Annotated in this window: 48 protein-coding genes, 1 tRNA gene and 1 CRISPR repeat array (1 of these 50 running past the window's edge); of the genes, 24 read left to right on the top strand and 25 right to left on the bottom strand. The window is 37.3% G+C overall.

Translation table 11 applies throughout. The features are described from left to right. The 10 genes from FXX65_RS09245 to FXX65_RS09210 all read left to right on the top strand — a co-directional run. Window positions 1–749, top strand: the 3' portion of a protein-coding gene (locus FXX65_RS09245; protein ID WP_147616028.1) for an acyltransferase family protein. Its footprint begins 394 nt before the window's first position; 749 of the gene's 1,143 nt are visible here — the last part of the coding sequence; its start codon lies beyond the left edge, outside the window; the stop codon is at window positions 747–749. Window positions 750–963: 214 nt separating this feature from the next. Beyond that, window positions 964–1,221, top strand: a complete 258-nt coding sequence (locus FXX65_RS09240) for a hypothetical protein (RefSeq protein ID WP_147616027.1) — start codon at window positions 964–966, stop codon at window positions 1,219–1,221. A gap of 498 nt (window positions 1,222–1,719) precedes the next feature. Further along, on the top strand, window positions 1,720–2,733 hold the full coding sequence (locus FXX65_RS09235; RefSeq protein WP_147616026.1) for a C-terminal helicase domain-containing protein: 1,014 nt from the start codon (window positions 1,720–1,722) through the stop codon (window positions 2,731–2,733). 202 nt (window positions 2,734–2,935) lie between these two features. After that, window positions 2,936–3,007 carry a DUF5710 domain-containing protein gene (locus tag FXX65_RS09840; RefSeq protein ID WP_222704230.1) on the top strand — a complete coding sequence of 24 codons (72 nt, stop codon included), beginning with the start codon at window positions 2,936–2,938 and terminating at the stop codon, window positions 3,005–3,007. A gap of 928 nt (window positions 3,008–3,935) precedes the next feature. Further along, on the top strand, window positions 3,936–4,103 hold the full coding sequence (locus tag FXX65_RS09230) for a DUF4406 domain-containing protein (RefSeq protein WP_147616025.1): 168 nt from the start codon (window positions 3,936–3,938) through the stop codon (window positions 4,101–4,103). 251 nt (window positions 4,104–4,354) lie between these two features. Then, window positions 4,355–4,570, top strand: a complete 216-nt coding sequence (locus tag FXX65_RS09225; RefSeq protein WP_147616024.1) for a hypothetical protein — start codon at window positions 4,355–4,357, stop codon at window positions 4,568–4,570. Then, window positions 4,548–4,883 (top strand): CRISPR-associated endonuclease Cas2, encoded by a 336-nt coding sequence (gene cas2 / locus FXX65_RS09220; RefSeq protein ID WP_147616023.1) that lies wholly within the window; start codon window positions 4,548–4,550, stop codon window positions 4,881–4,883. The genes FXX65_RS09225 and cas2 overlap by 23 nt, the downstream gene beginning before the upstream one ends. A gap of 68 nt (window positions 4,884–4,951) precedes the next feature. Continuing rightward, window positions 4,952–5,646: direct repeats of the CRISPR family, unit length 36 nt; unit sequence ATTTTAACTGATTAATTTTTCTGGTCAACCTGCAAC. 62 nt (window positions 5,647–5,708) lie between these two features. Beyond that, window positions 5,709–5,915 carry a phage minor capsid protein gene (locus tag FXX65_RS09810; RefSeq protein ID WP_281282665.1) on the top strand — a complete coding sequence of 69 codons (207 nt, stop codon included), beginning with the start codon at window positions 5,709–5,711 and terminating at the stop codon, window positions 5,913–5,915. A 5-nt stretch (window positions 5,916–5,920) separates the two neighbouring features. Beyond that, window positions 5,921–6,790 (top strand): phage minor capsid protein, encoded by an 870-nt coding sequence (locus FXX65_RS09780; protein WP_281282664.1) that lies wholly within the window; start codon window positions 5,921–5,923, stop codon window positions 6,788–6,790. A 103-nt stretch (window positions 6,791–6,893) separates the two neighbouring features. After that, entirely contained in the window at window positions 6,894–7,121 is a 228-nt protein-coding gene (locus FXX65_RS09210) for a DUF7675 family protein (protein WP_147616022.1), read from the top strand. 1,107 nt (window positions 7,122–8,228) lie between these two features. Here FXX65_RS09210 and FXX65_RS09200 read toward each other — a convergent pair. The 9 genes from FXX65_RS09200 to FXX65_RS09160 all read right to left on the bottom strand — a co-directional run bounded on the left by FXX65_RS09200 (window position 8,229) and on the right by FXX65_RS09160 (window position 18,280). Next, entirely contained in the window at window positions 8,229–9,011 is a 783-nt protein-coding gene (locus tag FXX65_RS09200) for an acyl-[acyl-carrier-protein] thioesterase (protein WP_147616021.1), read from the bottom strand. 86 nt (window positions 9,012–9,097) lie between these two features. Further along, window positions 9,098–9,442, bottom strand: coding sequence for a hypothetical protein (locus tag FXX65_RS09195; protein ID WP_147616020.1), 345 nt, complete (start codon window positions 9,440–9,442; stop codon window positions 9,098–9,100). Between the two features lie 65 nt (window positions 9,443–9,507). Next, window positions 9,508–10,107 carry a hypothetical protein gene (locus tag FXX65_RS09190; RefSeq protein WP_147616019.1) on the bottom strand — a complete coding sequence of 200 codons (600 nt, stop codon included), beginning with the start codon at window positions 10,105–10,107 and terminating at the stop codon, window positions 9,508–9,510. A gap of 165 nt (window positions 10,108–10,272) precedes the next feature. Next, window positions 10,273–11,730, bottom strand: a complete 1,458-nt coding sequence (locus FXX65_RS09185) for an ATP-binding cassette domain-containing protein (protein ID WP_147616018.1) — start codon at window positions 11,728–11,730, stop codon at window positions 10,273–10,275. Further along, complete coding sequence (locus FXX65_RS09180; protein ID WP_147614135.1) at window positions 11,727–12,539, bottom strand: hypothetical protein; 813 nt, start codon at window positions 12,537–12,539, stop codon at window positions 11,727–11,729. The genes FXX65_RS09185 and FXX65_RS09180 overlap by 4 nt, the downstream gene beginning before the upstream one ends. Beyond that, window positions 12,523–13,404 (bottom strand): ABC transporter permease subunit, encoded by an 882-nt coding sequence (locus FXX65_RS09175; protein ID WP_147614136.1) that lies wholly within the window; start codon window positions 13,402–13,404, stop codon window positions 12,523–12,525. The genes FXX65_RS09180 and FXX65_RS09175 overlap by 17 nt, the downstream gene beginning before the upstream one ends. 115 nt (window positions 13,405–13,519) lie before the next feature. After that, complete coding sequence (locus FXX65_RS09170) at window positions 13,520–15,133, bottom strand: ABC transporter substrate-binding protein (RefSeq protein ID WP_147616017.1); 1,614 nt, start codon at window positions 15,131–15,133, stop codon at window positions 13,520–13,522. Between the two features lie 2 nt (window positions 15,134–15,135). Then, window positions 15,136–16,596, bottom strand: coding sequence for a hypothetical protein (locus tag FXX65_RS09165; RefSeq protein WP_147616016.1), 1,461 nt, complete (start codon window positions 16,594–16,596; stop codon window positions 15,136–15,138). A 76-nt stretch (window positions 16,597–16,672) separates the two neighbouring features. Next, entirely contained in the window at window positions 16,673–18,280 is a 1,608-nt protein-coding gene (locus FXX65_RS09160; RefSeq protein WP_147616015.1) for a formylglycine-generating enzyme family protein, read from the bottom strand. A gap of 234 nt (window positions 18,281–18,514) precedes the next feature. Here FXX65_RS09160 and uvrB point away from each other — a divergent pair, with 234 nt between their 5' ends. After that, on the top strand, window positions 18,515–20,512 hold the full coding sequence (gene uvrB / locus FXX65_RS09155; protein ID WP_147616014.1) for an excinuclease ABC subunit UvrB: 1,998 nt from the start codon (window positions 18,515–18,517) through the stop codon (window positions 20,510–20,512). Between the two features lie 14 nt (window positions 20,513–20,526). Next, window positions 20,527–22,275 (top strand): capsule assembly Wzi family protein, encoded by a 1,749-nt coding sequence (locus FXX65_RS09150; RefSeq protein ID WP_246104373.1) that lies wholly within the window; start codon window positions 20,527–20,529, stop codon window positions 22,273–22,275. A gap of 112 nt (window positions 22,276–22,387) precedes the next feature. Here FXX65_RS09150 and rpmB read toward each other — a convergent pair whose 3' ends face one another. Then, window positions 22,388–22,624: a 50S ribosomal protein L28 gene (gene rpmB / locus FXX65_RS09145; protein ID WP_147614142.1), complete on the bottom strand. Its 237-nt coding sequence runs from the start codon at window positions 22,622–22,624 to the stop codon at window positions 22,388–22,390. A 105-nt stretch (window positions 22,625–22,729) separates the two neighbouring features. Beyond that, window positions 22,730–23,650 carry an MBL fold metallo-hydrolase gene (locus FXX65_RS09140; protein WP_147616012.1) on the bottom strand — a complete coding sequence of 307 codons (921 nt, stop codon included), beginning with the start codon at window positions 23,648–23,650 and terminating at the stop codon, window positions 22,730–22,732. A 479-nt stretch (window positions 23,651–24,129) separates the two neighbouring features. Here FXX65_RS09140 and prs point away from each other — a divergent pair, with 479 nt between their 5' ends. The 5 genes from prs (at window position 24,130) to FXX65_RS09115 (ending at window position 28,374) form a co-directional block, all read left to right on the top strand. Further along, a complete protein-coding gene (gene prs / locus FXX65_RS09135; protein WP_147616011.1) occupies window positions 24,130–25,392 on the top strand; it encodes a ribose-phosphate diphosphokinase in 1,263 nt (420 codons plus the stop codon). A 9-nt stretch (window positions 25,393–25,401) separates the two neighbouring features. Further along, complete coding sequence (locus tag FXX65_RS09130) at window positions 25,402–26,658, top strand: hypothetical protein (RefSeq protein ID WP_147616010.1); 1,257 nt, start codon at window positions 25,402–25,404, stop codon at window positions 26,656–26,658. A gap of 9 nt (window positions 26,659–26,667) precedes the next feature. Further along, on the top strand, window positions 26,668–27,327 hold the full coding sequence (locus FXX65_RS09125; RefSeq protein WP_147616009.1) for an HAD family hydrolase: 660 nt from the start codon (window positions 26,668–26,670) through the stop codon (window positions 27,325–27,327). A gap of 78 nt (window positions 27,328–27,405) precedes the next feature. Further along, a complete protein-coding gene (locus FXX65_RS09120) occupies window positions 27,406–28,245 on the top strand; it encodes an MBL fold metallo-hydrolase (protein WP_147616008.1) in 840 nt (279 codons plus the stop codon). A 55-nt stretch (window positions 28,246–28,300) separates the two neighbouring features. Then, window positions 28,301–28,374: transfer RNA gene (locus FXX65_RS09115), tRNA-Arg, on the top strand. Between the two features lie 67 nt (window positions 28,375–28,441). Here FXX65_RS09115 and FXX65_RS09110 read toward each other — a convergent pair. The 14 genes from FXX65_RS09110 to fliS form a co-directional block, all read right to left on the bottom strand. Beyond that, on the bottom strand, window positions 28,442–28,855 hold the full coding sequence (locus FXX65_RS09110) for a hypothetical protein (RefSeq protein ID WP_147614148.1): 414 nt from the start codon (window positions 28,853–28,855) through the stop codon (window positions 28,442–28,444). Window positions 28,856–29,085: 230 nt separating this feature from the next. Beyond that, the gene (locus FXX65_RS09105) at window positions 29,086–29,379 is read right to left on the bottom strand and encodes a hypothetical protein (protein WP_147614149.1); all 294 of its coding nucleotides are present in this window, start codon (window positions 29,377–29,379) and stop codon (window positions 29,086–29,088) included. A gap of 17 nt (window positions 29,380–29,396) precedes the next feature. Further along, window positions 29,397–30,221 (bottom strand): hypothetical protein, encoded by an 825-nt coding sequence (locus tag FXX65_RS09100; protein ID WP_147616007.1) that lies wholly within the window; start codon window positions 30,219–30,221, stop codon window positions 29,397–29,399. 5 nt (window positions 30,222–30,226) lie between these two features. Next, a complete protein-coding gene (gene gatB / locus FXX65_RS09095; protein WP_147616006.1) occupies window positions 30,227–31,774 on the bottom strand; it encodes an Asp-tRNA(Asn)/Glu-tRNA(Gln) amidotransferase subunit GatB in 1,548 nt (515 codons plus the stop codon). 34 nt (window positions 31,775–31,808) lie between these two features. Continuing rightward, complete coding sequence (gene gatA, locus FXX65_RS09090) at window positions 31,809–33,314, bottom strand: Asp-tRNA(Asn)/Glu-tRNA(Gln) amidotransferase subunit GatA (protein ID WP_147616005.1); 1,506 nt, start codon at window positions 33,312–33,314, stop codon at window positions 31,809–31,811. Between the two features lie 177 nt (window positions 33,315–33,491). Beyond that, window positions 33,492–33,791, bottom strand: a complete 300-nt coding sequence (gatC, locus tag FXX65_RS09085; RefSeq protein ID WP_147616004.1) for an Asp-tRNA(Asn)/Glu-tRNA(Gln) amidotransferase subunit GatC — start codon at window positions 33,789–33,791, stop codon at window positions 33,492–33,494. 204 nt (window positions 33,792–33,995) lie between these two features. Further along, a complete protein-coding gene (locus FXX65_RS09080; protein WP_147616003.1) occupies window positions 33,996–36,659 on the bottom strand; it encodes a pectate lyase family protein in 2,664 nt (887 codons plus the stop codon). Between the two features lie 313 nt (window positions 36,660–36,972). After that, window positions 36,973–39,300 (bottom strand): ATP-dependent helicase, encoded by a 2,328-nt coding sequence (locus FXX65_RS09075; RefSeq protein WP_147616002.1) that lies wholly within the window; start codon window positions 39,298–39,300, stop codon window positions 36,973–36,975. 18 nt (window positions 39,301–39,318) lie between these two features. Beyond that, the gene (rimO, locus tag FXX65_RS09070; protein WP_147616001.1) at window positions 39,319–40,827 is read right to left on the bottom strand and encodes a 30S ribosomal protein S12 methylthiotransferase RimO; all 1,509 of its coding nucleotides are present in this window, start codon (window positions 40,825–40,827) and stop codon (window positions 39,319–39,321) included. Next, window positions 40,814–41,902: a helix-turn-helix domain-containing protein gene (locus tag FXX65_RS09065; RefSeq protein ID WP_147616000.1), complete on the bottom strand. Its 1,089-nt coding sequence runs from the start codon at window positions 41,900–41,902 to the stop codon at window positions 40,814–40,816. The genes rimO and FXX65_RS09065 overlap by 14 nt, the downstream gene beginning before the upstream one ends. A gap of 82 nt (window positions 41,903–41,984) precedes the next feature. Beyond that, complete coding sequence (locus FXX65_RS09060) at window positions 41,985–42,656, bottom strand: LolA family protein (protein ID WP_147615999.1); 672 nt, start codon at window positions 42,654–42,656, stop codon at window positions 41,985–41,987. A 31-nt stretch (window positions 42,657–42,687) separates the two neighbouring features. After that, window positions 42,688–44,889 (bottom strand): ATP-dependent zinc metalloprotease FtsH, encoded by a 2,202-nt coding sequence (gene ftsH, locus FXX65_RS09055; protein WP_147614159.1) that lies wholly within the window; start codon window positions 44,887–44,889, stop codon window positions 42,688–42,690. 192 nt (window positions 44,890–45,081) lie between these two features. Next, window positions 45,082–45,570, bottom strand: coding sequence for a flagellar export chaperone FlgN (gene flgN / locus FXX65_RS09050; protein ID WP_147615998.1), 489 nt, complete (start codon window positions 45,568–45,570; stop codon window positions 45,082–45,084). A 3-nt stretch (window positions 45,571–45,573) separates the two neighbouring features. Beyond that, complete coding sequence (gene fliS, locus FXX65_RS09045) at window positions 45,574–46,023, bottom strand: flagellar export chaperone FliS (RefSeq protein ID WP_147615997.1); 450 nt, start codon at window positions 46,021–46,023, stop codon at window positions 45,574–45,576. Window positions 46,024–46,275: 252 nt separating this feature from the next. Here fliS and FXX65_RS09040 point away from each other — a divergent pair, with 252 nt between their 5' ends. The 7 genes from FXX65_RS09040 to FXX65_RS09010 all read left to right on the top strand — a co-directional run bounded on the left by FXX65_RS09040 (window position 46,276) and on the right by FXX65_RS09010 (window position 57,188). Continuing rightward, window positions 46,276–47,331, top strand: coding sequence for a hypothetical protein (locus FXX65_RS09040; protein ID WP_147615996.1), 1,056 nt, complete (start codon window positions 46,276–46,278; stop codon window positions 47,329–47,331). Window positions 47,332–47,385: 54 nt separating this feature from the next. Then, the gene (gene polA, locus FXX65_RS09035; RefSeq protein ID WP_147615995.1) at window positions 47,386–50,226 is read left to right on the top strand and encodes a DNA polymerase I; all 2,841 of its coding nucleotides are present in this window, start codon (window positions 47,386–47,388) and stop codon (window positions 50,224–50,226) included. Further along, complete coding sequence (gene coaE, locus FXX65_RS09030; RefSeq protein WP_147615994.1) at window positions 50,223–50,828, top strand: dephospho-CoA kinase; 606 nt, start codon at window positions 50,223–50,225, stop codon at window positions 50,826–50,828. The genes polA and coaE overlap by 4 nt, the downstream gene beginning before the upstream one ends. Window positions 50,829–51,459: 631 nt before the next feature. Continuing rightward, window positions 51,460–52,314 carry an SPOR domain-containing protein gene (locus FXX65_RS09025; RefSeq protein WP_147615993.1) on the top strand — a complete coding sequence of 285 codons (855 nt, stop codon included), beginning with the start codon at window positions 51,460–51,462 and terminating at the stop codon, window positions 52,312–52,314. A 40-nt stretch (window positions 52,315–52,354) separates the two neighbouring features. Then, window positions 52,355–53,812, top strand: coding sequence for a hypothetical protein (locus FXX65_RS09020; protein ID WP_147615992.1), 1,458 nt, complete (start codon window positions 52,355–52,357; stop codon window positions 53,810–53,812). Between the two features lie 597 nt (window positions 53,813–54,409). Continuing rightward, window positions 54,410–56,494, top strand: coding sequence for an elongation factor G (gene fusA / locus FXX65_RS09015; RefSeq protein ID WP_147614168.1), 2,085 nt, complete (start codon window positions 54,410–54,412; stop codon window positions 56,492–56,494). A 19-nt stretch (window positions 56,495–56,513) separates the two neighbouring features. Then, window positions 56,514–57,188 carry an ATPase domain-containing protein gene (locus FXX65_RS09010; RefSeq protein WP_147615991.1) on the top strand — a complete coding sequence of 225 codons (675 nt, stop codon included), beginning with the start codon at window positions 56,514–56,516 and terminating at the stop codon, window positions 57,186–57,188. The last annotated feature ends 483 nt before the right edge of the window (window positions 57,189–57,671 follow it).

Raw genomic sequence — 57,671 nt, 5'->3', positions numbered from 1 at the left:
GCGGAATAGGCGTTTTATGGTATATTCAGCTTTTGTGGATATTTTGTGTTGCATTAGTTTTTGTGCGAAAAATTGAAAAAGACAGATTGTGGAATTTATGCAAAAGTCCAGCAAGTCAAAAAACTTCTATAATAAACACAGGGAAAACAGCATTAAATATAATCGCAATGTTTTTGATTATGTTAATTGCCGCTCAGGTTTTAAATACTCCGCTGATTGTTGTTTACAGATTCGGTTTATATGGTGCCGCATTTTTGCTCGGGTATTTTGTTTTTTCACACGATGAAGTGATTGAAAAATTAAAGAAATCTTTTGCTCCTCTTTTAGTGATTGCAGTCGGTTTAGGGATTGCATTCTGTATAATTAACTTTGGAAAGAACTATGCAGATAAACCAGTCAACTGCTCTTTATTGTTTGTCGCATACGGATATTTTTCGTGTCTTGCAATTTTGGGCGGTTTTTCAAAATATTTCGATTTTGAAAATAATTTTACCTGCTGGATGAATAAGCGCAGTTTTGCTCTTTATGTTTTTCATTATCTTGGAATTTCTTTTGTAGCGGTTTTTCTTGCTAAACCGGGTCTAATTCCAGCATTTGCTGCGTATCCCTTATCTCTTATTGCAAGTTTTGTTCTTTCTTATTTATTGAATGAAATAGTTTCGAGACTTCCATTTTTTAGGTGGGCAGTTTTAGGAATAAAAAAGAAAAAAAATTCTTCTCATGTATCACCTGCTACAAACGGAAACTGATACACTTGAATAGATATCACATATTAAGATAAAAATCGCCTAACACAGTTTTACGACCTGCGGTCGTTTTCTGTAGGGAAATTATTAAAACATCGCTTTGCGACTGGAGAATCAAAACTGAGATTTTTGCTATCGCAAAAAGGTCTGTTTAACTCATTGTTAGTTTGATATCTGCACCGAAGTGCAAAAACAACAATTGCTGGACTGAAATTTTATGAATGATAATGAAAAAGAAGTAATTGAATTTTGGAAATTTTTAGAAATTCTACAAACAAAAAATTTTAATCCGCAGAAAGATGAAAAAGAAAATAAAAGCAGAAAATGCAAAGTTTTAAAAAATACATATGATTTAGAAAAATTAAAGCGAGAAAATAGAAATAATTCAGATTATGATTTTTGTTGCTACTCTATAAAGAAATCTATTATTGAAGAGTATTTTATAAAAGAAAAATCGAATTTGAAAAACAATTAAAAATTGTAAAACAGGAATTAAAGAAAATTGATTCAAATGTAACATTAGAATATTTATGTCGAATTAAATATGGAGATATAAACGAGCAGGCAAAGGTTCAGACAGAGCGTCCGCCAAATCTTAGCGAAAAATATGATATAGAAAGAGAAAAATTATTCTGTAAAGCTATCAATTTGCAGAAAGCATTCGTTCTTACATCAACTTGTTTATCACAAAATTTATCTATTTTAAGAAAATGTTTCATACCTCCTGAAAATAAGGAAGAAAGACTTTCAGAAATTCAGAAACAAACAGTTTTTACAGATTGTTTTTTATCATTGTTTTTTTTAGTTCCTGTTATTTCTTCAACATTTGCTTCAATTCAAAAAATGCTTAAATATATTAACGAACCAAAGAAAATTGGAACATTAATCATAGATGAATCTGGTCAAGCTACTCCACAACAAGCTTTAGGTGCAATTTATAGATCTCAAAAATTTGTTATTGTAGGGAGATCCGATGCAAGTAGAACCTGTTGTTACGACAAGCCCAGAAGTCTATGAAGATTTTCTTAAAGATAAATTCTCTTTAAATATAGAAAAGTATGCTTTAAATATTAAATCAGAATCTGTTCAGACTTATGCAGATAGATTAAATCCTTACGGTTCTTACATAGAATCTCAGGCAGATATACAGCCAGTTTGGGTTGGATGCCCTTTAATTGTTCATAGACGCTGCATAAATCCAATGTTTGATATTTCTAACGAATTGTCTTACGGCGGAATGATGATAAATTCTACGGCTTCCAAAGAAAAAGATTTTTTGCTTCAAGAATCTTGTTGGATTGATATTAGCGGAAAAGAAACAGGAAATAAAAATCATTTTATTTTAGAACAATATGGTGCTGTAAAAAGCTTACTTGAACAAAAGGAAAAAACTTCCGAGACGACTATGTTTATTATCACACCCTTTGTAAGTGTAAAATCAGGCTTCAAAGATATAAAAGATATTCAAATTGGAACAGTACATACTTTTCAAGGAAAAGAAGCAGATGAAGTTTTCTTAGTTCTTGGTTGTGACAAAAATTCAAAAGGCGCGATTAATTGGGTAAATGCCAATATAATTAATGTTGCAGTTACCAGAGCAAAGTATAGATTATATGTGGTTGGAGATTGGAATTTATGGTCATCTAATAAAAATGTTGCGCTTATGCAAAACCATTTACCTAGAAAAAATATTACAGATTTTATTCCAGAGATAAAGAATGAGGAATCTAAAATGTCAGAGATAATAAAAAATGAACTAGTAAATATTTTAGAAAAAATTGAACAAATGGAAGATGAAGCCTATGAGAAAGGAAGAAAGTCTGCATTTGAGGAACTAGCTGAAAAGATGAAAAATGAGAAAATCTCTTCGGATATGATTGAAAAAATTACAGGAATAAAGATTGAGGAAGATTACACTTACGAAAAATTTATAAATACTTATTCAAAAGAAGATTATTCTATTACAGTTACGTTTTATAAAGAATAGGCGAATTTTAAAATTAATGGCAAAAAGTTTGGATGGAATACTGGCGATAAGCGTTTTTCTAAAGCTATACTTGATGCAAAATTGCCGCCGGAATTTATTGATGATTTGGAAAACTTATTATCTTCTTTATCTGTTGAGCAAATGTCAGAATATTGGGCTTAAATCTTGAATCTTAGAGGAGAATTACGAATGTTTTTATTGAATGGTTCCTCTGCAAAGAAAAGACGAAGCAAAATCTCTCGGTGCTAAATGGAATCCAGAACTAAAAAAATAGTATATCCAAAATTCCAATTAAAAGCAGTTATTTGACAAACTGTTGTGGCAACTGTAATTCTCTGCAATGAAATCATTTTTTATTTTCAGAAGTTGATGTAACAAGCAATGATAAAAACGTTTTTTTGAAACGATAATCTGTCTTTTCAAAATCGCTCTATGTGCAACAGGTTTACACATAGAGTTTATCATTTCAGTTTCTATTCTGATTTTATATTTTTTTTCACCCTGCTTAACACTTAGCTATGGAGTGCCAGTGATATTTCGTGCTCCAGTGCCGGAAAATTATCCCGTGCTAGTTTATAGGAACAGCCATTGCAAGTCCAAAAACAACAGTGGAAAAAATCATAACAACAACTGCTGGAATATTTTCCTCAACAAGTGAAATCACAATCATCAAAAAAGACAAGACCGATATGCTTATCCAAATTCAAAAACTGATGAATGTTTTTATCCACATAGTCATACACAACTCCTTTCTGAATCTTTACAGATTGCTTTTTATAAAAAAATAAAAAAATGGACACGGCAGAAAATAGGGATGGGATACATCCACCATGCCCAAAATGCTTGATGAAAGCAAAGATAGTATAAAAAAAAACCGCTGGCATAATTTAACAGTGCTTAAAAGATTGCTTGACTTCTGAGACTTGCAAAAGTATTATGCAGATAAAGGTAAGGGAAAGAAGAAACCAGGTATAAAAGCGCTGGGATGGCTCAGTTTGAGGCATTTGCAGTTTGTTTTGAAACAAACCTCTTTTTCTTACCTTATTTTATTTCAATAAGTTGATTCCGCATATTTTCTATTATTGAGTCTAACTACCTGTCGCTTCCGAGTTGTGCGTTCACAATCTTGCATGTAAGAGGGGGCAGTCATTTCTCTTCTTCCCCGTCAGCCTTTTTTCATAAGAGTGGGTTTAATCTCCTTCTTGAACTGTTTAAAAGTTGTGCCGTTTTCTATCTGTTTTTCGATGATAGATGTTTGCGATGTGGTTTATATGCAAAAAGACTGGAAAAACTCAAAAAGCGCAAAAATAGAATTAGAATATGTGAAGAAAAATAAAAAACAGATTTTCTATGAGGATGAAAGAATATAACCAATGGAAACGATTGTATTGTTAATTTATATAACAATTATTTTATCTATGATGATTCCCCATTAAGAAGCATAGTGGGATGGACAATTTAGAAAAAATAAAACTCAAGATAAGAAAACTTTTAGATCTATCAAAATCGTCGAATGAAAACGAAGCCTGTGTCGCATTTGAGAACAAGTTGATGTGTTTATGGTAAGTGAGATGTATAAATACTTATCTCGAACAGTTGAGCGAATGTCACAGAAAAATATATGGAAAAAGGCGAAAAAGAACTTACTCCAGAAATCAAAAAGCTTTTTGCCAATACACTTAAAATAAAAGTTCATACATCTGAAGGAGATTCGCAAGCTTGCCAGAGTATGCAATATCTAGTGGCTTCTTATGTTCATGCATTGGAAGAAGGGAAACCTGTTATTGAACTGCCAGAGTGGGAGGACAATTTAAATGGAATTACCATTATTGAGTAGGTATGAGCTTATGTGGATTTTAGTTTTTTTTGATTTACCTGTTGTTGAAAAATCTGATCAAAAGGCAGCGACTGCTTATAGGAATTTTTTATTAGATAACGGATTTTCCATGGTTCAATATTCAATTTATACAAAACTATTTTCTGGAAAGGATGCCTGTGAAAAATACTATAAAATGATACAAAAAAACTTGCCTGCGCAGGGAAAAGTGGATATTCTAACGATAACGGATCATCAATATGGAAATATTATCAGTTATCATTCAAGAGAAAAACAACAAAAAAAGCAGAACGAACAACTCCTTTTATTCTGATAATCGCACAAAAAAAATCCGCCTGATGAGTTGTATTTCCATACAAAAAAAGAAAATACATCAGACGGATTTTAACTGATTAATTTTTCTGGTCAACCTGCAACTGTTAAGTCGTTTTCATTGATAAAAATAGGATTTTAACTGATTAATTTTTCTGGTCAACCTGCAACTGACTTGCGTATGTTGCGTTACGCAATGTTATTTTAACTGATTAATTTTTCTGGTCAACCTGCAACAAAAGGATTGTTGACAATAGGCGTATAACAATTTTAACTGATTAATTTTTCTGGTCAACCTGCAACAGGTGAGAACCTTGAATACAGGACAATTCAATTTTAACTGATTAATTTTTCTGGTCAACCTGCAACTTGAGAATGACATTAACGAAAAACGTATCGATTTTAACTGATTAATTTTTCTGGTCAACCTGCAACAAAGTCGTTTGCGACAACGCTTATTTATTTATTTTAACTGATTAATTTTTCTGGTCAACCTGCAACATAACGTGTAAAGGCGATTAAAAGGTAGAATTTTAACTGATTAATTTTTCTGGTCAACCTGCAACGAACAGGAAGTCGGACTGTTTTCTGGGTGTATTTTAACTGATTAATTTTTCTGGTCAACCTGCAACTTCAAAAGTTGGTTGCCTGCGATTGTTTCGATTTTAACTGATTAATTTTTCTGGTCAACCTGCAACAACTGTTAATACAACAGTAATCGCAAGTGGATTCTAACTGATTAATTTTTCTGGTCAACTTAAAATATTTTATCCTCACATCGATAAACCAAACGGCAGCAAACCAGACATTAAATAATGCTGAAGAATTGGGAGTTGAAAAGTTTGAAGTTTCCGCTCATATCGGCTCAAGACCAGAATACGAAGAATGGCAAGGGAAGATTTTCACAAAGAAAGGATTGTACAGCATTTGCGGACTGGGGAGTACGACAGGATTGTGCGGAATAAACTGCCGCCATTCATTTTATCCCTACTTTGAGGGAACAAAAGAGCATTACACACAGGAGACGACTTAGACGAAATGGCAAGCAAGACAGTAACCTGCAACGGCGAGGAACTATCATACTATGACGATGAGCAAAAACTTAGAGGCATAGAACGAAACATAAGGCGATATAAACGGCAAGCATTAACGCAGGAAGCGGCAGGAGTAGACAACACAAGAGCAAGGCAAAAGATAGGTGAATGGCAGGCAGCCGCACGAGATTTTACAAAGCAAACAGGAATAACACGAGACAGTGCAAGGGAATATGTAGGAACAAGCGGAAAACAGCTTAGAGGAATTATACAAAAACCAGTGGCACAACCGAAACCGACGGCAACAACTAAAGCAATGTCGGCATTGATGGACAACCCGAAGAGTGCGACGCGAGCAACGCTGGAAAGATTAGGCGTAGAAGTAAGGGAGATAAAAGCATTTGAAACACCGCTAACACAAGAAGCCATTATAAAACGCATCGCAGGTGGAGACAAAACAAAAGGTAGTTGCTCTTCGTTGGGCTTTTCATACGCGGCAAATAAGGCGGGGTTTGATGTTTTAGATTTTAGAGGGGGCAACAGTTGCAAAATATTCTCACAAAAAAGCACCATTGAAGAAATCTCAAAACTAAACGGCGTAAAAAGCAAAGTTTTAAACGAGTTTAACGACTTCACCGCCGCCCATAAACTTTATATGGAAATAGAAGCAGGAAAGGAGTATTATTTTGTAGTGGGCAGACACGCCGCAATAATTCAAAGAAAATACGGCGACTTGTACTGGCTCGAAATGCAATCAGTAAACGCCGATTATAATACATGGCATATTTTGGATGATGATGTTTTTAAGCATCGCTTAAAATGTCAAAAAAGCCATACAGTATATAAAAAAGGTATCAAGTATCATCTTTCTTGATTGATATTGAATCATTAGGCAAAAATAAAGAGTTTATCAGATTGATGAAGTACATAAACACAAGCGACAGTACACAACAAAAAGGAAACGGAGATTATGCAAAATGACAGATAACGAAGATGAGGGAATCTACGAATATGAAAACGGCTTTGATTTTTACAAAGATAATGTATATGAAAAAATATGGAGCGTAGAAACGCCAGAAACAAGAGATAGTATAGGCGAATTTCTTTTCTCGTTTGACAAAAAGAACATATTTAATTTTTGGACAGACTATCCCGAAAAACTGACCGTCGAGCAAATAAGTATTTTCAAAAATGAATATCCCTAATTAGCACGATTAAAAACAACACGCAACAACTAAAAACCCCCTTCGACGCCCCTAAAAATATCCCTTCCTAAAAAAAACAAGGAAAATTTCCCTCTATTTTCCCCTAACTTCCCTAATCTTTTATTTTTCTCAAATGACTATATAGGTAGAGGAAAAAAGCAATGTCAATTACAGCAATAATAACGGTAGGAATATCCATAGCAACATTCCTGCTGGGCATAATCTACAATATTTCAGAACATTAAATGACAGCGATAGAATTTTTACAATCCGAATTCTCTCCTTTTGACGATGTGGAATTAGTTTGCACTGATTGGTTAGGTTATAAATTGAACTGTCATAAATTCTGTGTAAATGGCAGAGTTTAATTAAATTCAGGGGCTTTGGCACATTGCAAGTGCAACAGTAAAAATAAATAAAAAAACTATATAGAAAGTTTTAAGACTAAAACCATCAAATGGGTCTTCTGTAAGTCGACTTATCAAATAATGCCAGAGAAGAAAAATTTACCCCAAACGCTTCTTATAAAAAATATCTGCAAAAACAGGAAAAAAGCGTAAGCAAAAATCGGATTCATGAAGGAACAACTCCGGGGAAATGTTGCATTGTTACTTTTTCTGACAAAAAGAGCCATTTCCTGATGGCAAAAGTATTGATAAAGTTTCATCTCAGAAAGTTCATGATGCTATAAAAGAAGCATTTAATGAAAAGGGAATCCATCCAAAAAGAAGAGTTTTTGACAACGGCTCTGAATTTTCAAAATTTATAGAACTGGAGACAACGCTCCAAACTTCTATTTATTTTGCAGACATTCACAGCCCATGGCAGCGAGGCTCAAACGAAAATATAAATGGTTGTTTACAGTCCTTTCTGCCCGGAGTATAGACTTTAGAAATTTGGAAGACGGCTATTTAGAAACAGAAGTTTTTCTTTTAAACAACCGTACTAGAAAATGTTTAGTTTTGAAGTCATCTCATGCAGCCTTTTATTGCACTTGGCTTTGAAAGTTACCATACCCACCTTTTGCGTGACGTTCGTTTCAGGGATCCGGCTTTCGCCTACGACCACGCCGTTGGCGTGTTTTCGCTTCGCTCACCCTTCCATTCGCTACCACGTTAATTCTGCTTCAAAAGAAGTTCCATCTTCAGTCTTTCCAACTAAAATTATAACTTTCGCATCTTCATCAATTTTTCCAAAAATGCTTATCTTTTGATTGAACATCGCTTCCTTTGCAAAATTTATCCTCACATCTTTAAATTCCTTATCCTGAAATTCAAAAGGAAGTGCATCCATCGCAAAAGCCGCATATCTGGAATTATTTGTATGGCCGTTAGCATCCAAATCTGTAAACTTTATCGTTCTCTCATCTAAAAGTTTTAAATCTTCTGGAAGGTTTATCTTTCCGTACGGCAAGCAGTCGTGCTCAGTTTGGTAAGTTGTGGGCTTCCTAAGTTCCATTGCGTCAAATTTTTTAATCGGCATTATCTTTCTCGCCTTTAGGTCAACCAGGAGCCAACTTGTAATTCCGCTCACAAGTTTTTTCCCATCTTCGCTGTTTATTTCAAACGCACGCACAAATTGCAAAGGCTCGCTCTTTTCTTCCCAAGTGTGAATCACAATGTGCTGGTTTTCCTTAGGATATGAGTGAAATCTAAAACTGTCGCGAGAAACCAGAATTGCAATCCCATTGGCTGCCAAAGTCTCGCGGCTCATATTTCGCCTGTTAAAATCTTCAACGGCAACATCAGTCGTAAGCTTTAAAAGTTCATTCAAACTTATGTTTTGATTTGGATTGCACTGGCTAAAATAAACCATAGTTTGACTGTGATAAAAAAGGTTTTCGTCATGAAATTGGCGATAATTTATTTCTTTTGGAATTAAGTCATTCATAATTCTGCCCGTAGATAAATATTTTTAATACGAAAAATTATATTACTTTGAAATAGATTATAAAAGTGTTATATAAGATTGGATATTCAATAACGGCCAGTTCCCCAAAGCCAGCCATCGTCGCGATTTTCAAAAAACCAAAATTCTCTGTCATAAGTCATTATAGAAAAATTATAGGCAGAAATTTCGGAGCCTATAGGAATTGGAACCAATTTTTTAAAACGTCCAGCTTTTAAGATTTTATCAAGGTCGTCGACATTATAGAGTTTTTTAGAAAGTTTGCGGGCAGTTTTTAAATCGTTAAAGCAATAAAAAGTTGCCTTTAAAGTCGTAGAACCGTAAGGAAGTTCAACCTCGACAATTTTGTAATCCTTTGAAAAACTGTATGTGCAAAGAAAAATAAAAATCGCTAATAAAAAAGATTTTTTCATCAATATAAAAATCGAAAAAAAAAGCTCGGAACATTAGTCCGAGCCTTTCATAAAAATAGTAAAACTTAAAGCGATTTTCTTACATGTTCGTTGTGTGCTTTATCTCTAAAATACTGAGGGATACACCAAATTCCGACTGCAATAAGAGCAAGTCCCAAAATCAAAAGAAGAACAGGAATTGCCATGTAAGGTTCAAGATTTCCAGAATTTGTTAACATCAATGTTTTTGCAAATGCCCAAATATGAGTAAGCCCAAAAATGAATGCTACAACAGCTTTAGCCATAAAGTTCTTTACCAAAAAAGTAAAGATTGCAAAAGCGATAAACATAACTTGTGGCAAAATATAAGCTCCAACTCTGTAGCCATAAAGCGCCCCAGCAGGATTCCACACATAAGTAAATATAGAAATTTGTCTTTCGCCGTATAGAGGATATTTTTCCTTTATGGGAACATCCCAATCCTTAAATTCGCCATATTTAATTTCAGAAGGCCAAGAAGACCTGTCCTTTCCAGTAACACCTATAGGGAGTTCTGCCCATGTTTTACCAGCATCTTCAACTTCTGATTCTATTTTTGTAGAATTTGTGAAAGGAACAAGTTGTACAACAAGAACTAAAAGCAACAAAGCAAAAGAAACTGTGTTGTATTTGTTGAAAAATTTCATAACGAATATCCTCCAAAAGATATCTTCAAATCAATGACTGCATTTTATCTGAGTGTGTCATTTTTTTCAACACAGAAAAATGTAAAATACTGCACTCAAATTTAAAAATATCGCACGTTAAAAATGCGTACGATATTTTTATAGCAGTAATTTTTAGTCTTATGATTATTTTTGAGAAAATTGCCCTACAAGCTCTGGAAAATCATAATTCTTTTCCACAAAATACCTAAGGTCAAAATCTTCGTGCGTAACCACTACCAAAATCGTAGCATGTTCTGCAAGATAATCGGAAATTACTTTCATGACCAAAAGTCTGGTGTCAAAATCGATGTGGGCAAAAGGCTCGTCCAACAGAAGTATATCTGGTTTTGCAGTAAGCGCCCTTGCAATATCAACCCTCTTCATTTCGCCAGAAGAAAGCGACTGCGGATAAATTTCCAAATGAGAAGCAGAAAGCCCAACCTTTTCAAGATTTTTTGTAAAATCTTCGAGGCTTCCTTCAATTCCTGCATTTAAAAGTTGTGCAAAAGATTCTTTTATTTTTAAATCTGGAAAGAATGAAAACCTTGAATCCTGCTGAACGACAGCCATTCGCCTTCGGAACGGCATAAATTCTTTAGGGTCTTTTCCCCTTTCGGTGGGCTTTAACGCAACCAAATCGTTGCCTTCCATGAGAATTTTTCCGCCAGTTTCATCCAAAAGCCTAAGAATCGCTTTTATTGTAGAAGATTTGCCACAACCAGAAGGACCTGTTATTCCGTAAACAGTTGAGCGCTCAAAAGTTAAATTTAAGCCTTTAAATGCGGTGAACTTTCGCTCTCCAAAAATTCCGCGCTTGTTATACGACTGCGAAACATCCTGAAGTTCAATCGCTGAACCAGAAGCCCCTTTTTTTGCTTCAGGCTTTTGATAGCCTTCCATTTCTGGAAGAACTGCGAGTTTTTCAAGAATTCCATCTTTTAAAATAAAATGCTGCGTTAAAGTGAGGCGTTTTATAAAATCCAAATCGTGACTTACCATCAAAAAAGTTTTTGATTTATCGCTTAGAATTTCCTTGTTCAAAAACTCAACGAAATTTTTGCGAAGATTTCTGTCCAAATTTACAGTTGGTTCATCCAAAAGAATCAGATTTCCCTGCCTTGAAAGCAAAATCATCAATGTAATTCTCTGCATCTCGCCACCAGAAACTTCATCGGGATAAAGGCGGGCAAAAGCTTCAAAATCCAAATTGAAGTATTCTTTTAAACGCTTAACGATTACTTCTCTGCATCCTGGCGAAAGAAGATTTTGATTTTGGTCTAAAGTCAAGGCTGGATTCATAACCTGTGCAGTTTCCGCAGGAATAAACATAAGCCCGGACTGCTCAATTTGTGTCCAACGCAAAAAATCCTGCTTTTTACCAGAAATATAACCGTCAAATCCGTTAACTTTTAAATTTCCTTCAAAATTAAAAACCGTCATAGGTAAAATTCCTGCAACAGACTTTAATAGAACAGATTTTCCCGTTCCTGTTGGTCCCATTATTACAGTGGAAGTTCCTTCTTCGATTTTTAAACTGCAATTTTTTAGAGTAAGCCTATCGCCAAGGTGGATTGAAAAATTGTCTAGTTCGATTGGTGTCATGCTTCTTCCCCCTTATCGTTTAAGATGATTAGGAATGCAACGCTTATTGCAATCAACAAAATTGAAGGTAACCAGAACAAAATAGGACTTCCTCCGTCAAAAGACCAGAGTATTGTCTTTCTAAATGCCGCTATCAACGCACCCGGACTTAAGTGATTTGGAGTTCCATAAGTTCCAAGTCCAACTTGAATTACAAAACCAAACGAGGTATCCAAAACCAAAGTTTTTAAAAGAATTCCTGCTGCGACGCGCTTTAAAGTATCTTTTATCAGCGAAGTTCTCATTAAAACTGCAAGAATTCTATTTTTTGTAAAACCATAAGAGCGAAAAGAAACGCTGTACTTACGATTGTAAAGGTCAGAAAGCGGAATTGAAATGCTTCTTACCGCTTCTGGCAATGTCGTAGCTGTTGCCGCAAGCACAAAAACAACGAGCGAAAGCAAATTCGATTTTGTTCCAGAAGAAGTTGCTAACGCACCAGAAACAGGAGCATAGCAAAACAGCGCTATCAAAATTGAAGGAATAGATTCAATCGCATTTAAAATATTAGAAAAAAATCTTCCCACGCCCATCGACAAAACGCTTAAATAGCCTAAAACAATGCTTATTAACATTGCAAAAAGCATTGTCGTTATCAAAGTTATTCCCAATTCCCTAAACGAAAGAAAAAGGGATTTTAAATAGCCAAAATTTGTCAAAGTTTCTGACGCAATGCCTTCAAAAAAAGTTTCTGGAATCCAGGCCAAAAACAAGGGTAAAATCAATATTGCGACAAAAACTATTTTTAATATGTTAGATTGCTTTTTCATACCACCTCGGATATATAAGAAAGAGGATTGCCTTTACTAAAAAAGATACCACGGCATTTACGCACAAAAGTATAAACACAGAACTTACCAGCAAATCTGTATTTGTAGAGATGAGGGCATCAATCAAATTGCTGCCAAGCCCTGGAAAACTAAAGGCAATTTCTGCAATGGTAACAGAGCCGATTATTGCAGGAACTTTTCCAGCAAGGTAAGGAATAAAACGAGGCAAACTCGAAGAAAAAAGATAGCCTGAATAAGTTCCTGGTATTGGGAAAAATCTTCCTAAATTGTGTCCAAGAGTCGAAAAGACTATTGCGTGAGTCTGTTCAACTTGGATCATCATATCTGTCTTTAAAAAATTTGCTGCATCCCAAGAAAGTCCGCCACAGATTACGGTCATCAAAGCAATGAACAAAAAATTTACGCTGCCTATCATCGAATATGCAAACCAAAATCCAACAAAAAGTGGAACCGCTGCAAGCATAGACGCCAAAAGACTCAAAACGTATTCCAATCTTTTGCCGCTTTTTTCTCCGTGATGAAGAGCCATATAGCGGCTTGTAACCGCAAAAGAAGAAGATGTTAGTGCGATGATTATTACAAAAACCAAGGAAATCAAGGCGAGTGGCAAAGTTACCGCAGCACCTGAAGCGATAATCTGAGCAGAAGTAAAACCAGGGTGCATTATAGAATAATCTTCTGAGCCGGAAATCAACATCAAAAATGATTTTCCAGCATTTAAAAATTCGTGACCAGAAGCACCTATAGCCAAAAGATAAAGTGCTGAAAGAGCAACTGTTCCTACCAAAGCAAATATTGCACCATGCAGAATCAGTTCCCTAAATAAAAAGCGCAAAAAACGCATTGTTACTCCAATATGCGATATTTAAAATTAAAAGCGAAAAATAAAAAGCTTGAATTTTAAACTCGACAGGATGCCACAAGTAAACAAACTTGCGACATCCTCGAAAATTTTAAATTTAGTTCTTAAATGTCCAATCTTCTGCAGAAAGGAAAGGATTGTCTGTTGCTATAAGAATGTTGTTCAAACCACGAGAATAAACATCCTTTTGCAAAGAGCAAAGATAGAGTGCTGGTGAAAGTTCTGAAATTCTCTTGTTAATTTTTAAAGTAAGGTCAACCCATTTTACAGTTTCGTTTGCCTTTTCCCATTCATCAAAAAGAGCGTTCAACTTGCTGTCAGAAATTCCTGTAACATTTTCTGAACTCTTAGAGCGATACAAACTTCCCATGCTTGAATAAAGATTGTCAAAACCTTCTCTGTACATGAGAGCGAGTTCGTAAGATTTTTCTTTGTTTACCATACGGTTAAATACTTGATCACCTGTGCGACGAGCTTCTACTTTAAGCCCGATTTCTTCAAGCTGTTTTGCAACGCCTTCTGCCATCTGTTTTCCAAATTCTCCCATTGAATCTGGATAGATAAGGATTGCATTCTGTCCGCTTATGCCACTATCAGAAGCAACTTTTTTTGCTTTTTTAATATCGTATGGCAAAAGATTTGGAACCTCTTCTGAAACATATTCAGGAACGCTCACTGCAAAAAGATTTGAAGGGAAAGGTCCGCCGTTTAGGACAACACCATCCTTCTGATCTGTAATTCCTGGTATCAAATTCTTCCTGTCTAGCGCCATTGCCATTGCCTGACGACTTTCTGCATTAGGGAAGTATTTTGAATTTATTACAACATCGTAAAATGCGTAAGGCATATAAGAGTTGATATCTACATTATCGATTTTAGCAACAGACGCTCTGTCCATTGGGTTTGTTTCCAAAATCATATTTATAGAACCTTTGCGCAATTCATTCATACGAACGATTGGATCTATAGTTCTTTTGATTACCAAAGAATCCGCTTGAGGAACTTTTTTTACAGCGCCGTAAAGACCGTTTGCTTCAAACGTAAGCCACTTTCCAATTTCCCAACTTACAAGTTTAAAAGGACCTGTTCCGATTGGAGCAGTTGCAAATGCTCGCTCATTTTCGCCTTCACGAAGATTCACGTTCATCTCTTTTCCATTAAAGTGATGAGGAATGATTTTAAAAGTGAGTACTGGATATGCACGGAACTCTGGAATTGGATTTTTAAAGAGAATTTTTACAGTCTTTTCATCTTGTTCAGAAACATCTTCGATAAACGAAAGTATGTAATCTCTCTTTGGAGAGTTGTTTTCTGGCAAAGTGTATGCCTTAAAAGAATAAACTACATCGTCTGCTGTTAATTGTGTTCCATCGTGCCAGGTAACATCGCGAAGGGTTACGGTATATGTTTTTTTGTCCGCAGGATTTTGCTCAATGCTTTCTGCAAGTGCGAGTTCTGTATACAAAACCCCATTGCCCTTGGTTGCATCCTGAGTAACTTCAAAATTTGTAAGACCGTCAAAAATCAGCTCTGCCGCATTTAGACCAGAAGTATTCTGTTCAAGAACCGGATTAAGAGAATCTGGTAAAGTTGATACTGCAACAGTCATTCCTTTTGGCTGAGCCTTCCAAATTGCAATTCCAACAACAGCCGCAACAACTGCAACTGCAACTATAATTATGGCTATTAAACTTTTTTTAGACATCTTCATGATTAACGCATCCTTACTACAAATGAACTATATACGACAACTTCTCCAGAATAGCTGTCTGTTTTTCCTTTTTGAATTTCAAAGAAATATTTGTCGGTTGTGAGCTGGCTTCCAGCATTCAATACTGGCCATGAGTTACCAACTTTGTATGCACGGTTTACCAAATCTTTCATATTGTTTTTTTCAATCAATTTTCCGCTCTTTGTGTTCTCATTAAAAACGCGAACAGTTCTGTTATCTTTTAAAGTTATTACAAGGTCATTCAGCTGTCCTTTAGGAATAGAAACCATTCCCCACCAATATTCCGAATCTTTCTGTTTTGAAGCAGAGAATTTTGCAGGGCGAGATTTTTTGCTTTCTGCAGTTGAACCAGGTGCAGGATTGAAAAGACCAACCATCAAAGGAAGTACAGTTTTTCCGCGGCTTTCAACTTCTTTTTTATAAGCGATTTCTTTATTTATCTGTGCAATTTTTGCCTGCAAATCATTTTTCTGAGCATTTATATCGTCGATTATATCCTTACCGATTTCTTTTGGATATTTAGAAGAAAAAGTCAAAAGTTCATCGTACTTTGTGTTGATATTTGCTTCTACCGATTTATAGTGAGCAAGAATTTCTTCAAGAGTGAAAGAGCCATTTTTTCCGCTGCCTTCGCCTTCTGGCTGACGTGCAAATTCTTCGCCAATTGCATCCTTATATTCATAAGCTTTTTCGCGGATTACGCTTTCGCGCCTTACAATCAAATCCTGGCGTGCGTTTCTAAAACTTCTTATGTTGTTTGAAACTCCTGCGGTAGAAGAAGTACCCGATTTTGCAGCAACCGATGTAAGTTCGCCTTCTTCTTGTTTAAAACTTTCTATAGTTGAATCTAAAGAAGCAATTTTAGCATCAAAATCACTCATCTCCATTGCTTTTGCCGCTTGCGCATTTAAAGAATCTTTTTTTGCAACAATAGAGTTTACAACATCCAATTCTTTTTTTACCGCTGCAAGAGAATCGTTTTCGCCATAAACCTTAACCGCAGAATTGTACATATTTCTTGCCTGAGCAATTTTTTCCGCTGCAAGAAGTTTGTCTACCCTTGCAGAAGTTAAAACTGCGCCTTTTTCGCACACATCGGCAGGAATTGTCAACTGTGGATCCAAAGCTGAAAATTTATCGAGAGCCGTTGTTGCCAACGAAAGAAGTTTTGATTCGTTGGTTGATTTTACAGAATCTGAAGAGTTCAAGGCCTCAACTCCAGCCTGATACAAAGTTACATAATTCAAATATTTTTTCTGCAATTTAGCATCTACAATATCTTTCCAATATGCACTTGCAGCTGCTGGTTCACGAGAATTCCATGCAGTTACACCGCGTTCAATCGCCTGTTCATCGGCAGACATGCCGGTCGAAGCACAGGAAACCACAAAAGCGACAAGCATAGAAGCAAATATGATTCCTAAGTTTCTAATTTTTTTCATCAATAATCCTCCATAAAACAAAAAGTAAAATTTTAATATCAATTTTACAGCAAATTTGTCTTTGTGTTTTTATAAGTTATTTTATTTCTTTTATGATTCTAAAGCCAACATCTGGATATGCAGAAGTTGAGTCGAGTTCTTTGTAGTTCGAGATTCTAAGTTCTGTAGGACCGTCCAACCAAGAACCGCCTTTTACAGTGCGCATAGGAGAATCTTCTGCAGAACGATTTGTTAAAGTCCATTCCCAAACATTTCCTGCCATATCCTTTAAGCCCCAAGCGTTATCGCCATTTGCAAACGAGCCGACAACCGACGGAAGATTGAATTTTCCATTGCCTTTGTAGTTTGCATTTTTTTCTTTATCCGGAGATTCGTCACCCCAAGGGTAAATTATCTCTCCACCTGCACGAGCAGCTTTTTCCCATTCTTCTTCTGTTGGCAATCTGTAAGTTTCGCCTGTTTGCAAAGAAAGCCAAGCCACGTAGTTTTGAGCGTCTTCAAATGAAACGCCAATTACAGGCTGATTTTCCAAATTGTAGTCTGCATTATCAAAATATTCTGGAAATTTCTGCGAATTTGTTGAATGAACAAACGCCGCATACTGTGCATTTGTAACTGGAGTTTGCAAAATTTCATATTCAGAAGTTACAGCAAGATGAGAAGCTTCTTTTTTTCCCGCTCTTGTATCTTGGCTAACCGCACCAGCAGAAAATTCTCCTGCTTCAACTTTTACCATTGGATAAGCAGATGCAAAATCGTCATAGTGCGCAAATTTTGCTTCCACAGAAGATTCTGCATCAAATTTCTTCATCGCTTTGGAATCTGGAACTGCAAGAGCAAAGGCTGTAGAAACCGTTAAAGTAACACATTTGTTGTGAAAATCTTCTGAAACAGGAAAATCAATCATTGCGTTGCCCAAAGTGTCTGTTTTTACAGTTGCAACAACTTCTGGAATTTCCTTCGGATTTTCCGCAGTCAAAACGTTAAATACTTCCCAAACAATTTTTAAGTTCAATCCATTTATAGCATTTCCTGCTGAATCGCTCGCGTTTACAGTAAACTTTGTAGAGTTATCTACAAAGCCATCTTTTACACTAACTTTTAAAACCAAATTCTTTAAAATATCTGCAAAGACTGATTCAACTTTTCTTGAAAAAAGTTCTGTCCCATCCTGTTGCAAGGTTAATAATTCTGTTTCGCCATTTGCAGACAAAACATTTAAAATCTGAGAAGCAAGACTTATTTTTTCACTGATTTTCTTTTTTGAAGCGATACTTTCATAAGTCGGCAAAAGAGTATTTCTTAAATTTTGCGTGAATTTCTTTTCTTCTTTTTCCCAATCTGCAAGTTTTATGCGCAAAGTTACATTTGTGCCCTGCTTGTTCTGTGTAAAAGGTTTAATACCTGCAAGTCTTGATTTTGCACTTTCTTCGCTAATTTTTACTCTGGAAGCCTTTGGATTTGTTGAACGCAAGGTGTATGTTAAGGCGTTTTCTATTAAATCTAACTTTGCTAAAGCAAGGCTTTCTTCGAGCGAAGAACCTTTGCCATATCCGTAATAAAAACCTGCTTCTTCTTTTACAGCGTCTGGATCTTTTTTTGCAAAGGCAAAACTTCCCAAAATGCAGATAAAAAGAGAAAGCGAAATCAATTTGATTTGCTTCATGCTAATTTTTGATGTCATATATTTTCCTCCCAATAAAACCGAATTCGGCTTCGATGATAAAAATTTTTTTTGGATTTTTAAACGAAGCTCAAACGATAGTCGGTTATAAAAAGAACTCAAAGCAATTAAAGTTAAAAATTTTCTATCTGTCAATTTTAAACAAATAGTCAAAGTCGAAATAATGTGTTTTTTAAAAATTTTTAAATTCGGATTAGAGAAAATGGATTAAAAACATTGTATAATCCTAAAAATATGCGACAGTTTAAAGTTATTTCTCCATACGAGCCTTCAGGCGACCAGGGACAAGCGATAGAAAAATTGAGTCAGGGATTTTTGCGAGGCGACCGCTATCAAACTCTAAAAGGCGTAACTGGTTCTGGAAAAACTTTTACGATGGCAAAGATAATCGAAAAAGTGCAACGCCCAACTTTGATAATCTCTCATAACAAAACCCTTTCTGCTCAACTCTACAGAGAATTCAAATCATTTTTTCCAAACAACGCCGTAGAATATTTTGTTTCGTATTATGACTACTATCAGCCGGAAGCCTATGTTCCTGCCCGCGACCTTTATATAGAAAAAGATGCATCTGTAAACAAAGAAATCGACAACCTGCGTTTAAAAGCAACCTACTCTCTCATGGAAAGAAGGGATGTTATAGTTGTGGCAACGGTCAGCTGCATTTACGGTTTGGGAATGCCAGATTTATACAAAGAGATGCGCGTTCACATAGAAAAAGGTGAAATTTTTGATACGCGAAAATTCGGCATAAAGATGGCAAGCATTCAGTATCAAAGGAACGATATGGTTTTGGAACGCGGAAATTTTAGAGTGCGTGGCGACACGATAGAAGTTTATCCTCCATACATGGAAACCGACACAGCATACAGAATCGAACTAGACTTTGATGAAATCGCTTCAATTAAAAGATTTAACGTGATAACTCGCGAAATTGAAGAAGAACTCGATGAAATGCAATTTTATCCTTCCAAACACTTTGTCGTTCCTCAAGAAGCGCTTTTATCCGCCAGTGAAAAAATCCTCGCAGAGATGAAAGAACAGGTGGAAAAATTTGAAACTGCTGGCAAACTATTAGAAGCCGAGCGAATAAAAACCAGAACAACTTACGATGTAGAGATGATGAAAGAGATGGGCTATTGCTCTGGAATTGAAAATTATTCAGGGCCTATTTCTGGAAGAAAAAAAGGAGCCCCGCCAGCAACGCTCTTGCATTACTTTCCAGACGATTTTTTGTGCATGATTGACGAAGCCCATGTTACAGTTCCGCAAGTTGGTGCCATGTACGAGTGCGACCGGAGCAGAAAGCAGAATTTGATAGATTTTGGATTTCGCCTGCCTTCCGCCCTGGATAATCGTCCCCTAAAATTTGGCGAATTTGAAAAAAAACTGAATCAGGTAATCTATGTTACAGCAACTCCACGGGAGCAGGAAATAAAACAGTCAACTCAAGTTGTAGAACAGATAATCCGACCTACAGGACTTTTAGACCCAATAATCGACGTTCGCCCAAGCGAAGGTCAAATGGAAGACATCTATAAAGAAGTAAAAGAGCGAATAAAAAAGAAAGAGCGCAGTTTGATTTTAACGCTTACAAAAAAAATGGCAGAAGATTTAACCGACTATCTTTTAGGTCTAAATTTAAAAGTAAAATATATTCATTCAGAAATAGACACCTTTGAACGAGTGGAAATACTAAAGAGCCTGCGCACTGGAGAAATTGATGTGTTGATTGGAATCAACCTTTTACGCGAAGGCATAGATTTGCCAGAAGTAAGTTTTATAGCAATTCTCGATGCAGATAAAATCGGCTTTTTGCGCAGCACAACTTCTCTAATTCAAATTGTAGGAAGGGCTGCAAGAAATCAAAACGGCACGGTTGTCATGTATGCAGATACAATAACTCCATCTATAAAGGAAACCGTTGACGAAACTAAACGGCGTCGGGAAATTCAGGAAAAGTACAATAAAGAACACGGCATAACTCCTCACACTGTAAGCAAAGCGGTTCAAGATATATTGATAAGGCAGCAAAAAGATGCAAAAGAAACAGAAGAAATTGAACTTGATGTGCTTAAAAAGAGTGCAAATCTGTTCAACCCAAAACAGCGCAAAAAATTGATAGAAGCGCTAAAAAAAGAAATGTCGGATTGTGCAGACAGGCTCGAATACGAAAATGCAGCAGCAATCCGCGACCAGATAATAGAAATAGAAAGAAATTACGGAAAATAATTAAGGTAAAAATGATGAAAAAAATTTTAATCGCTATAGTTACAACATATCTGATTGCAAACACAATATTTGCACAGGAAATTCTAGATTCCACAGAAGAAAGATATTATGATTTTCTTTCTTTGACGGGAAACTCAAAAAGAAATTTCTTAACTTATAGAACGCTAAGCGACAGCGTATGGACTGTAGAAGATGACCTTTCCTCTCCAAAAGATATATGGGCTGGCAATAATTTAGGTTCAACAAAGATTTTGATAGAAGACAAAAGTCAAAATTCAAACTTTTTTACGAGCGGAATTCAAAAAGAACTTCGCTATAAACTTTTCGCACCACAGTGGTATTCAAGCTACAATACAGCTTCTCCTTACGGCGTTAACGATGGTGCTCTATGGCAAGGCAAAGGATACAACACGGCAATAACCGGCGGTGCAAGAATTGAAGGCTATGGTTTTGAACTAACAATACGTCCACAATTTAGTTACAGCCAAAACATAGAATACGAATATATGACTTCCACCAGCATGAAAAATGGAATCTATGCAGACAAGGCTGGCAAATACGGTTATTGGTGGACAGTTGTCGATTTTGTCCAGCGATATGGCGAAGACTCTTTTACAAAATTTGACTGGGGCGATAGCGAAATACGCTGGTCTTGGAAGGCGTTTACGGTTGGTTTTGGAACTCAAGCCGTGTGGCTCGGCCCTGCATTCTACTCTCCACTGTTGTCTTCCAACAACGCACCAACTTATCCTAAATTTGATTTTGGCTTAAAACGAGTTGGAATAACGCTCCCTTATTTTAATATCTACCTTGGCGATATAGAAACGCGCATTTGGATTGGAAAACTTAAAGAATCTGACTATTTTGACAGCGAAAGCCAAAATGATCGCAATCAATATTCAGGATTCAACTTTGCCTACGCACCTTCATTTATTCATGGTCTTACACTTGGCGTTACTAAGATAACTGTTAGCAAATGGGGCGACGATTTCTGGCTATACGCTTATCCCGGTTACAATGGAAACACTCTTTCTGGAAATTCCGCTGGACGAGTGGGAGAAGATCAAAAAGCTTCGCTTTATGCAGATTGGCTTTTTACAAAAATCGGTTTTGAAGTATACGGAGAACTTTCGTTTGATGATTTTCTCGCAGAAGGATTTACTTTTTACGCATACGAAAGATATCCAATACACGCTATAGCATGGAACTGGGGATTAAAAAAAAGTTTTGAAGTTTCCAAAAAACACAATTTGCGCGGACTTTTACAGTTTGAATGGAACTGGTCAGAAGCCTCGCAAGACTATCAAATGTGGGCAGGAAGCAATTATAACTTTGGAACTCATGGACAAATCACTCAAGGATACACAAACGGTGGGCAATGGATTGGAAGCGGTTACGGCTATGGTGGAAACAGTCAGACGCTCGCCTTTACTCTCTATAGAAAAAGTGGATTTGATAAAATTTTTATTCAGCGCAACAATCCAGACAACAATTACATATATTCAAAATGTGTAAGCGCAGACGAAAATACAACAAAAAAACTTGCAGACCTTTACTTTACAGGATTCAAAGCGAATTTTAACTTAGGTTTTGAATCGTTATTTTTTGTAACAAAAGATTTTTCTATAAGAGCAGGTTTTATCTACAACAAGATAATAAATCCTATGTACAACCCTGGTACCACATACGGAACTTACCGCCGTGAATACAACTGGATTGATAATTTTCAAATAAACTGGTCTTTAAAATATCAGTTTTTATAATCGCTAAATTTTCATAGTCATTAAAAATATAAAAGCAGGAGTGCAAAATATTAATAGGCATAAAAAAACCGGTTCTCAAATGAACCGGCTCTTGCAACATCTTGTAAGGTTCTTATTCAGCAGAAGCAGATGGAGCACCAGCATTTGCAGGAACTACATTAATCTTCTTTGTTACAAAACCACTACGCATACAGCGTGTACACACGTTCAAAGTGCGAGTTGTTCCACCAATTTCTGTCTTTACTTTTAAGAGATTAGGCCTCCAAGTGCGGCGTGTGTGGTTGTATGATTTAGAAACTTTGTTACCTGTCATTGAACCTTTTAAGCAAACATCACAAATTCTTGACATAATATATACCTACCTAGAATTGATTAAAACGTGAGTTTTTGTAATATATAGAAATGAATATTTTGTGTCAAGGTAGTTCTTTTTATTTTGTAAAATAAAATGCATTCAACAAGAAAGAACCAAGCCGTCATAAGAAGGTTTTACGGAACCGCCATTTTGTACAATCGATTGAAGTTTTTCATATTTACTCAAATGCTCATCGATATATTTGCAAATTTCAATATGCAAAAAATCATGAGTAAGATGCGTAAACCACGTATTTTTTGCACCGATTATGTTTGCATAAAAAAGAGCCTGCTCAAAATTGTTGTGCGAAGAATGTGGTTTTGCTCGTAAAGCGTCTATTACCAAGTGTTCCAGAACTCCGCCTGCACAAGAATCTTTTACGATTTGCAAGGAAGATTCGCTTATAAAATTGCAGTCTGTAAGATAAGCGATTGAATGTTTTTTGCCGACGGAATCATTACTAGTAAACACCCAGCCAAAACTTTCTGTGTAGCCGTGAACAAGTGGAATTGGAACTACGGTAAAACTATCTTTTATTATTGGATTATGAAAATCATTTTGATCGCAGGTGATTATATTCAGTTTAGGAATTCCACCACCTTTTTGCTGCTGAGAAAATATATATGGGAAGCATGATTTTATCCTTTCTGCTGATTTTCCGCTCATGTAGATTGCAAGCCCTTCGCCTGTAGTTTCCGGATATTTAATGGCATCGGGCTCTTCGGCTTGCATTGCAACAGAATTTTTATGGCTGAATATGCGTAAGTCGTCTATGCCGTGGAGATGGTCTGCGTGAGTATGAGTTAAGAAAACAGACTCCAAAGAATTGAGCCCTAATCGCAATGCCTGAGTCCTAAAATCTGGACCTACATCTATGAGATAATTTTTTTTGTTAACGGTGAGCAGTGCGCTGCACCTGAGCCTATTATCTTTTTTGTCTTTTGATTTACAAACCGCACAGGTACAACCGATGACAGGAACTCCGTGACTAGTTCCTGAGCCAAGAATCGTAAGCTTCATCTATGGCAACGATTTTATATTAAAACACAAGACATAAGCAATAAAGACCTTGTTTTAAGATTGAATGATTTTTTTAACTTAAGCAAACTTAGCGCATAACGAATTTGATGAATTTTTCGATAGTTGCAGTGCAGTCGCAGCATGGCGAATTGTACGTGCTTTTTCGATAGTTGCAGTGCAGTCCTACAAAATCAATTTGTTGCAATGTGTGGCAACGGTAGAAAAAGCAAGCAGACAATCGGACTATTCTGAATGTTTGCAAGAGAACTTTTTGATGCTTAAAAAATAAAGCTTAGCCCCGGGTGTAGCGGCGCAACGCGTTGGCGGCACGCCAATGGAGCGATAGCGCAACCGCGAAACACGGGTTTAACTAAAAATTGCGCTCCTAATATTTACACCACATATAGCGTAAATTATTGACCTCGAAGTTTCATAATGCTAGTATTAGCGGACAGTAAACATTTGTTTTGGAGATAAAAATGCCTTATTCTGAACCAACGAACCTTGGTGTTATTGCCTGCCCTGGTGGAGCCGCTTTTGCAGAAGAAGTGATTTCTCACCTTCGCCACATGTATAAACATCGTTTTACTTTAAAAAACGACGTAATTTCTAAGCGATACAGCATGGACAAGGACAAGTTGATTCAAGATATAAATTTTAGAAACGATATGGTAACTTCTGACCTTGTCGTTAGAGGTGCGGTTGATAAATATCGTGCGCCAAAATTTAAAATTGAAACCGCGTTTACCTGGTTTGCAAACGGCGAAGTAAAGGCCGAATTGATGGACAGCGTTCGCGGAAAAGACATTTATATTTTTCAGGACGCAGAAAACCATCTGCCTTTGGAAATGAATGGTGGTAAAAACACCGTAACTTTTTCTGTTAATGACCACGTTATGACCTTGCTCGTTACGGTTGATGCCGTTCAGCAGGCTGGTGCAAAGTCTATAACCTTAGTTTTGCCGGCGTTTCCTTACAGCCGTCAGCACAAAAAAAAGGGAAGAGAAGGTCTTACCGCTGCCCTTTTGTGCCATATCTATGAATTAAAAAATGTTGACCGCGTTATTACTCTTGATATTCATTCGCGAGAAATTGTAAACGCATTTAATACAACCCATCTGGAAAATTTGCATGCTTCTTATCAAGTTATCAGAGAACTTACAAGAGTTGTGAATCTTACAGGACCTCAAAAAGAAGACTTGGTTGTTGTTTCTCCCGACACTGGTGCGATTGACCGAAATAAATTTTATGCGACAGGGTTAAAAGTGCCTCTGGCGATGATTTACAAAGAGAGGGATTATTCTGTTGTAACGCAAAATGCTAAGCAGACAAACATAAAAAGCGTAAAATTGCTTGGCGACGTAAAAGGAAAGGTTGCATTTTTGGCGGACGATATGCTTGGAACTGGTGGCACTCTTTTAAAAGCGATGCAATTTTTGCAGGAGCAGGGTGCGACAAAGGTCATTGCAGCGATTTCTCTGCCATTTTTTACTGGCAATGCGGTTGAACTTTTTGACGAAGCATATAAAAACGGTCAGTTTTACAGGATAATCGGAACTAACGCTGTTTATCATCCTGAATTAAAAGACAAAGAATGGTTTATAAGCACAAATGTTTCCGGGCTTTTTGCAAATGTTATTACGCGCATTCACCACAACCAAAGTTTGAGCGATTTGCTTGATAACCGCACTATAATCGATAAATTGGTAAAAAAAGAAGACGATAAATCAACTTCGGTGTAAAATGGTCTTATGAAAGATGCCGTTTTATGTGTTGATATTGGGTCTACTTCTCTAAAAGCCGCTTATATGGCGGATTCTCCTAAGAGTATAGCTTACGCAAGGTGTAATTTTTCTAAAGATGAACCGCAATTTTTGGCAAACCAGTGGATTCCTGCTCTAAAAGAATGTTTAGAAGAATTAAAGGAAAAATCTCCGCAAACAGGAATCGAAGCAATCTGCATATCTGGAAACGGACCTACAGTTGTAGACAGCGAAGGTCTTACGCTTATGTGGTCGCAAAAAATTTCTACTACGGTAAAAGATTCAAAATCCCAGTGGATTTCGCGATTGGACGGTTTTCGAAAACTTTATCCGCAGCAATGGTTCAAATCAAAATACTTTTTTGGTGCACCAGAATTTCTTATATATTGCCTTACAGGAAATGTTGTAACAATTTTGCCAGAAGAAAGATTCAAAGAAATTTATTGGACACAAGAGCAGTTAAAGAGCGAAGGCTTTTCTGATGAAGAGATAAACAAATTGCCGCCTTTTGTCGCACCAGGAACTTTGGCAGGAAAAGTAACTCGCGAAGCGGCCTTGCAGACTGGCTTGATTGAAGGAACTTTGGTTTTCTGTGGAGCACCAGATTTTATTGTAGCCTTGATTGGAACGGATACTTTGGAAACATCTAAACTTTGCGACAGGAGTGGCTCGAGCGAAGGCATAAATCTCTGCACGCCGTTTCCGATTGAATCTCCAAATGTGCGCGTTATGCCATCTATAATTCCTGGAATGTGGAACGCAAGCGTTTTGATTGCAGATTCTGGAAAAAGATTTGCAGATTTTAAAGAAAAAACAGAACGAGAATTAAATATGAAGATAACTCATAAAAACATAATCGCACAATTAACAGGCAAAACTGACGAAAAGCAAATTTTAACCGAAAAGCAAAAAAAAGACGGAATGGCTATAATTCACGATGTAACGCATCAACTTTGGGCTGCGGTAAACATACTAAAAAAGGCGGCATCAGAAGCTTCTATTCCAGTTCCAACAGAAATGACGATAACAGGTGGGCAGGCCTTGAACGAAATTTGGACCCAATTAAAGTGCGACTCTCTCTGTTTGCCTATAATCGTAACAGAATGCGTGGACGCGGAACTCGTTGGCGACAACATTCTGGCAAGGATTGCTTTGGGCGATTATGACTCTATAGAAGAAGCAGCTTTTGCCCTTGTAAAAAAAGCGAAAACCTATACGCCTTCAATTCCGGCAGATTTTTCCTAAATTACAAAAATGAAAATCTATTTTATTCCAGACGATGTTCGCGTGTTGATTTTTGACATCGATTCAACGCTTTACACAAACGAAGAATACGCGCACGAACAGATTGACAGCCAGATAAGGCATTTTGCTGCATTGCGAGGAATTACAGCGCAACAAGCAAGGGCGATGATTGCAGATTTTAGAAAAGAATGGGCGGCAAATCATTCTAATCAAAAGATAAGCCTTGGGAATCTGCTCACTCATTTTGGAATTTCAATCGAAGAAAGCATAGAATGGCGAAAAAATCTCTTTAATCCTTTTGAATACCTCAAAAAAGACGAAAGATTGATAGAAACACTAAAAAACCTTTCAAACCAATTTTATTTAATCTGCGTAACAAATAATCCTGTTCTTCCAGCAAAAAAAACATTGGAAGCTCTCGGCGTTTTAGAGTTTTTTCCAAACGTGATTGGGCTTGATTCAACAAAAAAATCAAAACCCGCAAAAGAAATTTTTGACCTTGCCGTTAACCTTGCAGAAAAACACACAGCGCAAAAAATAAAATACAAAAATTGTATAAGCATTGGAGACCGCTACGACATTGACCTTGCCCTGCCTTTAAAATTGGGGATGGGTGCTATCTTAGTCGATGGCGTTAAAGATGTGTACGAGTTGCCCAACTTTTTGTAGTTCTATAAAATCTTCTTATAAAGAATCAAAAATTTGGTATCGAAGGTCAGTTGTGTTATACTAGACATCAGGTATTTTATGAAAATAACAAAATTTTCACGACATATAAAATTAGAAAACGATGGGCATTTGCAGATTTTTTTTATAGGAACTGGCAGTGCTTTTAACAAATTGGATTTTCAAAACAACATACTTGTAATAAAGGGAGATACTCATCTTTTAATAGACTGCGGCAATCTCTGTCCTTACGCTTTAAGCACCTATAACACTCCTGTTTCAAAAATAAAAAATATATTGCCAACTCACTCACACGCAGATCATATTGGCGGCTTGGAAGAAATCGCTTTTACAGGGATGTACCTCGCTCAACACAAGCCAAATATGATAATAACCGACGAGTACAAAAAAATTCTCTGGGAAGGCAGCTTAAAAGGTGGCTGTGCATACGGCGAAGAAAAGTTGCAAGACCATTTTATGACTTTCGACGACTATTTTAATCAATTAAAACCACAGCAGGCAAAGGGAACTCCACGTCCAATGTACGACATAACCTTGGGTTCTCTATCTCTTCGCATTTTTAGAACGGTTCATGTTCCAAATGGTTCTAACGACTGGAGCAAGATTTTTTACTCGATTGGAGTTTTGATTGACAACAGAGTTCTATTTACTGGCGACACGATATTTGACAAGCCACTGCTCGACTGGATGGAAGAAAACTACAACATTGAATGCATTTTTCACGACTGCCAGTTTTACAGAGGAGGCGTTCACGCTTCTTACGACCAGTTAAAAAATCTTCCGCAAAAAATTAAATCCAAGATGTACCTTTGCCACTATGGCGAAAACCACAAAATATTCAAGATAAAAAAAGACGGCTTTGCAGGCTTTGCAGAGCGCGGTTTATATTACAATTTTTAATCAAAAATAAAGCCGATTGTAATTTTTAGCGATTTTTGATAGACTTCTGCCATTCGACTCTGTAGCTCAGTTGGATAGAGCATCCGCCTCCTAAGCGGAAGGTCGCGCGTTCGACTCGCGTTGGAGTCAAAAAAAAATCCCACTTGCATCATTTTTTGCAGAGTGGGATTTTTCGTTTTAATATAAAAAACGATTTTTAGTCTTTACAATAGATTATAGAGCCTAAAACGATTAGGTGGCTTGCAAAATTCCAAAGCCATTCAAGAAAATTCTTTGCTCCACCGTTAAAAATTCCTCTTTTTCCGATAAAGTCAAACAGAACAATCGCTACAATCCAAACAATCATTATGATAAACATCAAAATATTGTCTAATTTTCCCAAATCTCCAATAAAAAGTTCAAGAACAAGGTAAAGTCCAGCTAAAAGTTCTACAACAGAAAATGCCAGTGCCAGAATTTTTCCTAAATCTCCACTAAATACATCCCTTATCGCTTTTACTCCAAAATCTCCGCCACCTTGAAGTCCCCAAATTCCTCCGATTGCAAGCATCAATCCCAATGCAATCTGAATTATAATTTTGGTCAAAGAATGATTTTTTGCTTTTGCCATTTTATACTCCTTATCTGCAACCGCAGACAAAACTGATTATATCATTTATTAAAAAAAATATTCTATTCCGAAACAAATTAAAAAAAATCACGCAATAATTGAGAAGTTGATTTTACTGGGCGGCTTTTTGCTCCACGTTGTTTTGCAAAAAACAGGCTATTCGCACTTCGCGGACTAACCGCCGCTCATCCGTCGTTCCGACGGACTAAAGGTGCTACTATCCTTGCCGCTTATTTTGACTTTAAAATAAGCAATACAAAAGCAACAATAAAAAAAACAGAAGGAACAATAAAAAACAGAAGCGAAACTATAGATATTCCAAAAAAATTAGGTTCGGAATTTCCTGCAATGCCAAGTTTTACCAAAAGTTCGTAAACCAAAGCCGCATACGAAATTATAAAACCAGAAGCAAGAGCCATCCAAACAACATCTCTAGTGCGATTCCACACAGATATTGCGAGAAAAGCTATTACGCCACCCAAAACAAGTTTTATAACATAAAAAACGATTTCCGATTGCAGCATTTTACTTTCTCCAAATATTAAAGCTCAAAAGGAGATTTTTCTAGTTTACGAAAAACACCAAAATCAGCACCAAATGGCACTATACTGGGATTTGAATAAATTGGGCTTATAACAAGCTCACATTCAAGGCAATGCTTTACAAAATCCGCATACTTTTCGACTGGCACTTTTGGAAAAAGATACGGTCCTTTTCGTATAAAATATTTTGTCAAAACCTTGTCGTAAATAAACCAGTTTTTTTCCTGCCTGACTTGCAATGCTTTTATCAAATCGTAAACGCTGCGTACAATAGCGGCTTCCAATGGAGCAGGAAGTTTTATATTTTTAAAGTTCATCGATTCATCAAAAAATGGAACAACATCTTCTTTTACTGCCAAAACCCACAAATTGCACGCCCATGAAAGTGGCGGAGCGACCACAACGCAGTCAATATCCTGCCAAACTGTATCTGTAGAGTTCCATGGTCTGTAAACGCTCGTGCTGTCTGCACTAAAAAAAAGTGCCGTTTTTAACGCTTCTTCTTTTGAATTAAAAACCAATGTCAATCGCTCGGAATTTAAAAGTTCACTAAAGGTTTTGCTCAATCTTGTTTTTTTTGAATTTTGTGAGCGCACATTAAAATCGGTTATAAAACTTCCGCTTACCCCTCGATTAAGCACATTTTTAAAGATTAAAAACGCACCAGTTCCTTCATTGCCCCAACCAAGAATCGCCCTTCCGCCTTCTAAAAAAAGATCCGTAAGGCGAACTCCTTTTGCTGTGTACAAAAAATTTCCACGCGCACGTTTTACAGTTCCGTATCGAGAATATATTTCGTTTGCAAGTTCGTCCACTTCCGACATTTTTATCAAACCAATTTAGAAAGTTTTTCTTGAACAAGTTTAGACGCTATAGTTGGATTTGCTTTTCCCCTAGACTCTTTCATAACCTGCCCCGTAAGCCAACCCAAAACATTTGTCTTGCCGGATTTAAAATCTTCTACAGCCTTAGGATTTTCACCTATAACTTTATCGACAACCGCTTCTATAGCACCGCTGTCCGAAACTGTTTCCATTCCTTCTTCTTTTATAATCTGCAAAGGCATTTTTAGGTTTTCAAGCATCTTTGCAAAAACAATTTTTCCCTGCGCACCAGAAATTTTATTATCCGAAATCGCATTTACGAGTTCTGTTATGTGCTTTGGAGTGATATTAACTTCTTCAATCGTTTTTCGCTGGTCGTTTAAAACCGCAAGCAATTCCGCTAAAATCCAGTTTGCAACTTTTTTTACATCCTTTGCTCCTGTTGCAGCTTCTTCAAACCAGATTGAAAGCGCTCTTGTCGAAGTCAAAGTTTCAACATCAAAATCCGAAAGTCCATAATCCTTTTGAAATCTTATTCTCTTTGCTTCTGGCAACTCGCCTACACGAGATTTTGCACGCTCCAAAAGTGCTGGGTTTACGGAAAAAGGTTTTATATCCGGCTCAACAACAAAGCGATAGTCAACAAAGGAATTTTTTGTACGCATTATTTGAGTAACACCATTTGCTTCGTCCCAGTTCATAGTGTTTTTATAACCAGCGTTGAATTCCTGCCTGTCTTCCTGAAATTCCTTTAACTGCCTCTGTGCTTCGTAAGCACAAGCTTCTCGAATAGCCTTGAATGAGTTTAAGTTTTTTATTTCTGAAATTGGAGTGTGATAGAGTTTTCCGTCTTCCCAAATATTTAGGTTGATATTTGCATCGCACCTCATATTGCCTTCTTCCAAATTTCCGTTTGTTACTTTTACATAGCGTAAAATTTCCTGCACAGTTTGCATAAACAAAGCCGCCTCTTCTGGAGAAGTCATATCTGGTTTTGTTACGATTTCAATCAACGGAGTTCCAGAGCGATTGTAATCGATATAAGAGTGAGTGCCTGGCAAATGGAGTGACTTTCCAACATCTTCTTCAAGGTGAATGCGCTCTATTCTAACGCGGCGATATTTTTTGCCAGAATTTTCTATAATGCAATTTTCACCTTTAAAATTATTTGGTCTAAAGTTTTTCCCGCCCTCCTGTTCATCCTTGGAATAATGAGATAGTGGCAAATCAACAAAGCCGTCTGCACAAAGAGGAATATCATATTGAGTTATCTGATATCCCTTTGCCAAATCCGGATAAAAATAATGCTTGCGGTCAAATTTTGTATAATCGGCAATACTGCAGTTGAGTGCCATTCCTGCAACTGCTCCTAATTCTACATACCCCTTTGAAATTCTAGGCATTGCCCCTGGGAGGCCAAGACAAACTGGGCAGACCCTTGTATTAGGCATACCACCGTATTTATTTTCGCAAGCGCAAAATGCCTTTGTTTTTGTAAGAAGTTGAGTATGGATTTCGCATCCTATTACAATTTCGTATCTATCTATTGCCATGTTTTTCTCCAAATTTTATCCGCAGTAATAAAAACTATTCCTTTACAGGAACGCCACAACCCTTGTGCTCTTCTTCCCAGGCCTGTGCGGTCTGCAAAACTTTTAATTCATCAAACATCTTCCCTATAAATTGAATACCCACTGGCATAAGAGGTGATGAACTTTCTTTTGAAGTGAATCCTGCTGGAACAGAGATTGAAGGTATGCGTGCAAGGTTTACAAAAGTTGTAAACAAATCGCTCAAATACATAGCAAGAGGGTCGTCAACTTTTTCGCCTAATTTAAAAGAAGGTGTTGGGCAAGTTGGGCAAAGGATTAAATCGTAACTTTCAAAAAGTTTTGCAACTTCTCTCTGTATGCGAGCGCGAACGCTCATTCCTTTTTTGTATGTTTGGCCAGAAAATTGTTCCGAAAGCACATAATTACCTATTATTATGCGGCGTTTTACTTCTTCGCCAAAGCCTTGTGAGCGAGTATCGATGTAAAGTTTATCGTATCCACCACCTTCGTCCACGCGGTTTCCGTAGCGAATTCCATCAAAGCGGCTCAAATTTGACGCAGCCTCCGAAAGCGCTATTACATAGTATGAAGCGATTGAAGCATCCAAAATCGGAAGGTCTACAACTTCGATTTTTGCTCCTTTGGATAAAAACCACGATTTTACATCTTCAAAAACCTTTGCAACATCTTTATCCATGCCCTTGGCGTGTTCAAACTGTTTTGGAACAGCAATCTTTAATTTTGAAACATCTTGTGCTTTTAAATCTCTTAATTTTTGAAAATCTGTAAGGTCACTAGAAGTGTCGTCGTAAAAATCTACACCTGCCATAACAGAAAGCGATTTTGCAATGTCTTTTGGATTGTGTGCAACGATTCCCACCTGGTCCAGTGAAGAACCATAAGCGACTACGCCCCAGCGGCTTAAAACTCCGTAAGTTGGTTTAAAACCGTAAACTCCGCAGTAACTTGCAGGCAAACGAACTGAACCTCCAGTTTCTGTTCCCAAAGCAAAAAGCGCCTGATTTGCGCTGACCGCTGCACAAGAGCCACCAGAAGAACCCCCTGAAACATAGTCGCGATTTATAGGATTCCTTGTAGGACCATAAACAGAATATTCTGTCGAAGAACCCATCGCAAATTCGTCCTGATTGCACCTGCAAAGTGGGATTGCACCTGCGTCCTTTAAACGATTTATTACAGTTGCATTGTAAGGCGCCTTGTAGCCTTGTAAAATTTTTGAAGAGCAGGTAAGTTTTTTGCCTTTTACAGAAATGTTATCTTTGTTTGCAAATGGAATTCCTAAAAGTGGATATTTTTCAAAGAGGGAATCCACATTGCCAGCTTTGATTGCATCCTGGATTTTTTTGTCGGCATCGCCTGCAAGTGCAAGAACGTCGTCGTAAATTTCTAAAAATGCATTGAGCGGTTTTTCTGAACCTTTGTCTTTTTCAAAATTTTCTATTGAATATTGAACCAATGCGGTTGAAGTTGTCTTTGCAGTTTTTAATGCGTTAATCGTTTCTTCGATTGTAGTGTACATATAGTTTCCTATTTTTATTTTGAATCGCATTGATTTGCGAACAAAAAATTTTGCGTTAGGGTATGGAACCCCGAAGTTGTGGCACGCATTTTGGCTTTTGCGGGTCACAATGAGCGTTAGCGAAGGGTGGAACACCCGGCGGTGCGGATTTTTCCGCACCGAAACGCCCCTATATTTTTAAGCACCTTCGCCCAAAACTTTTGGAACCTGAAAGTAGCCGTCCATAAATTTATCTGTAATCTGCTTTACATCTGGAATTTCAAGACCTGCAACAACCGTGTCGTCGCGAAGATTTTCAGAATTCGTTGAAGGATATGCGTCGTAGGGATTTTCCAAGTCGTCATACTTTGAAAGAATCTCAAAATATCCAACGATTTCGTCGACCTGCTTTTTTAGAGTCGCCATTTCGGTGCTTTCAGGAGAAAGCCTGCTCAACTGCAAAAGATTTTCAAGAGTTGTCTCGTCTACTGTTTTCATACGGTTATTTTAATGAAAAGCAAGGTTTTATGGAATATGAATTGTTTGCATGGGGGATGCGTATATGTGTGTGGGGGCGGATGAATGGGGAAGATAGCTTGAATAAAAAAAACGCTCAACTATAAAAAAAATGCGTGTGCGGATTTGAGTTTTATGTTCCCAAAAATGCACACGCTTGCTTTTTATTTAAAATCTTTAACTTTTTTAATTTACGATTATGCAGCCAACCAATAACTTGTCGCCTTTTGTTATAGTATGCAAGCCAGCAGTTAGAGTTTGAGTTACAGTGCAGTCTGCGCCTGTTACATGAGAAGTGTTGTCAATTTTTATATTTTTGCCAGCAGTGTCTGTAACTATTGTAACATTTGATTCTGCTGCAAGATTGATTTTAATTTCTGTTGAAGACTCCATATTTACGCAGTGGTCATAGGTAACACCGTTGTAAGTGATTGATTTACCCTTTTTTATCTTCCAAGAACCTGTAACAGAAGCGGAAGAAGCAGTTCCACTTCCTGTAAAGGTTATGATTGTTCCTGCTGTTGCACCTTGTTCGCCTGAGCCACTGCCACTTCCCTGCCCAGAACCACCTTGCTCTCCTGTACCGCCAGAGCTTCCTGAACCACCCTGTTCGCCAGAACCAGGATTCTCGCTACCAGAGTTTGAAGTTCCACCCTGTACAGCAATCATCTTTGACTTATAGCCAACAACCTTTGCTTTTAAAGCTGTATCAACATCGTAACTTGTGTCATCGCTATCTTTAAAAGTCCATTCAAAGTCTCCACCGTAAAGCCTTCCTGCATTAAGGATAACCTTTTCTTTTGCAACTTCTGGCTCGTCTATGTCGCTTTCGCTAACGCCCAAGTTTACAGAAGTATCAAAGTTAGAATATTTAAAACCGCCGTTTACAGTTACTGCATCGCCTGGCACTTTTTCGCTTCTTGATGAAACTTCGTAAGCGTCAAATTGAACTTTTGTGTCGATTCCGCTTGGAATTGAACCAACTGCACCCTTTGTTATGTTTGTTCCTGTTCCGCTATATGGCCAATAAGAAGTTACATTTATGGTGTCTACAATCTTGTTGTTGTATGCTTTTATAAAACCGCCTGCTTCTTTTGAGAAAGTTGCATAGTCATTGCTTTGAGCAGGAGTTCCTGCATAAATGTCGTTGCCTTGCATAGAAGACAGCATTGGGAATTTACAGTTGCGGAAGTAGTTGCCCTCGACAAAGAGATTGCTGCCTGTTGTTGCACCTGCTCCGTATTTTGCGTTTCCGTCGTAGTAGTTGTTGTATACGTGTACGCTCATCGACCTTACGCGAGGATGGCGTGAATCAGAATGGTCGAACCAGTTGTGGTGATAAGTTATATAGTTAGGCCCTGATTCGCTTTTCATACCACACAAAGACATCTTTCCAGAATCCCAAAAGTGATTGTATGAATATGTTTGGTATTTAGAATCTCCTTTTACATCTAATGAGCCGTCGCCTTTTGCTTGGTCAGCATCGCCTCCAACAGAGCCGTAGAAAAAGTCCATATTGTGAACCCAAGTGTAGAGGTTATTTGTATCCAAAGAAACTCCATCGTCTGCAAAGCACATTACTGCAAAATTTCGGAGTTCTACATATTTACTATCTCTGCACAAAATTCCAAAGCCCCAAAAAGTTGCATCGTTTCCAATACCTTCAATGGTAATTCCTTTGTCAGAAGTGTTTTTTACTTGCAAACCTTCTTTATTAGAACCCCACATAGATTGAGGGAAATCTTCGCTTGTAATAGTACCCACAATTCTTATGCAAAGAGGAACAGTCATCTTTTTTAAATATGACTCTGAAAGAATTCCTTGTAAGCCTTCAGAGGTTTTACTTCCACCTCCTCGTGTTGTTTCATAAGTAATTGTTTTAGCATTATCTTTATGGACATACATAACTATTGCGCCGTCTTTTAAAGTTCCATCTGCTTTGTAAGCTCCAGGAGTAGTTGCGCCTGTAAAGGCAAAACCTGATCGATCGTAATTTTCTACAGATGCAATCGCACTAACAGATTGGGCGCCTGTTTCTGTTCCAGAAAGAGTTCCAACAATTTTAAATTGATACGTTCCAGAAGAAAGTCCTACAGCATCTGCTCTCCAGTGATCTACGGTTGTACTACCTGCACTTGCAGCGTATGAGCGAACCAAAGGAGAATCCAATTTCGTCCAAGAAGAATCTCCAGATTTTTGGATGTATACATTGTAACCATCGCAAGAAGATTCTGGTGTCCATTCTACATAAGCGCTTTCAAACGAGCCTTTTACGCTATTTATTGTTATAGCCCCTTGAATTGCTGAATTATCTATTACAGAAAGGTCAAAAGAGTTTGAAACAACGCCACTTCCGTCTGTCGCTGTTGCTGTTATAGTAGTGCTTCCAACTGACAAACCAGTAAGTTTTCCTGTAGCATCCACTTTTGCAACATCCTCATTGGAACTATTCCAAAGCAATGCTTTATTAGCAGCGTCTAAAGGCTTAACTGATTTTGTAAATGTCATTGAGCCGTCTTTTGCGATAGTCGCATTTCCAGAAATTTCTATTGAAGAAACAAGAATTACAGTAGCATTACCGCCGTTGTTATCGTTGCCGGAGTTGCCACCATTGTTGTCGTTACTGCCTCCGTTATTGTTATTATCATTGCTGGAATTTCCAGTGTTGCCATTATTGTTATTGTTTCCGGCATTACTGTTATTATTTGTATTGATATTCCCGCTGTTATTGGTATTTCCGCCAGTTTGAGTGCCTGAACCACCGCCGCCAGAATCCGTTGCACAGCCAATCGCAAAAACCAAAATTGCACTTATGAAAAATATTTTTAAAACATCAAAATATTTTTTCATGATTTTCCTCCTTTTTTATTCCTTAACTTTTAAAGCTGTCTTAAAATTTTTCGTTATCAAAGACAATTCAATCTTAATGCAAAGTAGATATAAAAAAGTATACAGAAGTTTGGAGAATTACGACATTGTTATAGTACAGTTTAATTTTTATTTTTCAAAAAAGGATGTTCGTTTTTTTAATAAAATTTAAAATGTAGAAAAATATCAGACATATTTTGGAATTATAATGCAGGATTTTGTATGACTTTGCCAAAAAAATGATTTTGAGAAATTAAAAAAAACAATTTTTTAAATAATGAATAAATACAATTTGTTAATCTTTTATGATTAAAAGAGCGGAAGGTTGATATTTTGGAAGAAAGGTTTTTGAACTACCGTTTTCAAAAGTTACAAAGACTTTAAATTCGCCGTCTTGTGTAGTTTGGGTGGATGTTATCGTTCCGTAGCCATAATCATCGTGGTAAACCTTCGTTCCACGGCTGTATTTGTGTTTTACAGAATCGCTTTCTGTATCAGGATGACTTAAGCCGAGTTCTCCATAATCGCCCTTATGAGAAAAATTTGATGAATCTTCTTTTTTCTTAAACCCAAATGGAATATGTCCTATGATTTTTATCCTGTCCGCTTGTATTTCCTGCAAAAATGGGCTGGGGATCATATATTCAACTCGCCCATACATTCTTCGCACAGCACAAGCCGTAAAATACAATTCTTCTCTTGCCCGAGTTATTCCCACATAGCAAAGTCGCCTTTCTTCTTCCAGCTCATCGCCGTATTTATCCTGCCGAGGAAAAATGCCAAATTCCATCCCTGTCATAACGACCCTATTAAACTCAAGCCCCTTTGTGTTGTGAATCGTAATCAATGTAACCTGCTCAGTTTTTTCTTCCTGTTCAGATTCTGTGGTGCGGTCCAATTCTATATGTTCCAAAAAATCAAGCAAGCCTTGGGTTGTGCATTTGTAAAGAACTGCGTAATTTGAAAGTTCTTGAATATTCAACACTCGCTGCGTTCCAGAAATTTCATCCTGGCTTGCATGATGTTCCTTTAAACCAGATTTTTCGGCAATTAAATCCACCAGCACAGAAAGATTTTCAACTTTGTTTATGTTTTTATGTGTCGATTCAGCTTCGTTTTCTAAAGGATTTTCTAAAAGTGCAAGTTCAGAAAGTTTTTCTTCAATTTTTTCGTTTGCTTCATTTCCTAAATCGTTCGCTTTTAATTTTTCCTTAAAAATTTCCATAGAATCTATAAAAGCAGAAAGTCCGCTATTTGCTTTTTTGGAAAATGTTGGCAAAAGTTTTTTGCAGGTCTCTAAATAATCGATTGCTGTCTTTCCGTCTGAACTTTCATCGTAAAGCGAATTTCTAAATTCCTGCACGATTTTTTCCTGGCTCGTAGCTCCAATTCCTCGCGCAGGTTTATTGACAATCCGTCTGAATGCAAGTTCATCCTTTGGATTTGCAAGTAACGCAAGATAGCAAAGCATATCCTTTATTTCTTCCCGCTCGTAAAATTTGAGCGAGCCCACAATCGTATAAGGGATTTTTTGCCGCAAGAATTCTGCTTCAAAGCCCATCGACTGCGCATTTGTCCTGTATAAAATTGCCCAGTCGCTATAAGGAATTCCCATCTTATGAGTTTCTAAAATCAATTCTGCACAAAAACTTGCTTCGTCATCCTGATTCGGCAAAAATGCCAGCACAGGCTTTTTTCCTTCGCCGCGCTCTGCACGCAAAGTTTTACCGAGTCTTCCAGAATTATTTTTTACAATGTCCCCTGCAACATTTAAAATCTGCGAATATGAACGATAGTTGCTTTCCAAACGGATTATCTTTGTATTTGGAAAATGATTTTGAAATTGCAGTATGTTCTGAATTTCTGCTCCACGAAATTTATATATGCTTTGGTCATCGTCGCCAACAACGCAGACGTAAGTTCCTGTTCCAGCAAGAGTTTGCAAAAGCCGAAATTGAGCAACGTTTGAATCCTGATATTCATCTACCATTATCACTCTAAAGCGATTTTGCAAACGGTTTCTTACTTCTTCATTTTGCTCCAAAACCAGCATCGGAAGCAAAATTAAATCGCCAAAGTCAACATTTCCTGTTTCGCGCAAACGATTTGTATAATTTTTGTAGATTTGAGGGAAATCCTTATCTGGCTCAAATTCTTTTAACTTAACTTCATCATCTGGCAAAATGCAAAAATCCTTGCAAAGACTTATAAGGTGCGCATAATGCGAAGCCTGATTGCGAGTTAAGTTAGGATTTGATTTTGCAACCAAAGTTACCATATCGTCGTCATCATAAACCGTAAAATTTGATGAAATTCCTGCAACTTGCGCATATAATCGTAAAAACCACGCTCCAAAACTGTGAAAAGTTCTTATCTGCGAATAATTTGCCATGGGTTCTAGATTGATGGCGCGCTCTAGCATCTCGTTGGCTGCTTTTTTTGTAAAAGTTACAGCAAGAATCTGACGAGGGTCGACTTTTTTTTCTGCTATTAGATAGGCAATTTTTGTAGTTATTACGCGAGTTTTTCCAGAACCAGCACCTGCTAAAATCAAAAGAGGAGAACCTTCATGTTCAACTGCTTCTCTCTGTTCTGGGTTTAATACTTTAAGGTAATCTTCCATCCGCTTTGCATTAAGTGATTAACCACTTATTTCCTGAGCAAATTCTAGTTTAGGCTGTTTTATTTTTTTGTTTAAAGGGCTGTCTGCAACAAAATCGCCATTTAAATCGACCGAACCTGCACTGTTTATGTGAACTCGAACGAGTCTACCTGCACGAACAGCCTCCAATTCCTTTGGATTTGAACGGTCAAAATTTACAACAACGCTTCCGTCAACTTCTGGTGCCTGAAACCAAGCCCGACCAATCGCAATTCCTTCGTTTGGAGAATCTTCATTTTTTGATAAAACTTCTTCTATCAAAACGTCGTAATCTTTTCCTGTGCGAGATTTTAAACGCTCTTCTGTAATTTTTTCTTGAGTTGCAACAAGTTTTTGCGAGCGTAAGAGAGCGGTTTTATGCGGAACCTGTTTTTTAAAATCGTATGCTGGAGTATCGTCTTCCCTCGAATAAGGAAAGCATCCAGACCAGTCTGTGCGAGCTGCACTCAAAAAATCCAAAGTATTTTGTGCCTCATCTTGAGTTTCTCCAGGAAAGCCTGCCAAAAAAGTTGTCCTTATAGCCGCCTCTGGAAAATACGAGCGAATTTTTTCGATTATGCCAATGTAGTCTTTTCTGTTTCCAGTTCGGTGCATTTGAGAAATTATTCTATCATCGCCGCTTTGAAAAGGTATGTCAAAATAAGGCAAAATCCTTTCATCATTTTTTATAACAGGAAGAATGTCTTCGTTAAAATGATCTGGATGAATATACAAAAGCCTTAAACGAAATTCGCCATCTATCGAAGAAATCATTTTTAAAAGAGCGCAAAGTCCGGATTCTCCTGCCTTGCTTTGCTCTAAAAATGCGTCCGAGCCAGGAGTTCCATTTGGAAGATAGGTGCGCCCATTTCCAAAAACATTGTCCTCCGAACCAGTTCCATAGGCTGCCAAATCTTGCCCAATAAGATTTATCTCGTAAATGCCTTTTGATACAAGCTCTTTTATCTCTTCTATAATTTCTGTGGCAAGGCGAGACCGCAATTCACCGCGAATTAATGGAATTGCACAAAATGAGCAGCGATTGTTGCATCCTTCCGTAATTTTTACAAAGGCGGTTCCTGCAAATGAAAGCAAGAGATTTCTCTGTGCTCCACAAACTCCTTTTTGAGCAAATTTGTGAACAGGGCGCTTGTTTTCCATAACCGCTTTTGCGGTCTGCACAACATTTGAAAGCTCCCCGTTCCCAAAAAATCCGTCTGCTTCTGGCAAACTTTTATCTAAATCTTTTGCATAGCGTTCTGCAAGACAACCTGCCAACAAGATTTTTGCATTTGGATAGTCTTTTCTTGCAGACAAAACCGCATTCAAACATTCAGCTTTTGCGGATTCTATAAAGCCACAGGAATTTACGATTATCAAATCTGCTTGTGCTGGGTCAAAAGTTTGAATCCACTCGTTTGTAGAAGTCAGATGAGAGATTAAAATCTCCCCATCAACTTGATTTTTTGCACAGCCGTGCTGATCTATAAAAAATTTACTCGATTTCATTTATCACCAATTTGTATTTTCCGTCGGTGTCTTTTATCCAGCGTATATCTTGAACAATAACTTCGCCGGCCTTTGTTACGCCCAAATCGTAAGTTTTAGAATCGGCAAAAATCTGCAATTTTACGGTATTTCCGTTAGAAATCCACATTCTAACTCCATTGTTTGCAGTCATATTTACGGTGTCGCCGTTTGCAAAATAATCTTCTTCAGCATCTTTTCTATCTACTCTATAACGGAACACACAACCTGCTCTAAAATCCGCACGAATTGTAAACGGATATGCTCTTGTGTCTTCAAAAATTACAATTCGTTTTTTATTTTCTGGCAAGTCTTGTGCATTTGGAATTTCGGAAGTTTTTGTTTCGCCTAAAACCGCATTTTTTTCGCTCTTTAAAAGAATTCTCACTTCCGCTCCTCTGTCATTTGAATCCGAAGAAACATCAGAAACGTAAACAATCATTTCTGGAACGGAATCGCCGTCAACATCGACCTCAAGTTCTTCCGAAAGTTCTATATATTGAATGCCCGCCGGAGTTTCTAAGCCCAAAGTATTTTGAGTATTCGCAACTGTAACAACAACATTTCCAGCAAGAGTTCCCAAAATCAACTGATCACCTTTGTATAAGCGTGCTTGCAAAGGTTTTTCTGAAAGTTCATATCGCTTTGTTCCTACAGATTTTTGAAGCGAATACTCAGAAGCGTTTTTTGAAGTCTTGTGTTTTGCATAAAAAATTGCTCCAAAAACTCCTGCCAAACAAAAAACGCAAACAAGCGCGATTATAAGAGGAAAAACATATTTTGGCCTTTCATGAACGATAAGACCTGCCGGCACAGGAGATTCTTGCAAAACTTTTGAATGGTAAAGTTGAAGAAGTCTTGGAGTGTCGAGTTCAAGATACTCCGAGTAATTTCTCAAAAAACCTACAAGATAAGGCTCTCCAGGAAACGCTGCGGAATCTTCTTCTTCAAGAGCTTTAAGATAATTCGAAGCGATTGAAGTGTCTCTGGAAATCGTATCAAAATCCAGACCTTTTTCTTCTCGCTTTTTTCTTAAAATTGCTCCGTAACTTTCCATTGCGTTCCCACCTTTTTTGAAATTAGAAATTAGTTGAATAGACTTTTTATATCACCGTTTTTGCAAATCATCGTTTTGTAAATCATTGTTCTGTAAACAAAAAATTGTTGTAGTTATTTGCAGATGTCGGAGGATCGTATATAAACCTCTGATCAGAAATTCCTTTGTTTATAGAATAATTTGAAAAATCGAATCGGAATCTTTCGTTCTGTGGAGTTACTGCTTCAATTCGCCTTATCAATTTTGTGTCTGGCGAGATTGCAAGGTTTATATAACGGAAAGCCTCTGTTGAATTTCTGCGACTCAAAACCAATTTTATAACCATCTCGCTGCTTCCCTCTTCTAAAGGCACACTTTCCTGCCCAACTTCGTAAGCAACTGAATAATAGCGCGACATAAGAGCAAGCCCCTGTGGAGTTGCAAGATTTGCTGCGTTATTAGGAGAAGAACCCACAGACTGATTTAAAATTGCAGCCTGCCCCGGAAGATAAATCGTAAGCATATCGCCATTAAAGCAGATAACTTGGTCTTCTGGTTTTGAAAAATCTATGCGTAAAAGATTTGGCTTTTTAAAAGAAAACTTGCCTTCCATCGAAGTTTTAGGTGCTCGTATAGACATATTCGCTTCGCAGTCGTTTATCTTTTCGTACTCGGCAGAAACTGTCTGAAAGAATGCGGCCGCCGTAAGTATATTTTGAGAAAAAGCGGTTGAGCAAAAACAAATAAATGCCACTAAAAAAAGAATTTTTTTCATAATTCCCCACGGATTTTTTATAATTTTAATTTTATTGGCTTTCGCCGTCAACGGCAGCCGCTACTTCTGGCGATGCTTGATTTTGAACGAGTTCTTTGCAATGCTGTTCGTTTTTTACGATTTCGTAGAATTCTTTGCCGTCCATCGTTTCAATTTCCAAAAGCCTGTTTGCAATGTAATCCAAAAGTTCTTTGTGCTCGCCTAGGAGTTTTAAAACGTGAGAATATCTTTCATCCATTATCTTTGCAATTTCTTCGTCGATATAGCGCTGTGTTTCTTCTGAAAATTCTCTATAAATGTTTGGGTCTGCCCCTTGATGACCTAAAACGCCTTTGCCAAGAGTCATATTTTTGAATTTTTCGGACATTCCAAAGTCGGTAATCATGCGTTTTATCAACTCTGTTGCACGCGCAATATCGTTTGAAGCTCCTGTCGAAATATCTCCCAACAAAACTTCTTCTGCTGCGCGCCCGCCTAAACAACTGTCAACTTCGTTTATTATGTCTTTGCGAGTCATAAAATTCTTTTCTTCTTCCTCGCGATATTGAGTAAATCCTCCAACGCCGTGGCTTCTTGGAACTACAGTGATTTTATTCACAGGGGCAAAGTCTGGCGTAAATGCTGCAACAAGTGCGTGCCCAGTTTCATGAACAGAAACAAGTCGCATCTCTTTTTTGTTGTCTTTGCGGCTTTTCTTTTTTAAACCGATGCTGACTTTATCGATTGCTTCGTTAAAATCGTCCATCGTAACTTTTTTTCTTCCGTTGCGAACTGCAAGCAGAGCCGCTTCGTTTACAACGTTTGCCAAATCCGCTCCAGCAAAACCAGTTGTTCCGTGTGCGATAGAAACAAAATCAACATCATTATCGAGTTTTACGTTCTTTGCATGAATCCTTAAAATCGCTTCACGACCTTTTACATCTGGTTTTTCAACAGGAACCTGACGGTCAAACCGTCCAGGTCGCAACAGAGCAGGGTCAAGAATATCAGAGCGGTTTGTTGCAGCAAGGATGATGAGACCTTTTTCGTTTTCAAAACCATCCATTTCTACCAAAAGCTGATTCAAAGTTTGCTCGCGCTCATCATTGCCACCGCCAAAACCGTTTACGCGGCTCTTACCAAGTGCATCAATTTCATCGATAAAAACGATACAAGGCGCTTTTTCTCTAGCCTGACGGAACAAATCTCTAACTCTGCTTGCACCAACACCGACAAACATTTCGACAAAATCCGAACCAGAAATGCTAAAGAACGGAACGCCAGCTTCGCCTGCAACGGCACGTGCTAAAAGCGTTTTACCAGTTCCAGGAGGGCCAACAAGGAGAACTCCTTTTGGAATTTTTCCACCGATGTCTGTGTATTTTTTTGGTTCTTTTAAGAAATCTACAACTTCTATCAATTCGTCTTTTGCTTCATCAACACCTTCTACATCCGAAAAACGGGTTTTAACTTTGCCTTCTTCTACCGCTTTTGCTCTATTTGCACCTGCTCCAAAGATAGAACCCATTCCACCAGCGCCACCACCCATTTTTCGAAAGATAAAAAAGTACATAAGAAAAATTATTCCAAATGGGAGGACAAGATTTAGAAGCAATTGAGTAAACCAATTCGACTGTTTTATTACAAATTTATATTGAACACCTTTTTCGTTTAAAAGATGAATAAAGTCCTGCATCAAAACTCCAGTGGTTCTGTAAACTTTACGAGTTTCTTGTGCTCTTTCTCCTTGCAACAAAAGTTTAGGAGAAAAACGTTCATTTAACCGTTGTATTGCAGAATCCGAATTGTTTCCAACATTTCCTTCAGAAGAAATGCTTTCTTTTGGACCGTAACCAACAAAAGAGTTTTCACCCAATTCAACAGAAACTATTGAGCCGTTTTCTACCAGCTGTCTAAATTCCGAAAAAGGAATTGAATTATCAACTTTTGGCATTAGGAACATATTTATAAAAGCAAAAGCAAAAACGGTAATCAAAACCATCGCAAAAAAAGGGAATCTTTGAGGACGTTTTCCATGTTTTTTATTTTCATCCTCTGATGGCTCATTTATAGAAAGTTTAAAAAAATTATATGGATCGTCATTCTGTGCAGAATTTTTGCGTGGAACTCGCTTTTTACCCTCATTTTTTGAAGGCTCTGATTTTTTTTGCTCAGAAGGAGTTTGTGGTAAGCTGTTTTTTTCTTCGTTAGGATTTTGACCTTCGCTCTGTCCGTTTTTCTTATCGTCGCTCATTTGTTCCTCAATAAAAAAGTTCTCTTTTAGAATATAATAAAAATCGTTAGGATATACAAATAAATAAGCGAATTTTTGACACGAGTTATAAAAACTAATTTTTTGTCCAACATTCAGTATTATATTTTTTTGTTTTATGCTTGTATTGCAAGAGTGCTGGCAACAGATTTGGACTATGAATATTAACGAAAATTATGCTTGTATCGCAAAAGTGCTGGTAACAGATTTGGACTGCGAATACACAGAGCGTTTGCCAAAATAAGGATTTGATTTTTTTAAGTTCAATAATTGTTCTTTAATCTGCTCGATGTGATTTTTTAAGAGTTGTCTGTTTTTTGCATTCTGTTCAAGAACTTTTTGCTGTAAAGAAGCGAGTTCACCTTGCATTTGCTGAACGCTAGCTTTGTCTTCGGTTGAAACAAGATTTTTAGAAGAAACTGAATTGTACATTGATTGCATAGGTTCAATCACTTTTTGAAGACAAGAAATATTCGAAACAATCTGCTGTTCGAGTTCTGTTTGAGCAACTAACGAATCTCCATCTTCTCTTTCAATTTTATCCTGCTGTTTTTCCAAAACAAGAAGATATTCTCTAAATTTATTGCGTTGCTGCTCAAGCAAAGTTTTAAATCGCCTTAAGATTGCAACCCTTTCTTCAAATTCGGCATTGGTCAATTCCATAGTTTACCCCTCAATATTTAAGCCGTTAGAAATGCGGCTGTTTGCAGGAGAATTAGCCTGACTGTTTGCCGCCTGATTCCATGCAGAAGAAAGTTCGTTCAACATTTTAAGCACGAATTCAATCTTCTTTTTATCTTTAGAAATATTTGCTGCCATCAGTTCCTGATTAAAATAAACATAGAGCGACATCAAATTTGTAGAAATTTGACCACCCTTTTCCATATCCAAACTAACTTCCAGTTCGCTTATGATGTCTTGAGTTTTCATTATAAAACTGCCGAATTTTTCGATATTTTTGGCTTGTATAGTTCCGTCTGCTTTAAAACATTCCAAAGCGGATGTCAAATTTTTTATCGCTCCTTCATACAAAAGAACTACGAGTTTTCCCTGACTCGCCGTCTTTATTCCCGTGTTTTGATAAGTCGCATAAGGATTTGTGTTAAAATATCCCATCTTTCGATTTTCTCCATGTTTTTTTCAAAAATTTGAGATTACTCTGAAAATATTGTCGGCTTGAAAAATTTTTTGTTTACTTTTTGTTTCGTTTTTATCAAATAAAAACAAAAAAAGCGCATAAAATCTCCAAAATTCCACGCTAGGCACAGAAAATATCGTCTGCTATCATTTTAGAAAGTTAGAAAATCTAAAATTAAAAAGTCAGAATGGAAATTCGGTTTTTCCAAAATGATTTTTATAGGAGGTATTATGAAATTATTAAAAGGAGCAATCGCTTTAACCTTTGCTGCAATTATCACGGCAACTTCAGCTTTTGCAGCAACTGGATTTGATGAACTTTACATTGGTTCTGCATCTTCTGTAGACAACGACTCTGTCTATTTTGACAACCTTTTAGACTGGAACAAATTGCTTTTTCCAAAACTCTATGGTCTTGTAAGCCTTGACAGCGAAAAAAAAGGAAATCTTGCCGCAGCAATCAACCTTAAAAACGGCGGACAACTTCACGCTTTTTGGAACGGAAATCTTTGGGAAGACGATCCAGAAAACACTTTTTCTGCACTTTATGGATTAAAGAACATGGCTTTTCGTGGAAAAATAGTCCAAAAAAAACAGACCTTTTTTGCAGGAACACCGCAAGAAATAAATTTTAATGCAAAAGGTCTTGGTGCAGATTTTGGAATGAACGTAAATAAGAAATTTGGCTTTACAGCGGGACTTTCTTATTTTTGGGCAAAATCTGGCGGCGCAAAACTTTCCGATTTTTCTATCAACGGCGGAATTTCGTACAAACTTAAAGAAGACACAAAAATGAGTTCTCGCGTATATGCAGGTTGGAACGGAGATTTTGTTGGCGTAGATGCAGGTCCAGTAGACGTAAAATTCAACACAAACACAATTTATGGAACTTACAAATTACAGTACAAGATAACAAAATCCTTTACTTACGGCTTTATAGGAAACCTTCCAATAACATTTGCAAGCGGAGACAACATTTCAACTTCTACAACAGTGGGCTTTAACTTGTACAATGGTTTTGTGGCAAAGGTAAAGCCAACGCTAGACTTTGCGGCAGGAGTTCAGACAACTCTTCCTTCTCTTTCTAGGTCAGATGGTTCAAATTCAAGCGGCAGATTCAGAAATTCGTTCTACACAGGACTTGCAATCGATGTAACTCCAGAAGTAGAAATGGCAGTTAGCGCAAACATTCATCCAACTGGCGACGACAGCAGCGGAAGCAATGGCGAAAGCCTAAAAGAAATTTGGGAACAGAGCTTTGCAATTTCATTCTCAATTCACCTGTAATCGCTTTTTCCCCTTTTAGTTTTTTTTTAAGCCGTCTATAATCTTTTTCATATTATGGAAAATTTTATAGACGACAACACAGTTTTTATATTAGACAGTTACGGACTTATATTCCGCGAATACTACGCTTTTTTTTCACGCCCGCTAACAGATTCCAAAGGACAAAATGTAAGCGCAATCTTTGGGTTTTTCAGGAATTTGAGCATCATTTTTAAAACCTACAAACCAAAATATTTTGTCGCTGCAATGGACAGCAGAACGCCAACATTCCGACACCAAATGTACGACAAATACAAGGCAACACGTGCAAAAACTCCAGAAGATTTAAAAGCGCAATTTCCAATCATAGAAGAATGCCTCAAAACGCTTGGCATAAAACCGCTTCGAGTAGACGGATTTGAAGCAGACGATGTGGTAGCAACAATAGCAAAGCAATGCGACAGACAAAACAGGCACTGCCTTATCTTAAGTGCAGACAAAGATTTACAGCAGCTTGCAGGAAAAAACATCCATATCTTAAAGCCTGATAAGACAAAAACCTGGGTCGAAGTCGACGAAAACGGCGTTGCTTCGGAATGGGGAGTTCAACCAAAAAAGATTCTGGACTTGCTAAGCCTAACAGGCGACAGTGCGGACAATGTTCCGGGCGTTCAAGGCGTGGGACCCAAAACAGCGGTAAAACTCATAGCCGAGTACGAAACTCTCGAAAATGTCCTTGCAAATGCAGATAAAATAAAGGGAAGTCTCGGCGAAAAACTTCGCACTTCAAAAGACGAGGCGCTTCTTTCAAAAAAATTGATAACCCTAGACGAGAATATTCCGCTCAACAAAAGCGAGCCGCTGCTTGAAAACGAGGATTTGTTCAAGAATTTTTGCACAGAAAATTTAAATTTTGGCGATTTTGCAAAAGAAATGACAAAGCGAGAGTTGCCTGCGCTTGCAAAAACCTACAGCGAGTTAAAAAATTCAGGAGGGGGAAGTCTCCCCCGCGCTCCGGCCGAGCCGTCCTCCGCTGCCCCCTCTGCGGGACACATTCCCGCAACGCCTTTGCTCAAAAAAAATCAAGGCAAGTACAATTTATGCACAGATTTAAAATCATTAGAAGATTTTGTAACGCAGGCAATAAATTCAAAAATCGTAGCCTTTGACACAGAAACAGACAGTTTAAACACCTTAGAAGCAAACCTTGTAGGTTTTTCACTTTCGTACAAAGAAGGCAGCGGAATTTATGTGCCTTTAATCGTAAACGAAGACCCGCTTTTTATGCGTCAACTCATTTCAAAAAAGGATGCCTTTGACCAGTTAAAAAGGTTATTCGATTCCAATATAACAATCGCAATGCACAATGCAAAGTTTGACCTAGAAGTTCTCTATTCAAATGGGCTGGATATAATAAATTTAGAAAACGCAAATTCATCATACAAACTCTTTGACACAATGATTGCTGCCTGGCTTTTAGAACCAGATAGAATTTCAAAAAATCCATATTCGCTGGAAACTTTGAGCGAGCAGATTCTAGGTTTAAAAGGCACAGAGTTTGAAGAAATTGTTGAAAAGGGCAAAACTTTTGCAGATGTAAAATTAGAAGACGCTGCAAATTATGCCGCAGAAGACAGCGACTTTACGCTCAAACTATGTAACTACTATCAAAACGCGTTAAAAAAAGAATCGCTTTGGGACTTATACACGCAGGTCGAAATAAAAGTTCTTCCAATACTCGCAAAGATGGAACTCGAAGGAATTCATTTGGATTCAAAAGTTCTAAATAATTATGGAGCAGAACTAAAAACTCAAATACAAAAAGCAGAAAACGAAATATACGAAACAGTCGGGCACGAATTCAACATAGCCTCTCCCAAACAGTTAAGCACAGTTCTCTTCCAAGAGCGCGCTCTTCCTCCAGGAAAAAAGACAAAGACTGGCTATTCTACAGATACAGATGTTTTGGAAAGCCTTTGCGCATTGGATACAGTTCCACAAATGATATTGGACTATAGAGCAAAATCAAAACTTCTTTCGACCTATGTGGAAACTCTGCCCAAAATGACAGATACCCACGGCAGAATCCACACAACCTTTATGCAAACAGGAACCGCAACAGGCAGGCTTTCTTCAAAAGATCCAAATTTGCAGAACATTCCAGTGCGTTCAGAAGAAGGACGAAAAATTCGCTCCGCATTTACAGCACCCCAGGGCAAAATTTTAATATCTGCAGATTACGCGCAGATTGAACTCGTGGTTCTGGCACATCTTAGTGGCGATAAAAATCTCTGCCAAGCTTTTATGCAAGGCGTTGATGTTCATAAATCTACAGCGTCGTTAATCTATGGCGTTTCGATGAATGAAGTGAGCGCAGAAATGAGACGCAACGCAAAAACGCTGAACTTTGGTTTGATGTACGGGATGGGTGCGTTTTCGCTTGCAAAAGATTTGAGCATAAGCCGTTCAGAAGCGGCAAATTTTATAGAAAACTATTTTAAAGTTTATTCTGGAGTAAAAGATTTTTTTGACAGGAATGTAGCACTCGCTGAACAGACAGGCTACATACAAACTCTGATGGGACGCAAACGCTGGATACGCGGAATAAACTCAAAAAACCGCATGGAAAAAGAAAGTGCCATACGAATCGCAAAAAACAGCCCAATTCAGGGAAGCGCCGCAGACATTGTAAAAAAAGCGATGATAGATGTTTCATCCAATCTTAACAAAAGCTCCACAGGTGCAAAACTTTTATTACAGGTCCACGATGAATTGATTTTAGAATGTGATGATGACGAAAAAATAATTGAAAAAACAATAGCACTTTTGACCGAAAAGATGGAAACCACAATCAAGTTAAACGTTCCGCTAAGGGTAAGCGTAGAAAAAGGAAAATCTTGGGGAGAGTTTCATTGAATTTAAAAAAGAGTAAAAAATTCGCTCAATTAACAGAGCAAGATTTGGACTTTAAAATTGCGTGCGTTACAGGGCAGATGGCGGCAGGCAAAAATTTCATATCAAACGCGATGGAAAAGAATTTTGGTTGCGTTTCTTTTGATTTAGATGTTTGCGTTCACACTGTTATAAAAAGGAATGAAAAAAAAATATTGGACGCTTTTAGTTTAGATGCAAAAAGCGCAGGAATAGATTTGCTTTCAAAAGACGGCAGTTTAGACAGGCGTGCGTTAGGTAAATTAATTTTTTCTGATAAAACTCTCATTCAAAAGCAGGAAAATCTTGTATATCCAAAAGTCATAAAGGCGACAAAAGACTTTATCAATAAAAATTCCGACAAAAAATTGATATTGAATGCAGCTCTTCTGTATAAAACGCCAGAACTACTCGCCCTTTGCGAAAAGATTTTTTTCGTTAGAGCCTCGTTTTTAAAAAGGCTTTGGAGAGCAGTATTACGGGATAAAATTTCAATCGCACAGATTTTAAAAAGATTCCGTGCACAAAGGCAGGTACTTTTGGAATATCAAAAAACTGGCAAACAAATTGTTTTTATAAAAAATTAGTGATAGATTTTCGGATAATAAAGAAGGAAAGGGAAAAATTGAAGTTTATCCTATTCCATTTTTGAATTTTAAACTTTTATAAGATATTGAGGATTTTATGAAAAATACAAGATTTTTTACAGCCTTTTTGTTTTCAATTTTAATGAGTTTAACAGGTTGTAACTATTTTTTGAACACGATTTTTCGATAACCAATAATTCAAGTTATGAAGCGCATTTTTCTATTTTAGGCTACAGCGACAGCGAATATTCTCTTTCTCAAGGAAATTCCATAACGCTAAAACTATATGACAATCCAAAACTAAAATTCCTATAGCAATTCAATAACGATAAGTCCAAATGCAACTGTAGAAATATGCGTTTATACACAATTTCCGCAATGGAATGCAACTTACAAAAACGGCGAAAATAAAAACGACGCTTTGAGTTTTCTAAGCTTTACAAAAAAAGAATAAAATTTTCTATAAAAACTGAAAGTCAACATTCGCAATTCTATAAAAAATTGAATCCTGTAAAAAATGATTTTCTCTTTCTATTTTTTTCTAAACAAATTTTATTTATTTCCGATAAGAAATCATAGGTATGAAAGTCTGAATCTTATAATCCACCGATTTTCATAGAGGTTTTTACTTATGGAACAAAAAAGAATTTTATGGATTGTTGCCGCTGCTGGAGTATTTTTGCTCGTAGTAATGGGAGGCGCACTTATCCTTTCCTCTCAAAAAAGCAAGAGCGAGCAAAACCTTTACGATATTTCAGAAAGTTGGGTTAATGCGCCAAAAACGGCAGATGTTTCGCCGATAGAAATTTTACCGTCTACAAATGCACAAACTCAGCCGTCCGAACAGGTAAATTCCGAAGACAAAGGGAATAACCAAAACAACTCTTCTCCGTTAAAAGTTGAAAACGTAACTGTAATTTCTGACAACACTTTGGTTTACGGAACAGGCTCTACAACAACGATTGATTTGAACAGTTTAAAGTCAAATCCGCCACAGGATTCTACGCTGCTTCCAAAAAATGACTACACCGCAAACCGAATGAACGAAGTTGAAGAAAATCAAATTTCAAACAAGGCACAAACAAATCAAAAAACTTCGCCAGATTCGTATTATGCGCCACAGCCAAAAACGCAGGAACAGCAAAAAGTTGTAAAATCAGCACAAAAGAGCACTTCAACTGCAAAAAAGAACGAAAACAAAAAAATTACAAAAACAGAAAAAACTGTGCAAAGTCAAACGGTTGAAACTTACTGGATTCAAGTTGGTTCATACGAAGCGAAAAAATCCGCTGACGAAGCGCGCTCAATACTCGACAAAATAAAAATTCAAAACGAAGTTTTTACATATAAAGATTCAAAAGGAAAACTGTTCTTTAGAGTTAGAGCAGGTCCTTACACGACAAAAAGCGAAGCGGAATATTGGCAAAAAAGAATTCTGGCAACCGACGAATTTGCAAAGACAAAAAGTTATGTGGTAAAAAACTAAAAACTGTAAAATTCGCTCTTTTAGCGCAATATATAAATTGATGAAAAGATTTATGTTAACTGCGCTATATCTTATAGCAACGGCTTACCTTTTTGGTGAGCCATTTTTTTTGCATCCAGAGTTAAAAACCTACGGAAACTTCGCGTTTGCAGAGGGAAAAAATCCCACCTTTGTTGGCTCAATAGGAATCTTTGCTAAAAATGAAAATTTAGAATTGTCCTCAATTCTTCCATTCCAAAAAAATGATTTTTCGGTGATAAAAGATTATGCCTGCCAGAAGGATTTTTGTTCACTTTTTTCTGAGCCTCGTTCAGCGTTAAGCATAAAACTTTTTAAAGAGAGCGTTCCTCTCAATTTTGCAGTTGGTAATTTGGGCATAACAAGAAGTATTTCAAGACTTAAAAATCCAGTTGCAAATTTGCCTTCTTCACCATTTACAAGAAATTTTTATTTTTCGAGCGGAATTTCACCTTATCTTCCGTCGCTCAATTCTGCAAAAAAGCCTTTATCGCTTTTTTTTGAAGCGGATTTTTCTAAAACAAAAGTTCCGTTTATTTTGCAAGGCGCTTTTGATAAAGAAAAAAATGCGTTTTTTAGCAGTGGAACTCGTTTTAATTTTTCTAAACACGTGTATATTCAAAGCAATATTACATTTGCAGGTTTTTATTTAGAAAATAATTCATCTTATCTTACAAAACACAAATTGAATTTTAAACGCGATTTTTATTATGCAACTTCTTTTGAAAGCAATTTTTCTTCCCCATATTTTAAAGTGAATTCTTTTATAGGTCTGCACCAAAGTCCTTATGATAAAAATTCGATGTGGTTTTATTTAAAAGAACGAAGTTTTTTTGGACCTTTTTTGCTAGATGCAGGATATTTTTTGATTCCAACTGCAAAGGATTTTCCAGAGCAAGTTCCTCTCATTACAGCTTCGTCGTCAATAGTAAAAACTTGCGAACAATTTTTTGTAAATTCACAATTTTTAATTTTAAACGAAAAATCTTCTGTTAAATTGGGAGCAATTTTTTGTCAAACGCGTAAGATTGCAGGCACAAGCAAGATATATGAAATAAAGCCGATTAAAGCGGGCGGTGGATTTTTGTATGAAAAAGAAAGATTTTCCCTTTCGCAAATCTTTTCAGTTTCAAATATCTTGATTTTTAAGCCAGAGATGGAAAAAGCAAACGTCCCACAAAAATTTTATGAGGTTTCTCTTGATATGTCAAAAAATCGTAAATATTGCAAAACGATTATAAAATCTTCGTGTAAATTTTACCAGGAAGATGATTTTAATCACGAGGAACGACAAGTTTATTCGTTTTCTGCAAAATCTTATTTTGGAAAATCGAAGAATCTTTCTGTTTTTTCTTCGTATTCAGCAACCTGCAAAGGAAGCGAAAAAGAGCGTGCAGCATTGAGTGCTGGAGGAAGTTTAAAAATAGAAAAAAAATATTTTTCGACTTACTTAAAATGCAGTTTTAATTTAAAGGTTTAAAATCCTGTGCGACGATGCGGCAAGGGTTTACTTGTAGCCCCGCATTTTGCCTGCGAGCTACCTACGGCAAGGGATTGTTGTCTCAAGAAAACATCCTTGTTTTCTTGAAACGGACAGTTTTCTTTCGAAAACTGTCAACATTTATTGTAGGTACACATCCGTGTGCTGTTTAAGAAAAACATCCGTTTTTTTCTTAAACGACAGTTTTTTCAAAACTGTCAACATCGATTGTAGGTCGCATCTCCTTGTGCGACAAATTTCAGTTTACGAAGATGCGGCAGGGATTGGAGTGGCGGCGTAGCCGTCGACCGCAGGAGCGTAGCGACGAGGACGATGAGCGCTTAGCGAACCACGCAAAGCCCGTTTTTTGCGAAACGCAAGTGGAGCAAAAAGCTGCCCAAATTTCTATAAAAAAATTCTGACTTGTTATAGCCTCAAAAGCAAAATAGAAGAATTCAGTTTGATTTTTTGAGCGGTCATTGAATAAGAGTTGATTTTCAAGTATATTGTCTAATCTACCGTTATGTTGAAATCATTATATTTGATGACTTTTTCTGCGGAATTAAATTTGCAAACTTTTTTTTGAGAGGTAACAATATGGCTTTTGATATTACTAAAGTACGTAATATCGGTATCAGTGCCCACATTGACTCAGGTAAGACAACAACTTCTGAACGCATCCTGTTCTTCTGTAACAAGATTCATGCAATTCATGAAGTTCGTGGTAAAGACGGTGTTGGTGCTGTGATGGATAACATGGAACTGGAACGCGAACGCGGTATCACAATCCAGTCAGCAGCGACTCAGGTAGAATGGAAAGATACTACAATCAACTTGATTGACACTCCAGGTCACGTAGACTTTACAGTTGAAGTTGAACGCTCTCTGCGCGTACTTGACGGTGCTATTATGATTTTGTGTGCGGTTGCTGGTGTTCAGTCACAGTCTATTACAGTAGACCGCCAGTTAAAGCGCTATCATGTACCTCGTGTTGCTTTTGTAAACAAATGTGACCGCCAAGGTGCAAATCCGATCCGTGTATGTGGACAGTTGAGAGATAAACTCGCATTAAACGCACACATGGTTGAACTTCCTATTGGTCTTGAAGATAAATTGGAGGGCGTTGTAGACCTCGTTGGTATGAAGGCTATCTATTTTGACGGAGAAAACGGAGAATCTGTACGCTATGCAGAAATTCCTGCTCACCTAAAAGATGACGCTGCTCGCTACCATCAGGAGTTGTTGGAAGAAGCTGCAAACTTTGATGACGCTTTGATGGAAAAAGTTCTTGAAGGTTCTGAGCCAACAGAAGAAGAGCTCATCACTGCAATCCGCAAGGGAACTCTTGCTGAACAGTTTGTAGGCGTATTCTGTGGTTCTGCTCATGCAAACAAGGGAATTCAGCCACTTCTCGACGGTGTAATCCGCTACTTGCCTAACCCAACCGAAGTTCACAACTTTGCTTTGGATCTCGACAAAAACGAAGAACAGGTTGAACTTTTCAATGTTCCAGATAAACCAGCTGTTGCACTCGCATTTAAACTTGATGATGGTCAGTTTGGACAGTTGACATATATCCGCGTATATCAGGGACGCATTCCAAAAGGAATTGAACTTACAAACGTACGCACCAGAAAAAGATTTAAGGTTGGTCGCTTAGTTCGTATGAATTCCGCAGCAATGGAAGATATAAGCGCAGCAGAACCTGGAGACATCTGTGCACTCTTTGGTGTAGATTGTGCATCAGGAGATACTTTCTGCGCAGAAGGAATTAATGTTGCAATGACTTCTATGTTTGTTCCTCGCCCAGTTATCTCGCAGGCTATTAAGCCAAAAGATAAATCTATGGCAGCAAACTTTGCGAAAGCTCTTAACCGCTTTACAAAAGAAGACCCTACTTTCCAAACAGAACTTGATCCTGAATCAAACGAAACAATCATCAAGGGAATGGGTGAACTTCACCTTGCAGTATATGTTGAACGCATGAAACGCGAATACAAATGCGAAGTTGAAGTAACACCTCCAAAGGTTGCATATAGAGAGTCAATTCAAGCACGCGCAGACTTCAATTACACTCACAAAAAGCAGACTGGTGGTTCTGGTCAGTACGGACGCGTTGCAGGTTTTATGGAACCGCTTGCAGAAAAAGATTACGAATTTGTTGACGCAATCAAGGGAGGAGCAATTCCTAACGAATACATTCCTTCTTGCGACAAGGGATTCAAGCGTGCAATGGAAAAAGGTTCTTTAATTGGTGCTCCAGTTGTTGGCGTAAAAATTACAATCAACGACGGTCAGTATCACCCAGTAGACTCTTCGGACATCGCATTCCAGACAGCAGCGATTGGTGCTTTCCGCGAAGGTTACGAAAAAGCAAAGCCTGTAATTCTTGAGCCTATAATGAAAGTTTCAATTGAAGGCCCAACAGAATTCCAAGGAAGCATGTTTGGTCTTATAAACCAGCGCCGTGGTGTAATTCTTGAATCCACAGACGAAAACAATATGTCAACAGTAAACGCAGAAGTGCCACTTTCAGAAATGTTTGGATTCTCTACAATCCTTCGTTCTTCAACACAAGGAAAAGCAGAATTTACAATGGAATTCTTAAAGTATGGCAAACTTCCTAACGCTGTAGCAGACGAATTGATTAAAAATTACAAAGAGTCAAGAAAGAACGCTTAATTGCGTCAAGGAGATGAATATGGTAAAGCAGGATCTTTATAATAAAAGCCCGGTTCGTCTTTTTGACGCTGCCACAGAGGGCGGTCTAAAAGAAGGCGGACTTGGTCTTGTAACTTCTAAAAAAGGTTTAGGAAAAACATCTGTACTTGTTCAGTTTGGAATGGATACACTTTTGAAAGATGAACAGCTTGTTCACGTAACATTTGACCTTCATTCTTCAAATGTAATTTCCTGGTACGATGGAATTTTTGCAGAAATCGCAAAAAAATCCGCAGGAAACAGTGCAGAACTCAAAACAGAAGTTGTTTCAAAACGCACAATCTTGAACTTTTCTCTTGATAACTTCACTGTCGAAAAGGTTGTAAATACGCTCAAAGCGCTTGCTTCCGCAGGAATCGCAGTAAAAGGCGTAGTTATGGACGGAATCGATTTTTCAAAAGTTTCAGAAAACGATGTAAAGGCCGTAGCAGATTATGCAAAAACAGAAAAAGTAACAATTTGGGGCTCGGCAACAGCAGAAGGCACAAAACTTTCTGATGTTGTACCACAGAACCTCGAAAAATACTTTGACGCAGTTGTAAACTTGAATCAAACAGGCACAAGTGTAGCCGTAGATGTTCTAAAACTTGGCGACAAGAAAAACGTAGAAACAAATCTAAAGCTCGATTCAAAAACACTTCTTATTTCAAAATAGACGATGTAAAATAACAAAACAAAAAGTATAAGACATGCACCTTTTGTGTTAGACAAAAATCTAATTCTAAAAGGTGCATTTTTTATGCCTAAAATACAAGAAAAACAGGGCGGCTTTTTGCATTCGCAAAAACCAGGCTTTGCGGGGTTCCGCTATCGCTACATTGGCGCCAAGTCGCCAACGGCTCCGCCGCCCCTCCAATCCTTGCCGCTGTAAGCTCGCAGGCGGATAGAGGGCCTACACCGCACGGTCGCACATGGATGTGCGACCTACAATTTAATGTCGACTAATCCATGGAATTTAATAACAGTCCGTATTTTACAGAAATAGACATATTATAAATAATAAGATGGAGTAATTTGAGAATAAAAATCAACAAATTATCTAGTTTGATACAAATGGAAAAATATTAGGAAAATCTACAAAAAAATCAAACTTTTATATCTTATAAATCGTACAAGCTACTAAACAATTCCTACACTT

The organism is Treponema pectinovorum, from assembly GCF_900497595.1.
Lineage (GTDB): Bacteria > Spirochaetota > Spirochaetia > Treponematales > Treponemataceae > Treponema_D > Treponema_D pectinovorum.
The sequence above is the reverse complement of the archived record's forward strand: the minus strand, read 5'-3'. Positions and strand labels throughout refer to the sequence as shown.

Coding starts and splice junctions, on each gene's coding strand:
- gatC (WP_147616004.1), bottom strand. CDS start 33,791: ATGAAAACAGTAGACGAGACAACTCTTGAAAATCTTTTGCAGTTGAGC.
- FXX65_RS09185 (WP_147616018.1), bottom strand. CDS start 11,730: ATGACACCAATCGAACTAGACAATTTTTCAATCCACCTTGGCGATAGG.
- uvrB (WP_147616014.1), top strand. CDS start 18,515: ATGCGACAGTTTAAAGTTATTTCTCCATACGAGCCTTCAGGCGACCAG.
- gatB (WP_147616006.1), bottom strand. CDS start 31,774: ATGGCAATAGATAGATACGAAATTGTAATAGGATGCGAAATCCATACT.
- FXX65_RS09165 (WP_147616016.1), bottom strand. CDS start 16,596: ATGAAAAAAATTAGAAACTTAGGAATCATATTTGCTTCTATGCTTGTC.
- FXX65_RS09150 (WP_246104373.1), top strand. CDS start 20,527: ATGAAAAAAATTTTAATCGCTATAGTTACAACATATCTGATTGCAAAC.
- flgN (WP_147615998.1), bottom strand. CDS start 45,570: ATGGAATTGACCAATGCCGAATTTGAAGAAAGGGTTGCAATCTTAAGG.
- FXX65_RS09105 (WP_147614149.1), bottom strand. CDS start 29,379: ATGCTGCAATCGGAAATCGTTTTTTATGTTATAAAACTTGTTTTGGGT.
- FXX65_RS09780 (WP_281282664.1), top strand. CDS start 5,921: ATGGCAAGCAAGACAGTAACCTGCAACGGCGAGGAACTATCATACTAT.
- FXX65_RS09130 (WP_147616010.1), top strand. CDS start 25,402: ATGAAAGATGCCGTTTTATGTGTTGATATTGGGTCTACTTCTCTAAAA.
- gatA (WP_147616005.1), bottom strand. CDS start 33,314: ATGTACACTACAATCGAAGAAACGATTAACGCATTAAAAACTGCAAAG.
- FXX65_RS09040 (WP_147615996.1), top strand. CDS start 46,276: ATGAAATTATTAAAAGGAGCAATCGCTTTAACCTTTGCTGCAATTATC.
- FXX65_RS09010 (WP_147615991.1), top strand. CDS start 56,514: ATGGTAAAGCAGGATCTTTATAATAAAAGCCCGGTTCGTCTTTTTGAC.
- FXX65_RS09190 (WP_147616019.1), bottom strand. CDS start 10,107: ATGAAATTTTTCAACAAATACAACACAGTTTCTTTTGCTTTGTTGCTT.
- FXX65_RS09140 (WP_147616012.1), bottom strand. CDS start 23,650: ATGAAGCTTACGATTCTTGGCTCAGGAACTAGTCACGGAGTTCCTGTC.
- rimO (WP_147616001.1), bottom strand. CDS start 40,827: ATGAAATCGAGTAAATTTTTTATAGATCAGCACGGCTGTGCAAAAAAT.
- rpmB (WP_147614142.1), bottom strand. CDS start 22,624: ATGTCAAGAATTTGTGATGTTTGCTTAAAAGGTTCAATGACAGGTAAC.
- ftsH (WP_147614159.1), bottom strand. CDS start 44,889: ATGAGCGACGATAAGAAAAACGGACAGAGCGAAGGTCAAAATCCTAAC.
- FXX65_RS09100 (WP_147616007.1), bottom strand. CDS start 30,221: ATGTCGGAAGTGGACGAACTTGCAAACGAAATATATTCTCGATACGGA.
- FXX65_RS09225 (WP_147616024.1), top strand. CDS start 4,355: ATGGAAAAAGGCGAAAAAGAACTTACTCCAGAAATCAAAAAGCTTTTT.
- FXX65_RS09065 (WP_147616000.1), bottom strand. CDS start 41,902: ATGGAAAGTTACGGAGCAATTTTAAGAAAAAAGCGAGAAGAAAAAGGT.
- polA (WP_147615995.1), top strand. CDS start 47,386: ATGGAAAATTTTATAGACGACAACACAGTTTTTATATTAGACAGTTAC.
- FXX65_RS09210 (WP_147616022.1), top strand. CDS start 6,894: ATGACAGATAACGAAGATGAGGGAATCTACGAATATGAAAACGGCTTT.
- FXX65_RS09080 (WP_147616003.1), bottom strand. CDS start 36,659: ATGAAAAAATATTTTGATGTTTTAAAAATATTTTTCATAAGTGCAATT.
- FXX65_RS09060 (WP_147615999.1), bottom strand. CDS start 42,656: ATGAAAAAAATTCTTTTTTTAGTGGCATTTATTTGTTTTTGCTCAACC.
- prs (WP_147616011.1), top strand. CDS start 24,130: ATGCCTTATTCTGAACCAACGAACCTTGGTGTTATTGCCTGCCCTGGT.
- cas2 (WP_147616023.1), top strand. CDS start 4,548: ATGGAATTACCATTATTGAGTAGGTATGAGCTTATGTGGATTTTAGTT.
- FXX65_RS09200 (WP_147616021.1), bottom strand. CDS start 9,011: ATGAATGACTTAATTCCAAAAGAAATAAATTATCGCCAATTTCATGAC.
- FXX65_RS09020 (WP_147615992.1), top strand. CDS start 52,355: ATGAAAAGATTTATGTTAACTGCGCTATATCTTATAGCAACGGCTTAC.
- fusA (WP_147614168.1), top strand. CDS start 54,410: ATGGCTTTTGATATTACTAAAGTACGTAATATCGGTATCAGTGCCCAC.
- FXX65_RS09240 (WP_147616027.1), top strand. CDS start 964: ATGAATGATAATGAAAAAGAAGTAATTGAATTTTGGAAATTTTTAGAA.
- FXX65_RS09160 (WP_147616015.1), bottom strand. CDS start 18,280: ATGACATCAAAAATTAGCATGAAGCAAATCAAATTGATTTCGCTTTCT.
- FXX65_RS09170 (WP_147616017.1), bottom strand. CDS start 15,133: ATGAAGATGTCTAAAAAAAGTTTAATAGCCATAATTATAGTTGCAGTT.
- FXX65_RS09120 (WP_147616008.1), top strand. CDS start 27,406: ATGAAAATAACAAAATTTTCACGACATATAAAATTAGAAAACGATGGG.
- FXX65_RS09110 (WP_147614148.1), bottom strand. CDS start 28,855: ATGGCAAAAGCAAAAAATCATTCTTTGACCAAAATTATAATTCAGATT.
- FXX65_RS09175 (WP_147614136.1), bottom strand. CDS start 13,404: ATGCGTTTTTTGCGCTTTTTATTTAGGGAACTGATTCTGCATGGTGCA.
- FXX65_RS09235 (WP_147616026.1), top strand. CDS start 1,720: ATGCAAGTAGAACCTGTTGTTACGACAAGCCCAGAAGTCTATGAAGAT.
- FXX65_RS09075 (WP_147616002.1), bottom strand. CDS start 39,300: ATGGAAGATTACCTTAAAGTATTAAACCCAGAACAGAGAGAAGCAGTT.
- FXX65_RS09025 (WP_147615993.1), top strand. CDS start 51,460: ATGGAACAAAAAAGAATTTTATGGATTGTTGCCGCTGCTGGAGTATTT.
- fliS (WP_147615997.1), bottom strand. CDS start 46,023: ATGGGATATTTTAACACAAATCCTTATGCGACTTATCAAAACACGGGA.
- FXX65_RS09180 (WP_147614135.1), bottom strand. CDS start 12,539: ATGAAAAAGCAATCTAACATATTAAAAATAGTTTTTGTCGCAATATTG.
- FXX65_RS09125 (WP_147616009.1), top strand. CDS start 26,668: ATGAAAATCTATTTTATTCCAGACGATGTTCGCGTGTTGATTTTTGAC.
- FXX65_RS09195 (WP_147616020.1), bottom strand. CDS start 9,442: ATGAAAAAATCTTTTTTATTAGCGATTTTTATTTTTCTTTGCACATAC.